General features: G+C 67.6%; 56 protein-coding genes (2 of these 56 only partly in view). 28 read left to right on the forward strand and 28 right to left on the reverse strand.

The genetic code is table 11. The features are described 5' to 3' along the window. From IBJ82_RS07755 to IBJ82_RS07770, 4 genes are all read left to right on the forward strand, one after another. Positions 1-910, forward strand: the 3' portion of a protein-coding gene (locus tag IBJ82_RS07755; RefSeq protein ID WP_194825315.1) for a hypothetical protein. Its footprint begins 23 nt before the window's first position; only the last 910 of its 933 coding nucleotides appear in the window; its start codon lies beyond the left edge, outside the window; its stop codon occupies positions 908-910. Further along, complete coding sequence (locus IBJ82_RS07760) at positions 907-1,410, forward strand: roadblock/LC7 domain-containing protein (RefSeq protein ID WP_370585215.1); 504 nt, start codon at positions 907-909, stop codon at positions 1,408-1,410. Before IBJ82_RS07755 ends, IBJ82_RS07760 begins: the two co-directional genes overlap by 4 nt. Before the next feature lie 10 nt (positions 1,411-1,420). After that, positions 1,421-1,792, forward strand: a complete 372-nt coding sequence (locus IBJ82_RS07765) for a hypothetical protein (RefSeq protein ID WP_194825316.1) — start codon at positions 1,421-1,423, stop codon at positions 1,790-1,792. A 221-nt stretch (positions 1,793-2,013) separates the two neighbouring features. Continuing rightward, positions 2,014-2,913 carry a cutinase family protein gene (locus IBJ82_RS07770; RefSeq protein ID WP_194826150.1) on the forward strand — a complete coding sequence of 300 codons (900 nt, stop codon included), beginning with the start codon at positions 2,014-2,016 and terminating at the stop codon, positions 2,911-2,913. Positions 2,914-3,278: 365 nt separating this feature from the next. Here the strand turns inward: IBJ82_RS07770 and IBJ82_RS07775 are convergent, their stop codons facing one another. The 3 genes from IBJ82_RS07775 to lysX form a co-directional block, all read right to left on the reverse strand. After that, entirely contained in the window at positions 3,279-3,899 is a 621-nt protein-coding gene (locus IBJ82_RS07775) for a histidine phosphatase family protein (protein ID WP_194826151.1), read from the reverse strand. A 128-nt stretch (positions 3,900-4,027) separates the two neighbouring features. After that, the gene (locus tag IBJ82_RS07780) at positions 4,028-4,345 is read right to left on the reverse strand and encodes a hypothetical protein (RefSeq protein ID WP_194825317.1); all 318 of its coding nucleotides are present in this window, start codon (positions 4,343-4,345) and stop codon (positions 4,028-4,030) included. A gap of 162 nt (positions 4,346-4,507) precedes the next feature. Continuing rightward, on the reverse strand, positions 4,508-7,816 hold the full coding sequence (gene lysX / locus IBJ82_RS07785) for a bifunctional lysylphosphatidylglycerol synthetase/lysine--tRNA ligase LysX (protein WP_194825318.1): 3,309 nt from the start codon (positions 7,814-7,816) through the stop codon (positions 4,508-4,510). 121 nt (positions 7,817-7,937) lie between these two features. Here lysX and IBJ82_RS07790 point away from each other — a divergent pair, with 121 nt between their 5' ends. After that, positions 7,938-8,159 (forward strand): RNA-binding S4 domain-containing protein, encoded by a 222-nt coding sequence (locus IBJ82_RS07790; protein ID WP_194825319.1) that lies wholly within the window; start codon positions 7,938-7,940, stop codon positions 8,157-8,159. 22 nt (positions 8,160-8,181) lie between these two features. On the opposite strand, the gene rraA is transcribed toward IBJ82_RS07790, so the two are convergent. The 7 genes from rraA to IBJ82_RS07825 form a co-directional block, all read right to left on the reverse strand. Beyond that, a complete protein-coding gene (rraA, locus tag IBJ82_RS07795; protein ID WP_194825320.1) occupies positions 8,182-8,670 on the reverse strand; it encodes a ribonuclease E activity regulator RraA in 489 nt (162 codons plus the stop codon). A 46-nt stretch (positions 8,671-8,716) separates the two neighbouring features. Further along, entirely contained in the window at positions 8,717-9,172 is a 456-nt protein-coding gene (locus IBJ82_RS07800; RefSeq protein ID WP_194825321.1) for an SRPBCC family protein, read from the reverse strand. Between the two features lie 173 nt (positions 9,173-9,345). Beyond that, a complete protein-coding gene (locus tag IBJ82_RS07805) occupies positions 9,346-10,290 on the reverse strand; it encodes a copper resistance D family protein (RefSeq protein ID WP_194825322.1) in 945 nt (314 codons plus the stop codon). 6 nt (positions 10,291-10,296) lie between these two features. Continuing rightward, positions 10,297-10,821 (reverse strand): copper resistance CopC family protein, encoded by a 525-nt coding sequence (locus tag IBJ82_RS07810; RefSeq protein ID WP_194826152.1) that lies wholly within the window; start codon positions 10,819-10,821, stop codon positions 10,297-10,299. After that, positions 10,821-11,474 carry a YcnI family protein gene (locus IBJ82_RS07815; protein WP_194825323.1) on the reverse strand — a complete coding sequence of 218 codons (654 nt, stop codon included), beginning with the start codon at positions 11,472-11,474 and terminating at the stop codon, positions 10,821-10,823. Before IBJ82_RS07815 ends, IBJ82_RS07810 begins: the two co-directional genes overlap by 1 nt. Positions 11,475-11,514: 40 nt before the next feature. Beyond that, the gene (locus tag IBJ82_RS07820) at positions 11,515-12,057 is read right to left on the reverse strand and encodes a hypothetical protein (RefSeq protein ID WP_194825324.1); all 543 of its coding nucleotides are present in this window, start codon (positions 12,055-12,057) and stop codon (positions 11,515-11,517) included. A 7-nt stretch (positions 12,058-12,064) separates the two neighbouring features. After that, positions 12,065-12,739, reverse strand: a complete 675-nt coding sequence (locus IBJ82_RS07825; RefSeq protein ID WP_194825325.1) for a DUF6474 family protein — start codon at positions 12,737-12,739, stop codon at positions 12,065-12,067. A 170-nt stretch (positions 12,740-12,909) separates the two neighbouring features. Here IBJ82_RS07825 and IBJ82_RS07830 point away from each other — a divergent pair, with 170 nt between their 5' ends. From IBJ82_RS07830 to IBJ82_RS07845, 4 genes are all read left to right on the forward strand, one after another. Beyond that, complete coding sequence (locus IBJ82_RS07830; protein WP_370585289.1) at positions 12,910-14,688, forward strand: TM0106 family RecB-like putative nuclease; 1,779 nt, start codon at positions 12,910-12,912, stop codon at positions 14,686-14,688. Between the two features lie 13 nt (positions 14,689-14,701). Next, positions 14,702-16,663, forward strand: a complete 1,962-nt coding sequence (htpG, locus tag IBJ82_RS07835) for a molecular chaperone HtpG (RefSeq protein ID WP_370585216.1) — start codon at positions 14,702-14,704, stop codon at positions 16,661-16,663. Positions 16,664-16,765: 102 nt separating this feature from the next. Beyond that, positions 16,766-17,215: a GNAT family N-acetyltransferase gene (locus tag IBJ82_RS07840; protein ID WP_056822489.1), complete on the forward strand. Its 450-nt coding sequence runs from the start codon at positions 16,766-16,768 to the stop codon at positions 17,213-17,215. Between the two features lie 521 nt (positions 17,216-17,736). Then, complete coding sequence (locus IBJ82_RS07845; RefSeq protein ID WP_194826154.1) at positions 17,737-18,009, forward strand: MerR family transcriptional regulator; 273 nt, start codon at positions 17,737-17,739, stop codon at positions 18,007-18,009. Between the two features lie 73 nt (positions 18,010-18,082). On the opposite strand, the gene IBJ82_RS07850 is transcribed toward IBJ82_RS07845, so the two are convergent. Then, on the reverse strand, positions 18,083-18,850 hold the full coding sequence (locus IBJ82_RS07850; protein WP_194825327.1) for an SDR family NAD(P)-dependent oxidoreductase: 768 nt from the start codon (positions 18,848-18,850) through the stop codon (positions 18,083-18,085). A 313-nt stretch (positions 18,851-19,163) separates the two neighbouring features. On the opposite strand from IBJ82_RS07850, the gene IBJ82_RS07855 reads away from it, so the two are divergent. Together IBJ82_RS07855 and IBJ82_RS07860 are read left to right on the forward strand one after the other, a co-directional pair. After that, positions 19,164-20,042 carry an SDR family NAD(P)-dependent oxidoreductase gene (locus IBJ82_RS07855; protein WP_194825328.1) on the forward strand — a complete coding sequence of 293 codons (879 nt, stop codon included), beginning with the start codon at positions 19,164-19,166 and terminating at the stop codon, positions 20,040-20,042. Next, positions 20,039-20,680 carry a TetR/AcrR family transcriptional regulator gene (locus IBJ82_RS07860; protein WP_194825329.1) on the forward strand — a complete coding sequence of 214 codons (642 nt, stop codon included), beginning with the start codon at positions 20,039-20,041 and terminating at the stop codon, positions 20,678-20,680. Before IBJ82_RS07855 ends, IBJ82_RS07860 begins: the two co-directional genes overlap by 4 nt. A gap of 1 nt (position 20,681) precedes the next feature. Here IBJ82_RS07860 and IBJ82_RS07865 read toward each other — a convergent pair whose 3' ends face one another. From IBJ82_RS07865 to IBJ82_RS07880, 4 genes are all read right to left on the reverse strand, one after another. Then, on the reverse strand, positions 20,682-21,383 hold the full coding sequence (locus IBJ82_RS07865) for a TMEM165/GDT1 family protein (protein ID WP_194825330.1): 702 nt from the start codon (positions 21,381-21,383) through the stop codon (positions 20,682-20,684). 360 nt (positions 21,384-21,743) lie between these two features. Continuing rightward, a complete protein-coding gene (locus IBJ82_RS07870; RefSeq protein WP_194825331.1) occupies positions 21,744-22,271 on the reverse strand; it encodes a peptidase in 528 nt (175 codons plus the stop codon). 156 nt (positions 22,272-22,427) lie between these two features. Further along, positions 22,428-23,051 (reverse strand): superoxide dismutase, encoded by a 624-nt coding sequence (locus tag IBJ82_RS07875; protein WP_194825332.1) that lies wholly within the window; start codon positions 23,049-23,051, stop codon positions 22,428-22,430. Between the two features lie 164 nt (positions 23,052-23,215). Then, entirely contained in the window at positions 23,216-23,827 is a 612-nt protein-coding gene (locus IBJ82_RS07880) for a hypothetical protein (RefSeq protein WP_194825333.1), read from the reverse strand. Between the two features lie 336 nt (positions 23,828-24,163). Between IBJ82_RS07880 and IBJ82_RS07885 the strand changes: the two genes are divergently transcribed. From IBJ82_RS07885 to IBJ82_RS07900, 4 genes are all read left to right on the forward strand, one after another. Then, positions 24,164-24,523, forward strand: coding sequence for a rhodanese-like domain-containing protein (locus IBJ82_RS07885; protein WP_194825334.1), 360 nt, complete (start codon positions 24,164-24,166; stop codon positions 24,521-24,523). A gap of 83 nt (positions 24,524-24,606) precedes the next feature. Then, positions 24,607-25,608, forward strand: a complete 1,002-nt coding sequence (locus IBJ82_RS07890) for a DUF4328 domain-containing protein (protein ID WP_194825335.1) — start codon at positions 24,607-24,609, stop codon at positions 25,606-25,608. Beyond that, positions 25,605-26,372, forward strand: a complete 768-nt coding sequence (locus IBJ82_RS07895) for a glycerophosphodiester phosphodiesterase (protein ID WP_194825336.1) — start codon at positions 25,605-25,607, stop codon at positions 26,370-26,372. The genes IBJ82_RS07890 and IBJ82_RS07895 overlap by 4 nt, the downstream gene beginning before the upstream one ends. Before the next feature lie 76 nt (positions 26,373-26,448). Further along, positions 26,449-27,369, forward strand: a complete 921-nt coding sequence (locus IBJ82_RS07900) for a DUF5926 family protein (RefSeq protein WP_194825337.1) — start codon at positions 26,449-26,451, stop codon at positions 27,367-27,369. Positions 27,370-27,610: 241 nt separating this feature from the next. Here the strand turns inward: IBJ82_RS07900 and IBJ82_RS07905 are convergent, their stop codons facing one another. From IBJ82_RS07905 to IBJ82_RS07925, 5 genes are all read right to left on the reverse strand, one after another. After that, positions 27,611-28,159, reverse strand: coding sequence for a ferritin (locus tag IBJ82_RS07905; RefSeq protein WP_056822460.1), 549 nt, complete (start codon positions 28,157-28,159; stop codon positions 27,611-27,613). A gap of 82 nt (positions 28,160-28,241) precedes the next feature. Continuing rightward, positions 28,242-28,772, reverse strand: coding sequence for a ferritin (locus IBJ82_RS07910; protein ID WP_194825338.1), 531 nt, complete (start codon positions 28,770-28,772; stop codon positions 28,242-28,244). Positions 28,773-28,781: 9 nt separating this feature from the next. Further along, positions 28,782-30,194 (reverse strand): LCP family protein, encoded by a 1,413-nt coding sequence (locus IBJ82_RS07915; RefSeq protein WP_194825339.1) that lies wholly within the window; start codon positions 30,192-30,194, stop codon positions 28,782-28,784. A 206-nt stretch (positions 30,195-30,400) separates the two neighbouring features. Next, positions 30,401-31,177, reverse strand: coding sequence for a CPBP family intramembrane glutamic endopeptidase (locus IBJ82_RS07920; RefSeq protein ID WP_194825340.1), 777 nt, complete (start codon positions 31,175-31,177; stop codon positions 30,401-30,403). A gap of 154 nt (positions 31,178-31,331) precedes the next feature. Then, positions 31,332-32,093, reverse strand: a complete 762-nt coding sequence (locus IBJ82_RS07925) for a DUF2470 domain-containing protein (protein ID WP_062991016.1) — start codon at positions 32,091-32,093, stop codon at positions 31,332-31,334. Positions 32,094-32,194: 101 nt separating this feature from the next. Between IBJ82_RS07925 and IBJ82_RS07930 the strand changes: the two genes are divergently transcribed. From IBJ82_RS07930 to IBJ82_RS07940, 3 genes are all read left to right on the forward strand, one after another. Then, a complete protein-coding gene (locus tag IBJ82_RS07930) occupies positions 32,195-32,617 on the forward strand; it encodes a hypothetical protein (RefSeq protein ID WP_194825341.1) in 423 nt (140 codons plus the stop codon). Between the two features lie 172 nt (positions 32,618-32,789). Further along, the gene (pheA, locus tag IBJ82_RS07935) at positions 32,790-33,704 is read left to right on the forward strand and encodes a prephenate dehydratase (protein ID WP_194825342.1); all 915 of its coding nucleotides are present in this window, start codon (positions 32,790-32,792) and stop codon (positions 33,702-33,704) included. Continuing rightward, the gene (locus IBJ82_RS07940; protein WP_194825343.1) at positions 33,701-34,369 is read left to right on the forward strand and encodes a histidine phosphatase family protein; all 669 of its coding nucleotides are present in this window, start codon (positions 33,701-33,703) and stop codon (positions 34,367-34,369) included. Before pheA ends, IBJ82_RS07940 begins: the two co-directional genes overlap by 4 nt. A gap of 73 nt (positions 34,370-34,442) precedes the next feature. On the opposite strand, the gene IBJ82_RS07945 is transcribed toward IBJ82_RS07940, so the two are convergent. The 6 genes from IBJ82_RS07945 to IBJ82_RS07970 all read right to left on the reverse strand — a co-directional run bounded on the left by IBJ82_RS07945 (position 34,443) and on the right by IBJ82_RS07970 (position 40,004). Then, on the reverse strand, positions 34,443-35,279 hold the full coding sequence (locus IBJ82_RS07945; protein WP_194825344.1) for an ESX secretion-associated protein EspG: 837 nt from the start codon (positions 35,277-35,279) through the stop codon (positions 34,443-34,445). Further along, a complete protein-coding gene (locus tag IBJ82_RS07950) occupies positions 35,276-36,397 on the reverse strand; it encodes a PPE domain-containing protein (RefSeq protein WP_194825345.1) in 1,122 nt (373 codons plus the stop codon). Before IBJ82_RS07950 ends, IBJ82_RS07945 begins: the two co-directional genes overlap by 4 nt. 46 nt (positions 36,398-36,443) lie before the next feature. Continuing rightward, positions 36,444-36,755 (reverse strand): PE family protein, encoded by a 312-nt coding sequence (locus tag IBJ82_RS07955; RefSeq protein WP_194825346.1) that lies wholly within the window; start codon positions 36,753-36,755, stop codon positions 36,444-36,446. 109 nt (positions 36,756-36,864) lie between these two features. Beyond that, positions 36,865-37,203: a metallopeptidase family protein gene (locus IBJ82_RS07960; protein ID WP_194826155.1), complete on the reverse strand. Its 339-nt coding sequence runs from the start codon at positions 37,201-37,203 to the stop codon at positions 36,865-36,867. Positions 37,204-37,217: 14 nt separating this feature from the next. Further along, positions 37,218-38,285 (reverse strand): septum formation family protein, encoded by a 1,068-nt coding sequence (locus tag IBJ82_RS07965; RefSeq protein WP_194825347.1) that lies wholly within the window; start codon positions 38,283-38,285, stop codon positions 37,218-37,220. Positions 38,286-38,321: 36 nt separating this feature from the next. After that, entirely contained in the window at positions 38,322-40,004 is a 1,683-nt protein-coding gene (locus IBJ82_RS07970) for an aldehyde dehydrogenase family protein (RefSeq protein ID WP_194825348.1), read from the reverse strand. A gap of 55 nt (positions 40,005-40,059) precedes the next feature. On the opposite strand from IBJ82_RS07970, the gene serS reads away from it, so the two are divergent. The 9 genes from serS (at position 40,060) to IBJ82_RS08015 (ending at position 53,842) form a co-directional block, all read left to right on the forward strand. Continuing rightward, complete coding sequence (gene serS / locus IBJ82_RS07975) at positions 40,060-41,316, forward strand: serine--tRNA ligase (RefSeq protein WP_194825349.1); 1,257 nt, start codon at positions 40,060-40,062, stop codon at positions 41,314-41,316. A 76-nt stretch (positions 41,317-41,392) separates the two neighbouring features. Continuing rightward, positions 41,393-43,228, forward strand: a complete 1,836-nt coding sequence (locus tag IBJ82_RS07980) for a putative bifunctional diguanylate cyclase/phosphodiesterase (protein WP_370585217.1) — start codon at positions 41,393-41,395, stop codon at positions 43,226-43,228. Positions 43,229-43,316: 88 nt separating this feature from the next. Next, complete coding sequence (locus tag IBJ82_RS07985; RefSeq protein WP_194825350.1) at positions 43,317-44,687, forward strand: MFS transporter; 1,371 nt, start codon at positions 43,317-43,319, stop codon at positions 44,685-44,687. A gap of 95 nt (positions 44,688-44,782) precedes the next feature. Beyond that, complete coding sequence (locus tag IBJ82_RS07990) at positions 44,783-45,703, forward strand: DMT family transporter (RefSeq protein ID WP_194825351.1); 921 nt, start codon at positions 44,783-44,785, stop codon at positions 45,701-45,703. Between the two features lie 32 nt (positions 45,704-45,735). Further along, on the forward strand, positions 45,736-47,694 hold the full coding sequence (locus IBJ82_RS07995; RefSeq protein ID WP_194825352.1) for a serine/threonine-protein kinase: 1,959 nt from the start codon (positions 45,736-45,738) through the stop codon (positions 47,692-47,694). A 79-nt stretch (positions 47,695-47,773) separates the two neighbouring features. Continuing rightward, entirely contained in the window at positions 47,774-48,940 is a 1,167-nt protein-coding gene (locus IBJ82_RS08000; protein ID WP_194825353.1) for a hypothetical protein, read from the forward strand. A 17-nt stretch (positions 48,941-48,957) separates the two neighbouring features. Beyond that, positions 48,958-50,823: a serine/threonine-protein kinase gene (locus tag IBJ82_RS08005; RefSeq protein WP_194825354.1), complete on the forward strand. Its 1,866-nt coding sequence runs from the start codon at positions 48,958-48,960 to the stop codon at positions 50,821-50,823. Continuing rightward, positions 50,820-52,736, forward strand: a complete 1,917-nt coding sequence (locus tag IBJ82_RS08010) for a protein kinase (protein ID WP_194825355.1) — start codon at positions 50,820-50,822, stop codon at positions 52,734-52,736. The genes IBJ82_RS08005 and IBJ82_RS08010 overlap by 4 nt, the downstream gene beginning before the upstream one ends. A 56-nt stretch (positions 52,737-52,792) precedes the next feature. Next, positions 52,793-53,842, forward strand: a complete 1,050-nt coding sequence (locus tag IBJ82_RS08015; RefSeq protein WP_194825356.1) for a Gfo/Idh/MocA family oxidoreductase — start codon at positions 52,793-52,795, stop codon at positions 53,840-53,842. 41 nt (positions 53,843-53,883) lie between these two features. Here the strand turns inward: IBJ82_RS08015 and IBJ82_RS08020 are convergent, their stop codons facing one another. Further along, a complete protein-coding gene (locus IBJ82_RS08020) occupies positions 53,884-55,260 on the reverse strand; it encodes an FAD-binding oxidoreductase (RefSeq protein ID WP_194825357.1) in 1,377 nt (458 codons plus the stop codon). Positions 55,261-55,287: 27 nt separating this feature from the next. After that, positions 55,288-55,650 carry a hypothetical protein gene (locus IBJ82_RS08025; RefSeq protein ID WP_194825358.1) on the reverse strand — a complete coding sequence of 121 codons (363 nt, stop codon included), beginning with the start codon at positions 55,648-55,650 and terminating at the stop codon, positions 55,288-55,290. A gap of 150 nt (positions 55,651-55,800) precedes the next feature. Here IBJ82_RS08025 and IBJ82_RS35190 point away from each other — a divergent pair, with 150 nt between their 5' ends. Continuing rightward, positions 55,801-56,311, forward strand: partial view of a helix-turn-helix transcriptional regulator gene (locus tag IBJ82_RS35190; protein ID WP_194825359.1) — the 5' end (the start) only. It continues 2,369 nt past the right edge of the window; the window shows 511 of its 2,880 coding nt (coding positions 1-511); it begins with the start codon at positions 55,801-55,803; its stop codon lies off the right edge, out of view.

The following is a 56,311-nucleotide window of genomic DNA, read 5'->3' on the forward strand; positions in this document are numbered from 1 at the left end:
ATTGCATCGGCTCGGCGAAGAAGGCTCTACCGGAGTATTGCGGGCCGGAGACGGCGAATTCCACTTGGTCCGTGGCGCTATCGCCTCGGTGGGCTGCGGGCGCACCATCGGACTCGACCGATTGGTGGTCGAAGCCGGGGTGGCAACGGCGGAGGATTGGCGCCGTGCGGGCGCGGGCGATCCCGGTCCGCTGCTGGAACAACCGCAACTGGAAACCCTTGCACTGCTTTCGGTCTTCGACGCTGCTTACTTTTTGCTGGCCTCGGCGGGCGAGCCGGAATTCCGCCCGACGCCCGAACACTGGCTGGCCCCGGTCTGCCACATCGAACCGCGCGCGCTTGTGCACGAATGCGAACGCCGCAACGACAACGACACCGGTCCGTGGTCGCCCGATCTGGTCACCACGGTCCCGGTGGTCCCGGCCCGCCGCGTCAAGCGAAACCAGGTGGTGATCACCGGAAGTCAGGCCGAAGTCCTCGCCGCCGCCGACACCCGCCGCAGCATCGCCGACATCGCGCGCGAACTGGGCCGCACCACCTACGGCTGCCTCGTCGCAGTCCGCGACCTCACCACAGCGGGTCTGATCGAAACACCGGAGCCCGTCCGGACCGAACAACCGCAGCGCGGACGGCATCTCGCCCTCGCCCCGGAACCGGCCGACCACCGAAGCTCGACACTGTCGACAACATCCGTGCCCGCGCTGCCGAGACGCGTTCCCGGCAGCGCGGGACCGACCCGTTCCCAGCAGGAGACGGGTGCACGAGCGGGCAGGCACGCGATCGACGAGGAAGCGACCGCGACCGCCCGACACCGCGGAGACCAGGACGGCCGAGCGGAACCCGAACGCTGGCGACAGGTCGACCGCGAAACACTCATCCGGCTCAGGGCGGCGTTGGAGGAGCTTGCGTGACCGTGCGGAAGAAGCTGCTCGGTGAATGGAGGGGAAGGTTGACCAAACCGGCGATGACCGCGCCCGAACCCAGGGCGCCCGAACACACAGCGCCCGAACACTATCCGGCCGTGCTGGCCGAATTGAAGGCGCTGCGCGAGCGGCTACCTCAGCTCACCGGGTCGCTGGTGGCCTCCAGCGACGGACTGCTCATCGAACACGACCTGCCCGTCCATCTGGAACCCGCGGGCATGGCCGCGTTGTCGGCCGCGCAGTTGTCGCTGTCGTATCGGCTGGCGAACGTCGCGCACGGCGGCGGGTTCAGCGAAGTCGTCGTGCACGGCACCGAGGGGCAGGTAGTGATCTACGCCGCCGGCTACACCTCGTTGACCGTGCTCGCCGGACCAGAAGTGAATGTCGGTCGGCTCCACCTGGAGTCGCGACCAGTAGCTCGCGCCATCGCCGACCATCTGGCGGCGGCGCACTCGCCCGGGAACGACCTGGCGAAGATCGACGAATGAAAGGCACGACATGTCGAACATGGATCTGGCTCTGAAGGACATGATGGTGATCGAAGGCGCGATCGGCGCCGCGATCGTCGACTACAGCAGCGGGATGGCGCTCGGAATGCTCAGCAGCACCAAGTCGCTCGACCTACAGGTCGCCGCGGCGGGCAATACCGAGGTGGTGCGGGCGAAGATGCGCACCATCGAGCAGCTCGGTCTCAACGAGGACATCGAGGACATCCTGATCACCCTCGGCACGCAGTACCACCTGATCCGCCCGATGACAGGGCGCAAGTCCAAAGGGCTTTTTCTCTACCTCGCCCTCGATCGTGGCCGGGCCAATCTGGCGCTGGCGCGGCACAAGCTCAAGGGCATCGAAGAAGACCTGGAGGTGTGAGTTCCGCGAACGGGGGGTGAGTCGGCGGTGACGTGCCGCCGACATCCCGTCACTCCGGTGGCGTAGCCGGGGGTCCGTCGGTGCAAACTGTCATAAGATCGAGAGGTCGTGTGGCACGGGATGGCTCGTACGCCTATTCTGATGCCCGGCGAGATCTGGGGCCAAACGTCCTTAGTCGGGGTTGCTCTCACATCGATGGAGCAAGGGTGAACTGGAGCGGTATGCAGGTGAAGAAGGTTGTCGCGGCTCTGGGAGCATCCGCGGCGATGATGTCCGGAATTGTTGTCGGCAGCACGAGCGCGAGCGCGGCGCCCGCCTGCCCGAGTCTGTATGTGGTCGCCATTCCCGGTACCTGGGAAACCGGCCACGAGAAGGAGCCCGGCCCCGGCATGCTCGCCGGCGTCACCAACGGCCTACCGAGAAACACCGACGTCGACTACGTCACCTATGCCGCCACCGCTTTCCCTTGGGAGGGCGATGTCTACGGCAACTCCAAGAAGCAGGCGGTCGACGCCGCCCGCGGGCTGATCAGCGAGAAGCTGGCCGCCTGCGGCAACACCAAGGCCGCGATCGTCGGCTACAGCCAGGGTGCCGACGCCGCAGGCGATCTGGCCGCCGAGATCGGCACGGGTATCAGCCCGATCCCTCAGGACCGGGTCGCCGCTGTCGGCCTCATCTCCGATCCGCGCCGTTCGCCGACCGATGTGCAGGTCGGCCCGTTCGCCGCGGGTGCCGGTGCCGGTGGCGCCCGGCCGGGTGGGTTCGGTTGGCTGAGCGATCGCACGCGCACGATCTGCGCGGTCGATGACCTGTACTGCGCGACCGCCAGCGACGACTTCGTGACGCGGTTCGCCGGGTTCCTCGCGCAGAGTTCGGATGCGAATCCGGCCAACCTGTGGCGCTACCAGCTCGAGGCCGGGGCGATCGTGACCGACCTGATGTCGCTCGGTGGCATCCCGACGCTGGGGGCGCAGCTGACGGACGCGGCGAACCAGAAGCGGGCCAAGGATCTCGAGCAGTTCTATCGCTCGCAGGCTCATACTCTGTACGGCAGTTACTCGGTGGGTGGTGGGCAGACCGCTATCACGTGGATGCACAACTGGATCGCTCAGGCTGCCTGAGTGTTTCGTGAGGGGCCCGGTATCGCTTCGGCGGTACCGGGCTCTTTTGTGTGTTGGGGCTACGGGGGTTCGGTAGTCCCGGACGGTTTGACGCTGTGTTTGTTGGCGCGCTGGCGCGCGCGTGTCCGCGGCCCTGAGGGGCCGCCGGTCAGGCGCCGTTGCTTGCTCCTTCGTCGCCTACGCACCGGCGCCTGACCGGCGACCCGGCCGCGGACCGGCCACTTCGTGGCCGCCGCTCCCTAGGGGTCGCAGGTGCGGGGCTAGGAGTGCGGTCATGGCGGACCGGGGGTGGACGATGTGGCTAGGCAAGGTGGCAAGGTGGCGGTTTGGGGTGCGCGGTGGGTCGGGAGGGCGGTTTCGGGGAACTAGGGGGTGGTTCGGGACAGGGCTCTTGGGAGTAGGTTCCAGACGTGGCCGTTTTCGTTGATTGTGGCGGCTGTGCGGGTGCCGGTGCGGGAGTAGAGGATTCGGGTGATCGAGCAGTAGTCGATCGGGAAGGTCAGGGGGCGGGGGAGGGCCAGGATGTCGGACAGGAGGGCGTTGATCACGCCGCCGTGGGCGAAGGCCACGACGGTGTCCTCGGGTGCTGTTGTGGAGACGAGGTTTTCGACGGCGGCCAGTACTCGCGTGGTGAAGGCGGGGCCGTCGATCTGGTCGGGGAGGTGGCCGGCTTTGATGCGGGCGTAGGCCTCGGCGAATTCGGTTTTCGCGTCTTCGATGGGGATGTAGGCGGGCAGGTCGCGGTCGTACTCGGCCAGGTCGTCGATGACCTCGACGGGCAGGTCGCGGGCGGTCGCGGTGGGGAGTGCGGTGTCGCGGGCGCGGCGCTGGGGGCTGCTGACTATGCGAACGATGTCGTGGGGGGCGAGCGCGGCGGGGACACGGTCGGCTTGGAGTTTGCCGATGTCGGTGAGGCCGGGGTCGGCGGCGGCGGTGTCGCCGATCACGCGTTCGGGTTGGGCATGACGCACGAGTATCAGCTGCACGCTCACACACTTTGCCGTATCGAGGTAATCCGGGGGGACTACGGCTCATGGTCTCGGCGAACGGATGCTCGTTCGAGGACTCGCGGGGTCGCCTCGTCGACCGAGGGTATCGCCGCGAGTCCTCCGGGTCAGGACTGGCCGTAGGGCGGCTGGCCGTACGGCGGCTGACCACCCTGCGGGCCGTTGAACGGCGGCTGACCACCGTTGTGCGGCGGCTGGTCGTTCTTCTTCTTGTTCTTGAGCAGGTAGATGCCACCGACGATGAGCACCACGATCACCAAGCAGCAGATGCCGCCGATGATCAGGAAACTGCTGTTCTTCTTTTTCTTCTTCGCCGCGAGTTCCATCGCGGTATTGATAGCGTCCGAACTGGCCAAGGTGTCGAAACTGCTGGTGAGCATGTGCGGATCGACGAGTGCGGCCGTGGTCAGCAAGTCCAGATACATGTGATCCCATCCCGATGTGTTGGTGGTCCGACATCCTCCCGGTGCCGGAACTCCGAGACTAGCCGTCTCGCTGCGACTTTCACTGCGAAAGTCGCACGCGGGCCGGTCGGAGCAGTTGTTGATCGCGAACGCGTCGCGATCCGTATACACCTGTACCCGATGTCACCGCGGTTTCACCAGGGGGAACGGCAGCGTCTCGCGGATGCTGCGTCCGGTGATCAACATGACCACCCGGTCCACCCCCATTCCGAGCCCGCCGGTGGGTGGCATCGCGTGTTCGAGTGCGGCCAGGAAGTCCTCGTCGAGTTCCATCGCCTCCGGGTCGCCGCCCGCGGCCAGCATCGACTGCTCGGTGAGTCGGCGCCGCTGCTCCACGGGATCGGTGAGTTCGCTGTAGGCGGTACCCAATTCGACGCCCCAGGCCACCAGGTCCCAGCGCTCGGCCACGCCGTCGATGCTGCGGTGCGAGCGGGTGAGCGGGGAGACCGAGGTGGGGAAGTCCAGGTAGAAGGTGGGGTCGGTGGTCTGCGATTCCACCAGGTGCTCATACATTTCCAGCACCACCTGGCCCGCGTCCCAGCCGTGTTGGTAGGCCACGCCCGCCTCGTCGCACAGTTCGCGCAGCCGGGCCAGCTCGGTGCGCGCGGTCACCTCGGTGCCGATCGCCTCGGAGACCGCGCCGTGCACGGTCTTGACCCGCCACTCGCCGGAGATATCGACAGTGTCGAATCCGCCGTCGTCGTTCGGACGCAACGCCACCTCGGCCCCGTTGGCGGCCATCGCCGCATGCTGGATCAGCCGACGGCACAGGTGCATCATCTGCTGGTAATCGCTGTGCGCCTCATAGGCTTCCAGGATCGTGAACTCGGGGTTGTGGCTGAAGTCCACGCCTTCGTTGCGGAAGGTCCGGCCGATCTCGAACACCTTCTCCATGCCGCCGACGCACAGCCGTTTGAGGTACAGCTCGGGGGCGATGCGCAGGTAGAGATCGAGGTCGTAGGCGTTGATATGGGTGCGGAACGGGGTCGCGTTGGCGCCGCCGTGCACCTGTTGCAGGATCGGCGTCTCCACCTCGAGAAAGCCCCACACAAAGAGGGAATCGCGCAGTGAGTGCAGCACCGCGCTGCGCTTGGCCATCACCTCGCGGGCCGCGGGGTCGATTGCCATGTCCACATACCGCTGCCGGACCTTGGCCTCCTGATCCGCCAGCCCACGCCACTTGTCGGGCAGCGGATGCAGGCATTTACCGTTCATCCGCCAGTCCTGCGCGAGCAGCGAGAGCTCACCGTTGCGGCTGGCGCCGATCTGCCCGCTCACCTCGATGAGATCGCCCAGGTCGAAGAACTCGGTGAACTCGTTGCTGCGATCGGCGCCGACCCGCTCGCGGTCGATCACCAGTTGGATCTCGCCGGTCCAATCCCGCACCAACGCGAAGATCACGCCGCCGTAGTCGCGAATCCGCAAGAGCCTGCCCGCGATGCGCACCGTGGTGCCCTTGGGGCAGCGCCTCGCCGCGGCGATGTCGTGGGTCGGCGGGTAGGCGGGCGGGTAGGCGTCAACGCCGGACGCGGTGAGCCGGTCGAGTTTGTCCAGGCGCACCCGTACCTGCTCCGGCCTGCGCGGACCCTGCTCGTCGTCGGCGCTGTCCGGTGTCTCCGGCGCGCTGCCGTCGGGGTGCAGGCCGGTGACGGTCGCGGGGACCGCCGCCTTCGTGCCGGTGCGCACGCCCGCGTCGGGCGCCTTGCCGATGCGCGGCAGGAAACCTTCGGCCAGCCCGCTCGCCGTGGCCACTCGTGGCAGCTGCCTGCGTTCCTCGAACAGGAAGAACCGCGGCACCCAGCGCGGGTGGTACTTCACATTCGACCGGTACAGCGCCTCGAGCTGCCACCAGCGCGAGAAGAACAGCAGCACACCGCGCCAGGCCCGCAGGATCGGACCGGCGCCGATCCGGCCGCCCTCCTCGAACACCGAACGGAACACCGCGAAGTTCAGCGACACCTTGGTGATGCCGTACTGATCGGAGTTCAGGGCGAGCTGGGAGATCATCAGCTCCATCACGCCGTTGGGGCTCTGCGGGTCGCGGCGCATCAGTTCCAGCGAGACGCCGGTGCGGCCCCAAGGAACGAGTGAAAGCATGCCGTGCACGCGGTCGTCGTGGTCGAAGGCCTCGACCAGCAGGCAGTCACCGTCGAGTGGGTCACCGAGGCGACCCAGTGCCATCGAGAAGCCGCGCTCGGTCTCGGTGTCGCGCCAGGCGTCCGCGCGGGCGACGATCTCGGCGAACTCCTCGGCCGGGATGTCGCGGTGCCTGCGCACCCGCACTTCGAGGCCGTTCTTGCGCAACCGGTTCGCGGCCTGCCTGACCTGTTTCATCTCCGGGCCCGCGAGCGAGAACGTGCGGGTATCGAGGATCGCCTCGTCGCCCAGACGCAGCGCCGACAGTCCGGCCTTGCGGTACGCGGTGGCGCCTAGTTCGCTCGCGCCCATCACCGCGGGTTGCCAGCCGAACCGGTCGGCCTGCTCCAACCAAGCCTGGATTGCCTGCGGCCAGCCCTGTTTCGGGCCGATCGGATCGCCACTGGCCAGGCACACACCCAGCTCGACGCGATAGGTGATCGCCGCCTTGCCGTTCGGCGCGAACACCACGGCCTTGTCGCGGCGGGTCGCGAAATAGCCGAGCGAGTCCTCCACATCGCTGGTGGCCAGCAGTCCGCGGATGGCCGACTCGTCCAGGCCGGTCATCGCGTTGTCGGCGCGTTGCGAGCGCAACAGCACGATCACCGCGGCCAGCAGCGCGATCGCGCCGAACAGGCCGAGCAGGAAGTTCACCCAGGCGCGCGGATGCCCGTCGAAGTGCTCGTTGTTCACCAGCACGGCGGCGGTGACTCGATACACCGCCCACAGCGGACGCTGCACGCCCGCGGGCAGCGAACCGGGGAACAGCTCCACCAGCCCCCAGCCGAGCAGGCAGCCCAGCGCCAACCCGGCCACCAGCACGCCGAGCGCTTTCCACAGCGCGCCGGGCCGAACCCGGGTGTAGAACTCCTTTCGCGCGGCCAGCAGGATCGCGATCACCACCGCGTGCACGATGAAGGCGACCAGCGCGTCCACATCGTCGTCGGCGAAGAAGTCCAGGATGTTCGCCACCGCGTACAGCAGCAGATACACCACCAGTAGCCACCAGGCGATCCGCTTGCGGGCCGCGGTCGCCCCGGCGAGCAAGCCGACCACCAACGCCCACACCAGGCTGGTGTCGGGGGCGTCGAAGTAATAGGTGTCCACGTAGTGGCGTGGCACCTGCGTGAGGATCCGGAGGCTGGGCGAGAGGCTCCACAGGGTCAGCAGCACCGCGAACACGCCGAGGGTCAATCCGGCGATGTGCGGTACCTCGGAAAGGCGGCCGTGCGCGCGATGTGGCACCGGCGTGCGGTCCTCGACGGTGGGGTGTTGCTCGGCCTGCGTGGGAGTCACCGATCCAGTGTGCGTCCATTCGGGCCGGATCGGTGCGGCGGTGGCTGCGGCGTGTTCCGCACCGCGGGCAAGCGCGGGGCCGGTGGCGACCGGTTTCGCGTGACCGGGTAAGTATTAGCGCATGTCGGAACCAGTTGATGTGCCGATCGATGACGTCGTCATCCGGCTCGGGCAATTCCTGAAACTGGCCAACCTGATCGATTCGGGTTCCGAGGCCAAGACGGTGATCGCGCAGGGCTTGGTGCGCGTCAACGACGAAGTGGAGCTACGTCGCGGCAGGCAACTGCAGATCGGCGATGTCGTCATCCTCGCGGGCAACAAGGTACGGGTGTCCGAGGGATAACCCTCGAACACCCGCGTCGCCCTCAGTCTTCGGCGCGAACCACGACGCCGTCGGAGTCGCTGTAGAGCATCTCGCCGGGCACGAAGGTGATGCCGCCGAATTCGACGGGCACGTCCTGCTCGCCGCTGCCGGTCTGGGTGCTCTTGCGCGGGTTGGTGCCCAGCGCCTTCACCCCGATCTCGAGGGTGCGCAGGATCGCGGAGTCGCGCACGGCGCCGTTGACGATCACGCCGGCCCAGCCGTTGTCCACGCCACGCCCGGCGATGATGTCGCCCACCAGCGCGGTGTGCACGCTCGCGCCGCCGTCGACGACGAGCACCTTGCCCTCGCCCGGCTCGCTCAGTGTCTGCTTGACCAGCAGGTTGTCCTGGAAGCAGCGGATCGTGGTGATCCGGCCCGCGAATTCGGCGCGGCCGCCGAACTGGATGAACTGCGTATCGCAGCTCCGGATCTCGGGGCCGATCTCATCGGCCAGATCGGCGGTGGCCACAACATTCGCTGATTCGGTCATGGGTCAGATTGTGTCAGGCCCGCCCGGCTGCGCCATTCATAGGCTCTCAGACCTGCTCGCTGTGTGATTTCTCGATCTCGCGGATGAGAGCGTCGGTGGTGTGCTGAACCGCGATCTTCACGAACGGCTCGATCGTCTTGCCGAGCATCTTGCCCGTGATACCGCCGCCGACGGAGAAATCGATGTCCGCGTCCACTGTGCACGCGATATCACCCTTGGGGATGAACCTGAAGGTCGCAACGATCTCGATGCCCTTGATCGACTTGGTGGCGATCAACCGGCCCTCTTCCCAGCCGACGACCTCGACGCGCGAGGTCAGCGACGCGGGGCCGAGCTTCATCTTCCCGTCGAACGTCGCGCCGAGGCCGTCGGTCTGCGCGGTGAGGGGTGTGAAGGATTCGATGCCGTACCAGAACTTCGGCAGATTGCGGTAGTCGTTCATGAACGCGAACGCTGCTTCGGCGGGCGCGGCGCAATCTTCGGCAATCCTCACTTCGGTCATACGGGTCACTCTAACGGTGTTTTTGGAGCGCTGGCGCGCTCGAGGCGGGGCCCTTCGGGCCCCTGATCTTCCCTCCCTCCGGGTACTCCTTCGTCGCACCCTCCACTCAGTCCAGATCAGGGCGGGCCCCGCCCTTTGGTAGGGACACATCAGGGCTACTGAGCGACGACGGACTACGCGGTGACCGCCAGCGTCGCTGCGAGGCCGAACGCGACTGCCATCATCAGTACCTCGGCGGCCGCGTTGCGTAGAGAGGTCTCGGCGGTGACGCGGTGGTCGGCGGCCTTGCGGACCCAGGTTCGCCGCCACCACCAGCCCACCGCGACCAGGGCGCACAGGATGGCGAGCTTCGCCAGCAGGATTCGTCCGTAGCCGGTTGTCCACAGGGGGGTGATGCCGCCGAGTCGCACCACGCCGTTGACCAGGCCGGTGAGCGCGACGACGCCGACAAGGGGCCCGGCGATCGCGGAGTAGCGAGGCAGGGTCGCGGCCCACTCGCCGCGCGTGCGCAGGACCAGGACCATGGCCAGCAGCAGGCCGAGCCAACAGGCGGCGGCCAGCGCGTGGATCGCGGCGAGTACCGAACCGAACATCTGCTGGGACATGTGCCCGGTGATGGGACGCAGCGACAGCGCGACCGCCGCGAACACGAGCACCAGGTCGGCCGACGCGGTGTCGGGCCGACGGAAGGCCACTGCCGCGTAGCAGGCGATCGCGCCGGTGCAGAACAGGATCGCGATGCCGATCTGGCCGCCGCTGAGCCTGCCGAGGAAGGTGATGAAATCGCTCGCGTCGAGCTGGGTCACCGCGACGCCGACGATCTCGGCGGCCTCGCACACCAGCACGGTGAACTCGGCGGCGAACCAGACGCCGGCGAGGACGGCCAGCGGTCGCCACGCAACCGTCAGCCGGTCGTTGAGCCGGGGCAGCGCGGCGAGGCCGAGCACGACCGCGCCCGCGCAGTCGGCGAGCACGCGCGCGAACGCCACCCACGCGAACCCGCCGGACCGGCGCAGTATCCAGGCCAGCACCACCCCGGCCAGCGCGGCGACAACGACCGGCACCAGGACCCGCCACTGCCGCAGCGCGGCACCGGATCCCCGGCGACCGGTCGTCATCGTCGACTACTTCTTGCGACCGGACCGGCCGCCGAGCAACGCCACCGCGAGGCCGGCGCCGAACAGCACCACCCCGCCGACGATGAACACCCACACGGGCACACCGCCGTCGCCGCCGTCGTCGGCCTTGTCCTCACCAGGGCGGGCGCCCGGCGTGCCGGTGCCCGCCTTACTCAGCGTGAAAGTCCTTGTCCCGCTCACGGGATGACCGTCGGCCGAGGTGACCCGGAACGCGATCGTGTACTCACCGACCGGCCCCAGCTCACCCAGTTCCACGCTGACGCTGCGTCCTTCGACCAGCGCCTTGCCCTTCGACCACAGCCTGCCATCCGGGCCGACCACCGTCAGCGACGGAAAGTTCTGCTGCAGTTCCTCATTGAAGGTGACGCCGGCCCGCGCCGGTCCCACCTCCACGGTCGAACCGTTCTCGGGAACGCTGCTCACCGCGCCGGAATGCGCACTCGCCGTGCCCGCCGCCGCGAAGGCGCAGGCGAACAGGACGGCGAGTAAGCCGACGAGCATCTTGCGCATCACGACGACCGCCGCGAGCGGAAGACGAGACCGAGGCCGAGAGCCGCGGCGAACAGGCCGAGGGCGAGACCGATTCCGCCCATCCAGCGGGCGACCGAATCGGTCTGCGCCTCGGTGGATTCGCCCGAGGCGACCTGGTGATCGCCGCCCTCGGCACCGCCGTTCGCGGACAGGGTGAGCGCGGGTGCGGGGTGTTCCGGCTCGGCGCCACCGGCGCTCGGCTGGTCCCAGGCCACGACCTTGCCGTCGCTGTAGGTCTGCTGGGCGGGGAAGTTCACGGTGTCCTGGGTGGGCAGAGGGCCGAGCGAGAGCACGAACCGCTGGAACTGGCCGGGCCCGACGCCGGGGTTACCCGGATCAGCCGACCACACCACGGCGACGCTCTCGCCCTTGTCGTTGCGCTCGACCTTCGATGTCCAGCCCGGGATCGGCTCGGTGCGAACACTCTTCAGGTTCGGCACGGTGACGCGCAGTGCGGTGGTGGACGCGGTCTCGGATTCGGTCGGCACCTTGAAGGTGGCGACGGTGTACTTGCCCTGGGCGGCGCCCGGCGCGTCGACTGTCACGTGAGCGGCCGCCGAACCGCAGGCGGCGAGCACCAAACCCGCCGCGAGGGCGGCGGTACCGGTGCTACGGGTGATGAAGTTGTGCATGAGATGCCTTGTCGTCCGAAGAATTCTGATGTCGTGTGAATCAGGCGAACAACGGCGGTGCGCGCGGACATCGCGCACCCTTCGGACGAGCTCCGCGCGCGACGGCGACAGCGGCGAACCAGCGGACAGTGCGGTGCGCGAGCGCGGCGGGACTGGTGAGTACGGCTCGAATCACGCTCGACGCAACGAGATACAGCCGCTCGGCAACGAGTATCAGTGCGGCACAGGCACCCGCCGCGACGAGGTGCGCGGCGATCATCGGCAAACTCGGCAGGTGGAGCAGCCCGTGATGGTCGAGCGTCGCCGACAGTGCGAAGTGCCCGGCCCACTGACCACCGATCAACGCGGTGGCCGTGCGCAGCGTCGCGGGCCGGCGGTACGAATCCGTCCGCAGCCCAGCGTGTTCGGCGGTGACACCTGCGGCGAACATCCCGGCCGTCAGGGAAACCAGCAGCAGCAGTGCGATTTCCGCCGACTTCGGCACCCCGCCGCCGCCGATCCCGTGCGCGGCGACAGCCAGCCCACCCACGAGGACGCCGCAGCCACCACCGCGCAAGCGGGAGGTGAGCTGCGGCGTGGTCACGGCAGGCTCAGCGAACGCCGAGGCGGGCGAGCACGTCGGTCTCCAGCACGTCCAGCTCGGCCGAGATGGACGCGTGGACGGCCTTGCGGCGCGCGGCGGGCATCTGCTCGGCCGTGCGCACCGCCACGTTCAGGTCGGCCAGGCGCGAGCGCGCCGCTTCGACGAACTTCTCGGTGTCGGCATCGCCCGCCTTGTCGGCGGCGATCTTGTCGAGTGCTTCCTCGGTATTGGTGATGCGGGCCTGCAGCCGCGCGCCGTGCCCGCTGAACTCGCTGAGCTGGTCCATGCCGATACCGAGCTGCTGTGCCTTACGGGCGTCGAGCTGACCGCGCACCATCGTGGCGCCGCGATAAGCCAGCGGGGCGAGCACAGGGATAAGGACTCGGGCCACCCCGATGTACTTGCGGACCTGACTCGCGCTGAACAGCTCACGATCGGCCTTCGCGGCGGCCTTCTGAGCGGCCTTTTCCTCGGCCTGCAGGGTCGCGATCTGCGCCTTGGCCACCTTGTCGGCCGTGCGTGCCTGTGCCTTGGCCGCGCGCCGGTTCACGCGCTCGCCCGCCTTGGCCGCCTTGCGCTCGTTCTTGGCGCCCAGCTTCGCCTCGACCGCGGCTTTGTGCTTGAGTGCTTTCGCCTCAGCGCGTCGGCTCGGCCGCCGCTTCCGCTTGCTGAACAACCCCATGGGATCAGGCCCTCCGTCATGCTCGCCAAGTCATGAGGCAGCACCGCCTCCAAGCGGCCTGCCGTTCTCCGTAGCGTAGTGGGATCAGGGTAGCGATTGGGCATTGTGTCGGGGGTAAGGCCCATACTGCTTGCGTGCGTGCAGCCGAGGACGACTTCGACGGCGGGCCGGTGCGTAGCCCGGTCCCCGCTTCCGCTGCGGATTTCCGCATCGCCTTCCTGGACGCGCGCTCACTGATCGGATGCAGGCACCGCCTGCGCCTCGATGCCGAGAATCCGGGCGTGCTCGCCGAGGTCCGCGAGGATCCGGGCGTGCAGCAGCGTCGCGACGCCGCGACCGCTCATCGCACCAAGATCCGCGACGAACTGGTCGCGGCCGCCCCCGCCGACTGGGTGGTGATCGACCCGCAATTGCGTGGTGGCGCCAAAGCCGCCGCGACGATGGCCGCCATCGAGGCGGGCGCCCCGCGCATCTGGGGCGGACTGCTTCCACAGGAAGCCGATACCGGTCGACGTGGCGGTGTCGAGATCCTGCTGCGCGACGACGATCGCGGCGGCTATATCCCGATCATCGTGGTCAACCACAAGGTCACCGACCCGCGCAGGCCCGACCCGGCCGATTTCCACCCGCTGACCTCGGATCTGTTCCAGTGGCAGCCCCGCCGCGACAAACACGTGAAACTGCGCCCGCAGCCGCGCGACCAGCAGCGCCTTGCCCACCTGTACCGGATGTTGCAGCGCTACGGCATGGCAAGCCCCGCCCTGATCGGCGGTGCGATCGGCCTGGTCGCCGACCGGATCCTGGTGCACGACCTGACGAGCGTGCTGGCCGATTACGACCAACGCTACGCCGACCGCATCGCCGTGGTGCGCGGAGAACTGCCGACCCAACCGTCGAAAGTGCCCGAGTGCAGGCAGTGCCCCTGGTGGGTGCGCGGTCCTGCCGCGCAGCGACCGGCGGGCCCGGAGGCGGCAGCGGAGCGTGACCACGCAGGGCCCTCGGGAGCGCAGCCATCAGACACAGCCGAACCCAGCTGTGAGGCGACGCTGGCGCAGATGCGGGATGTGAGCCTGGTCGCACCGGGGTCGCGCGCGGATGTCTTGCGCCTGCACGGGATCGAGACGGTCGACGAACTCGCCGCTTGGGAGGGCGCGGAACCCGACGACTGGCAGCACGGGCCGTTCGCCGAAACCGTCGTCACCGCCCGCGCCTGGATCGACGGCGCCCCGCTGGTGCGCCGGTTCGAGCAGGTGAGCGTGCGTCGCGCCGATGTGGAGATCGACGTCGACCTGGAGAGCTACCAGGAAGACGGCGCCTACCTGTGGGGCACCCTGCTCGACGATGTCTACCGCCCGTTCTTCACCTGGGATCCGCTGCCCACCGAGGACGAGGGCCGCTCGTTCGGCGAATTCTGGACCTGGTTGATGGAGCGGCGCGCCGAAGCCCATGCCGCGGGCAAAACCTTTGCCGCCTATTGCTATTCGCGCACCGCGGAGGACAAGTGGCTCTACGAATCGGCCCGCCGATTCGCCGGGCGCCCCGGCATCCCGACCCACGAGGAAGTGCGCGCGTTCGTCGACTCGAAGGAATGGGTCGATATGTTCCAGGCCGTCACCGAGCAGTTCATCTGCCCGAACGGTAAGGGGCTCAAGAAGATCGCGCCCGTCGCCGGATTCGGATGGCGTGATCCGGAGGCCGGCGGGGAGGCCTCGATGGGCTGGTACCGCCGCGCCGTCGGGTACGACGACGTCATCGACATGTCGCAGCGCACCCGCCTGTTCGTCTACAACGAAGACGATGTGCGCGCCACCCAGGTACTGCGTGATTGGATGTCGAATCGGGCGGTTGCCGAGGTTCCCTCACTGGCCGATTTCGGCGCGGGTGCGACCGGTGGGCTAGCGCAGCGTCACCACACAGGGTCCTCGGAAGCACCGCAACAGGTGCCGTAATACCATCGGGGGCGTGACTGAGCAGCACGTCGAAACCCTCGAGTTCCAGGCCGAAACCCACCAGCTCCTCGAGCTGATGATCCACTCGGTCTACTCCAACAAAGACACCTTCCTGCGGGAGCTGATCTCGAACGCTTCCGACGCACTGGACAAGCTCAAACTTGCCGCCTACCAGGACAAAGACCTGGGCGCCGACACCTCCGACCTGCACGTCGAGCTGGAGGTCGACCAGGACAAGCGTGTCCTGACGGTGCGCGACAACGGCATCGGCATGTCCCGCGCCGAAGTGATCGACCTGATCGGCACCCTCGCCAAATCCGGCACCGCCGACCTGCGCCGCAAGCTGACCGAGGCCAAGTCCGACGCCGCCGCCGAGGAGCTGATCGGCCAGTTCGGCATCGGCTTCTATTCCACCTTCATGGTCGCCGACAAGGTCGTGCTCACCACCCGCAAGGCGGGCGAGACCGAAGGCACCCGCTGGGAAGCCGCCGCGGGCAGCTCCACCTACTCCATCGACACCGTCGCCGACGTACCGCAGGGCACCTCGGTGACCCTCGAGCTCAAGCCCGCCGACGAAGACGATCACCTCTTCGATTACACGCAGGAATGGAAGCTGCGCGAGATCGTCCGCAAGTACTCCGACTTCATCGCCTGGCCGATCCGCATGCAGGTCGAGCGCACGGTGACCGAGGGGGAGGGCGAGGACAAGGTCGACAAGACCATCGTCGAGGACCAGATCCTCAACTCGCAGAAGGCTTTGTGGACGCGCCCGCGCAGCGAGGTGAGCGAGGAGGAATACAAGGAGTTCTACCACCACGTCTCGCACGCCTGGGACGATCCGCTCGAGATCATCCCGATGAAGGCCGAGGGCACCTTCGAATACCAAGCGCTGCTGTTCATTCCCTCGATCGCGCCGTTCGACCTGTTCACCCGTGAGCACAAGCGCGGTGTGCAGCTCTACGTGCGTCGCGTGTTCATCATGGACAATTGCGAAGAACTGATGCCGGAGTACTTGCGCTTCGTCAAGGGAGTGGTTGACGCGCAGGACCTTTCGCTCAACGTCTCGCGTGAGATCCTGCAGCAGGACCGCCAGATCCAGATGATCCGCAAGCGCCTGGTGAAGAAGGTGCTGTCCACGGTCAAGGACATGCAGGGCGCCGAGGATCAGACCAGGTACCAGACGTTCTGGTCGCAGTTCGGCCGCGTCATCAAGGAGGGCTTGCTCTCCGATACCGACAACCGCGAAACCTTGCTCACTATCTCCTCTTTCGCCTCCACCGCCTCGGAGTCCGAGCTCACCACGCTCGCGCAGTACGTGGAGCGGATGAAGGACGGCCAGGACTCGATCTACTACATGACCGGCGAAAGCCGTGCGCAGGTGGAGAATTCGCCGCACTTGGAAGCCTTCACGGCCAAGGGGCGCGAGGTGCTGATCCTCACAGATCCCGTCGACGAGATGTGGGTCGGCTCGGTGCCCGAATTCCAGGGCAAGAGTTTCCAGTCCATCGCCAAGGGCGAGGTAGACCTGGAAACCGAGGACGAGAAGAAGGAAACCGAAGCCCTGCGCGAACAGCAGGACAAGGACTTCGGCGACCTACTCGGTTGGCTCGGTGGCACTTTGACCGATGTCGCCAAGGAGGTCCGCCTCACCAACCGCCTCACCACCTCGCCCGCCTGCCTGGTCGGTGACGTCTACGACTTCACCCCCATGCTCGAGCGCATGTACCGCGCGTCGGGTCAGGCGCTGCCGGAGTCCAAGCGGATTCTCGAGCTCAACCCCACCCACCCGCTGGTCACCGGCCTGCGCGACGCCTACGACGCGCGCAAGTCCGACGCCGACGAAGGCAAGGTTCCCGAGCTCGCCGAGACCGCCGAACTCCTCTACGGCACAGCGGTTCTCGCCGAGGGCGGCGAACTCAAGGACCCCGCCCGCTTCGCCCAGTTGCTCACCGAACGGCTCACCCGCACGGTCTGAGATCACCTGCTCTGTGGACTGCCCGCTACCGGTTTCGGTGGCGGGCAGTTTTGTTCACCGCAATTCTGGTGCTGACAAGCCACGTCGGGGCACCATGGAGTCATGGTGGGGCACGAAATTCGTCGAGCGAGGCCCGACGACTACGACACCGTCATCGGTGTAGTCGACAACTGGTGGGGCCGGGCAGCCGTGCACAACCTTCCGCGCATGTTCCTCGACCACTTCCACCGCACCAGTCTCATCGCCTCCGACGACAACGGAATCTCCGGCTTCCTGGTGGGTTTCGGCTCACCCTCTGACCCGTACACGGCCTACATCCACTTCGTCGCGGTCCGTCCCGACGCCCGCAAAGCAGGACTGGGCAGAACCCTCTACGAAGCCTTCTTCACCATCGCCCGCTCCGACAATCGCACCATCGTCACCGCGATAACGTCCCCCGCCAACTACACCAGCATCGACTTCCACCGCAGCCTCGGCTTCACCGTCGCCGGCCCCGTCCCCGACTACAACGGCCCTGGCCGCGCCCTGGTCACCTTCACCCGCCCCGTGTAACCGCAGGTCATCCTGCCATCACCGCGGGTGGAGCAAATCTGTCGTGTCGGGTGTAGACATTCTCGGGTTCGGGGGTATATAGTCGCTCTCGTTCCTGTTAAGAAATCAGATGGCCGGGCAGGTGAACTGCCCGGAACGGCAAGTTCGACCGTCCCTTCCGGCGGAGAAGAGAATCCGGTGCAGCAGGCCGGACCGCCGGAGTGGGCGAAGAAGCAAGGCAAGTGAAGTAGCAAGTGAAAACCGCAGGTATAACCGACGATCCAGGAGGTGGTGGCCACTGATAAGCCATTTACATGTCCCGCATCCCGGGAGTTGTCGGATGCGGTGTCTCAGATCGGCCCCCGCGGCCGGTGAAGGCAAGTGAATCCATTCCCTCAGTCGAATTACGGCCCCGGCGCCCAGTGCGCCGGGGCCTTCCGGCGTTGAATCCGAGAGGCCTCGTGCAGCACCCGAACATCAATCCCGCCGACGGTCCCAGCGCGGCGGACAAGCTCGATGACGACACCTACCCCGCCTACAGCATGGGACGCGCCGCGGAGATACTCGGCGTCACCCAGGCGTTCCTGCGCGGCCTCGACGCCGCGCGGCTACTGACCCCACAGCGCTCGGCGGGCGGGCACCGCCGCTACTCGCGCTACCAATTGCGCATCGCCGCGCGCGTGCGTGAACTCGTCGATGCGGGCAACGCACTCGAGTCATCGTGCCGGATCGTGATCCTCGAGGATCAGCTCGCCGAGGCGCAGCGCATCAACACCGACCTTCAGCGCGAACTCGACGACCACGCCGACGACTGACCGGGGCACCCTCACCCGGAAAAACGAACGGCGCCTGGCCGGTACAGGCCAGGCGCCGATGATCAGCAGATTTCTAGCGCGGTGCCATGCGCAGCGCGCCATCCATGCGGATGGTCTCGCCGTTGAGGTAGTCGTGGCTCGCGATGTACTCGACGAGCTGGGCGTACTCGTCCGGGCGGCCGAGGCGGGAGGGGAACGGGACGCCGGCTTCGAGGCCCGCGCGGTACTCGGGGGTGACGCCGGCGAGCATCGGGGTGTCGATGATGCCGGGGGCGATGGTGTTGACGCGGATGCCGAACTGGGCGAGGTCGCGGGCGGCGGGGACGGTCATGCCGTGGACGCCGCCCTTGGACGCGGAGTACGCGATCTGGCCGACCTGGCCTTCGAAGGCCGCGACCGAGGCGGTGTTGATGACCACGCCGCGCTGGCCGTACTCGTCGACCGGTTCGGTCTTGGCGATGACGTCGGCGGCCAGACGCATCACATTGAACGTGCCGAGCAGGTTCACGGTGATGACGGTGCGGAACAGCTCCAGGTCGTGCGGGCCGTTCTTGGACAGGATGCGACCCGCCCAGCCGACGCCGGCACAGTTGACCACGATGCGCAGCGGCGCCGGGCCCTCTGCGATCTGAGCGATCGCGGCGGCGACCTCGTCACCGCTGGTCACGTCGGCCGCGATCAGGGTGACGCCTGCGGGGACGTTGTCGCCCGCGCGCTCGATGGACTGGGGGACATCCAGGCCGAAGACGGTGGCGCCCGCGTCGGCGAGACGCTTGGCGGTGGCGGCACCGAGGCCGGACGCGCCTCCGGTGACAATGGCGGCGGAACCCGAAATCTCCACTGATGGTCCTCTCTGTGTTTATTTTGCGGCTGGTGCCGCTGTTCTCGGCGCTTGACTCCGCCTCTTCCCTCCCTACGGGTACTCCTTCGTCGCACCCTTCGGTCAGTCCAGAGGCGGAGGCGCGCCGAGAACGTGCTCCTTCGTCGCACCCCCTACGAGGCGGGGTACGCCTAGAACTCTATGGGTCGCGGCTTATTGTGCCGGTTGCCAATAAGGGCACCTTAGCGTGTGACGGGTGTGGTCTGGAACACCCATATCGGGCGGTGTGGAAATCGTCGTGAACACCGGTGTTTACCAGTGGTAGCGTGCCGTCATGAGATCGTTCGCCGGTCCTTCCGTGGCCGGACGCAAGGTCCTGATCACCGGGGCCGCACGCGGGATCGGTGCCGCGCTGGCTCGGAGATTGGCCGCTCACGGGGCCCATGTGGCTCTGCTCGGGCTCGAACCGGAACTGCTGGCCGAAGTGGCCGCCGAATGCGGTGGTGTGCCGTGGCGGTATTGCGATGTGGCCGATCGGGGGCAGGTCGAGCGGGTGGTCGAGGCGTTGGTCGCCGAACTCGGCGGGCTCGATGTGCTGGTGGCCAACGCGGGGGTCGCCAAGCAGATGGCGATGATCGGCGGGGATCCGTCGGTGCTCGAGGAGACCCTCGCGGTGAACGTGCTCGGGGTCGCCTACACGGTGTCGGCGGCGGGTGCGCATCTTTCGCATCCGGGCGGGTATGTGCTGATGATGTCGTCGATCTCCACCGCCGTGCAGTTGCCGCTCGGCGGGGCCTACAGCGCCTCGGCAGCGGCGGTGGCCTCGCTCGGCGCCACGCTGCGCGCGGAACTGCGGTCCACCGGGGCGAAGGTGGGGGTGAGCTATTTCGCCGGGATCGACACCGACATGACGGTGCGCGGATTCGGGACAGTCGCCGCGCGCACCGTGCTGAGGGAGACCAGCCTGACCGGCAGCTCGCCGGTCGGCCCCGCGGTCGAAGCGATGGAACGAGCCATCGCGCGACGACGGAAGACCGTTGTCTCACCCTGGTGGGTAGCGTTGGTCCGGCCGTTTCGGCTGCTGGCCCAACTGGTCGTGCAGCGGGTGCAAGGCGACCGCCTGGCCCGCGCCATCGACATCGCCCGCACCGAAGAGGTCCCCTTCACCACCGAACAGCCCGCCCGACCCCGCAGAATGGAACGGCAATCATGAACGATTCGACACTGCGGCAACAACTTCCGCGTGGACGCCACCACCTCTCGCGCGAAGAAGTCGTCGCCTCTCAGCGTGAGCGCATTCTCGTGGCGATGGGCGAGGCGATGACCGTGGGCGGCTACGTCGGCACGCCGGTCGCGGCGGTGCTCAAGCGGGCGGGGGTTTCACGGGAAACGTTCTACGAGCTGTTCCGCTCGAAAGAGGACTGCTTCAACGCGGCCTTCGATCGGGTGTCGAACTCCCTGGCCGAGAAGCTCCAGGCGGTGATCGCCGACTGTGTCGACACCGACGCGCTCACCAGGATGGACCGCATCCTCACCACCTACTTCGACCACATGATCGACGACCCCGCCTCGGCCCGTCTGTTCCTGGTGGAGGTCTACGCGGTCGGCCCGTCGGCCATCGAGGCGCGCATGGACTTGCAGCATCGTTTCGTCGAGGTGGTGGCCACCATGCTCGGCGCCGAATCCGAAGATCAGCAGTTCGCCTGCGCGACCCTGGCCGCCGCCATCGGCGCGATGGTCACCGGCCGAATCGCCGCCGACGACCCGGAAAGTCTGCGCGGCATCAAAGACCAGCTGATCGCCTTGGCCGAACGCTCCGGCACGCTCTACGGCAACGCCTTCGCCCACTGAGTCAGCGCGCCACCATCTGCGTCGGGTCGGGCGTCGTCCGCCGCGAGGCGCGCCACACCCCGACGCCGAGACCGGTCAGTGCGGGGGCGAGCAGCGCCAGCCCGGCCGACGCCCAACCGCCGAGGCCGGGCACGAACGCGTCGAGCACGGTCTTCGCGGCGAAGAACAGGAACAGCAGGCCCGATGCGATGGCGATGCCGCGCTCGGGCAGGTGCTTGCCCGCGATCTTGCCGACCAGGATCGCCAGCGCGCCCGCGGCGACCATGCCGGCGACCGACCCGATCCAAACGGCCAGCCAGTTGTTGTTGGAGGCGAGGGCGGCGGCGGCGAACATGGTGCGGTCGCCGAGTTCGGCGAGGGTGAAGGCGGAGATCACCACGAGAAAGGCATTGCGGGCGCTCGACGGCGCGGGAGCTTCTTCGGAGTCGTCGTCGCTGGTGAGCGCGTCGCGCAGCGTCCAGAGGCCGACCACGAGCAGGGTGAGCGCGGTGATGACGGCGATGGCGTCCGCGGGGAGCGCGGTGCCGAGGAAATGGCCGACGCCGGCGGCGATGAGGTTCACGGCCACGCTGGCGACGCTGATGCCTGCCAGTACCACCCACCAGCGGTAGCGCAGCGAGAAGGTGAGCGCCATGAGTTGCGATTTGTCGCCGAGTTCGGCGAGGAACAGCACGCCGAAGCTCAGCAGGATCGTGGCGATCATGAGGTCAGCTCCCAGGAAAATACTCCGGCCTGTGGCTGAAAGACGGGTGCGCCTTCAGCCGCACCGGTCGACGGATCGGTTCGTGGCCGAAGGTCTCGCCCACCGGTGGTCACCGGTTCGCGCAGCCGGACCGCGCCGAATTCGGCGGGCGATCAGTATGTCGACTGGGCGATTGCGGGCTACTCCCCTTCGCTGTCCACCACTCTAGCCCGATTGCTCCCGGTATGCCAAGCGCTGGTAATCCAAATCTCAATGGGCACAATAAGTTTGGGTGTGCGGCAGCGATAGTTCGGTTTCCCTGATTTCAGCACCACGCAGACCCGTTGCCAGGCGTTCGCCCGACCGTCACGGTCGAAAGCCTCAGGACGCCAGCAGCATTGCGAGCACGGCGGTGTCGGGATCGCTGATCAGATCCATTCCGACCCGGCTCACCAGTGAGGTGATCGTGCCGTCGAGTTCGGCCTCTGCCCACGCCGCGCGATGCTCCAAACCGAGGTGCGGCACGCCGGGCAGCAGTACGCAGCCCGAGGCCGCGCCCGCGCATTCGGGCAGCGACGGACGGGTCTCCGAGGGCGGATGCAACATCAGCAGCGCGGGCGGCACGTGTGTGGCGAACCGGCCGGGTTCGATCGCCTCGTCGCCGAGCACCGGGCCCTCCGCCATCACCAGCCCCACTGTGCCGGGTTCCGGATCGTCGGGCAGCTCTTCGCGCACCCCGAACACCGTGGTGGTCACCAGCAGCCCTGGCATCGACGCGACCCGCACGGCCAGCACCAGTACCTGCGCCCATTCCTTGGTGGTATCCGGCCACCGCCCCGAAACCACGAAGCCCCGTAGTCGACCGCGCGCCTGAAACGGCGTGATCCCGATCGGACCCTGTGTGTTCATGATGGCCTCCCGACTAACGGGGGCGACTGTGCCCGTATATGACAGGAATAGCCCCTAACCCATCTGGCACACAAGTACCAGTGAGTGCCAGAACGGGCAATCTACGCAAAAGACCCCCCAGTGAATGACTGGGAGGTCTTTCGCGCGTGAAGTTACCTACCCGAAGATCAGGCCCTTGCCCTGGCCGACGGCCCGAGCGAAGCGGTCCTGCACGTCGGCCCAGTTGACGACGTTCCAGAACGCAGTCACGTAGTCGGCCTTGACGTTCTTGTACTGCAGGTAGAAGGCGTGCTCCCACATGTCGACCTGCAGCAGCGGGATGATGCCGGTGGGCACGTTGGCCTGCTGGTCGTACAGCTGGAAGGTCAGCAGCTTCTGGCCGAGGGTGTCGTAACCCAGGACGGCCCAGCCGGAGCCCTGCAGGCCGTTGGCGGCAGCGGTGAACTGCGCGCGGAACTTGTCGAACGAACCGAACTGGTCGGCGATGGCCGCGGCCAGGTCGCCATCCGGCTGGTCGCCGCCGTTGGGGGAAAGGTTCTTCCACCAAACGGAGTGGTTGTAGTGGCCACCCAGGTGGAAGGCCAGGTTCTTCTCCAGCAGCAGGATGGCAGCCAGGTCGCCGGATTCGCGAGCTTCCTCGAGCTGCTCGAGCGCCTTGTTGGCGCCTGCGACGTAGGCAGCGTGGTGCTTGGTGTAGTGGATCTCGTTGATCTCACCGGAGATGTGAGGCTCCAGTGCGCCGAAGTCGTAATCCAGTTCCGGCAGCGTGTAGACGGCCACGATGTCCCTTTCCGTGTGTCGGGCTGTGTGCGCCCAGTTCGGACGACAACACCAACCATCATTCGTACACCCGCCCCGTGCAACCCGCGAACCGTGCCCCCGATTCCCCGTATGTCTCTACCGGCGGGGCTCGAAGCCCGCTCGAGCGCGTCAGCGCTCCAAAACTACAGCGGCGGTGCGATGTCGGCCTTGGTGGTCCTGGCATCGCCGGTGGCATGCGCGTCCCACCAGCGCTGCCCACCGTCGATGAATTCGTTCATCGGAATCTCGCGGCCCGTGGTGTCGGTGACCGAGATCTTGTCGAACCACACGCGGACGTCGAGTTCGCGCGGGTCGATGCCCTCCTCCTGGGAGAACTCGATGACATGCGCGGCGATGCGCTGATCGAGCACGGTGTCGAAGCTGAGCAACTCACTCCACAGCGTCCACCCGCTGTCGTCGAGGTCGATGAACTCCCACCCGTGCAGCCCGCCGCCGCCGAAGCTCTCGATGGCCTCGTCGAGCTGGTCGAGGGTCAGGGGAAGCACGCGGGCATCGACATCGTCCCAGCGCTGGATGCGCAGGGAGGCCGCGACGCGGGTGACTCCGGTGAAGGTGAGCAGGACTTTCGTGTCGATCGGCGCGGGTCCATCCGTGGGTAGCGTCAGCACCTCCAGAGCGAGTTGCAGCCTGCCTGCCGCGGCATCCACTTCTACCCCTAGACACGTGGATTCGGACAAAGCGGTATTCAAGCCGTTGATGTCGAAACTGTCGAGTAGCCCCCTGCTCACGTTCATGCGCCCAGGTTACCGATCTGGCCGCCCAGATCCCAGGATTTAAGATTTTCTCTAGTGTTCTCGTTTTTATGGAACCGAATCGGTCCCGCTTGCGTCCAAGTAGATGTCGGGACAGAACACACTCCATGAATCCCGACGTCAGCGGCGAACGACCGCTCCGGGATGACATGGAGGGGAGTCCCGGATCGGTTGTTCCCGGCTGGTTTCACCCGGCTGTCGGCGTCGTCGGCAGCCGGTTCCCGTTGGATGTGTGCTGACCGATAGCTGGGGCTCGCGGATCGCGCCGTCCTCGCACAGCCTCGCCCGGCGATCCGTGCGGCATGGCAGGATCGAGGCGTGACGAGCTCCGATGTCCCCACGGTGCCGGTGGGTGCGGTACCCGCCGCGTTCGATGACGCGGACCCGGCGCCGGGCGCGCAGCTGCTCGACGTGCGCGAACCCGACGAATGGAACCTCGGCCACGCGCCGGGCGCGGTCCACATCCCGATGGCCGACGTGCCTGCCCGCCTCGAGGAGCTCGATATCGATGCCGAGCTCTACGTCGTGTGCAGACAGGGCGGCAGGTCCATCGAGGTCGTCAAGTATCTCGCCCACATCGGGTACGAAGCGGTCAATGTCGCGGGGGGCATGGTGGCCTGGCAGCAGACCGGCCGCCCGGTGGTCGCCGACGGCGACCACGAAGCCAAGATCTACTAGTCCGGAAGCGGGGTGCGCGGGTGAGTTCGGTGGTGCAACCATGTGCACGCTGTGGTGCGCGGTGGGCTGTGCAGGGCGCGCCGATGCACTGGTGCCCGCGCTGCCGAGGGGTGCTGCTCTCGCCCGGCAGCGTCGACGCACCGGCCACCCAGCGCAACTATCGCTGGGTCGCGCGTCGACCCGACCATCGCACCCGTAAGGCGAGCGCGACCACCGCTGCCCCGCTCGGGCCGACCCCGCACTACACCGAGACCCCGCGCTGGGGCCTACTCGATCCGCCGCCGTCCGCGGCCCGCCCGCCCGAGCGCCCCCTGCGCGGCCTCGCCGTCCATCGCGATCGGCTGCTGGTCGCGACCGCGATCGCGTTCCTGCTGGCCGGCCTCGCCGAATACGGCCGCTACCTGATCCTGTTGCAGAATCGCGCCCGGCTCATCCCCGGCTGGCTGCTGTCGATCTCCGACGCGACGGTGCTGGTGTTCGGCGTCATCGCGCCCCTCTGTGCGCTGGTGACGGCCGTGTCGCTGGTCGCCTGGCTGATCGAAGCGCGCACGATCGTGTTCACCGCCTACGGCAGGCGTGACCCGCGCAAACGGTGGACGCTGACCGCGGGATGCCTTGTGCCGGGAGTCAATCTGATCTGGCCCGGCGTGTTCCTCACCGAACTGCTCGGAGCCGACTCCGATCCGCGTTCGCGGCGGGCGGTGCGGATCTGGTGGGCCGCTTGGGCATTCAGCGGGCTGCTGCTGATCGCGGCGACGCTGTGGCGCGACGCGTCGACCCTGCAGGCCGAGGCCGACGGTGTCTCCTTCACCGGTTTCACCAACCTGTGCGCGGCCGGGTTCGCGGTCCTGACGTTGTGGATGGTGCGCACGCTGGAGGGCCGTGATCTGCGCGGGGAAGTCAGGTCGGCGCACCGTTGGGTGATGGCGGCCGATCCCGCCGAGGTCGTCATCGCGCCGGTCGAGCCGGGCGCTGTCGCGGCGCGCGATGTCGCGGCCCGCGATGACGTCGGGCACGATGAGGCCGAACGCGCGGATTCTGTCCGGACAGGCGAGAATACGCAGGAGGAGGTCGTGGCCAAGTGAGCCAGAGCAATCGCCCACCCTTCGTGGTGGCGCATCGTGGTGCGTCGGCGGCACGACCCGAGCACACCCTCGCCGCGTACGAACTAGCGCTGCAGGAGGGCGCCGACGGTGTCGAATGCGACGTCCGGCTCACCCGTGACGGCCACCTGGTCTGCGTACACGACCGCACCGTCGACCGCACCGCCGATGCCATCGGCCTGGTCAGTGAACTGACGCTGGACGAGTTGCGCGACATGAACTTCGGCACCGACGACGAGCCGCAGGGTGTGCTCGCGCTGAGCGATCTGATCGGCCTCGTCCTCGACTGGCGCACCCGTCCGACGAAACTGTTCATCGAGACCAAGCACCCGGTGCGCTACGGCGCCCTGGTGGAGAACAAGGTGCTCGCCGAACTACAGCGTTTCGGCATCGCCACGCCCGCTTCGGCCGATCATTCCCGCGCGGTGGTGATGTCGTTCGCGGCGACCGCGGTCTGGCGGATCCGCCGTGCCGCACCACTGTTGCCGACGGTGCTGCTCGGCGAATCGTCGCGGTTTCTCGGCGGAGGCGCGGCCACCACGGTCGGCGCGACCGCGGTCGGCCCTTCGGTGAAGACGCTGCGCGAGCATCCCGAACTCGTCGACAAGGCCGCCGCGGCGGGCCGGGCCACCTACTGCTGGACCGTGGACGAGCCCGAAGACGTGACGTTGTGCGCCGACCTCGGCGTCAGCTGGGTCGCGACCAACCACCCGGGCCGCACGAAGGCGCTACTGGCCGGAGTCTGATCGCCCGCACCGGACACGGCGGGCGTGGGCAGGGGGCGCGGTAAGCGAACTTGCCGCTCGGCCATAAACTCCACGCGTGGGTAAAAGCAAGCGGAACAGTCCGAAGCCCGACAGTAATCGGGCTCAGCGTCTCGCGCAGCGGCGTGCGGCGCAGGAGCAGGCATCCGCGGCCGTGACACGGCCGTTCGAGGGTCTTGCCGCCGAATGTGATCTGGTGGCGCTGCGGGAGTTCGTGCCGTCGGCGACCGCGACCTTGAAGCTCGCGCCCGGTGTGGCCGCGCAGCGTGAGGTCACCCTGGCGACGGTGCTGCCCGGCGCGGTGGCCGCGCTGGTTCGCGCAGGCGACGAGCCGGTCGGCTTCGTCGGCACGCAGATGCAGTTCCGCGGCGACGACCCGTCGGCCGATATCGCGGCGGCGATCCTGTGGACCCAGTCGGCCGAGCCCGGCGAGTCGATGAACTCCGCCGACGCCGTCGACGGTGGTCCGCGCCTTGCCGATGTCATCGATCCCGGCGCCGACCTCGAGCTCACCGTGCACCAGGACTTCGACTGGTGGGTGCCCGAGGGCGTCACCCCGGATCCGCAGGTGGCGGCGACGATCGAGCAGGCCAAGCAGGCCATCATGCCGTCGGCGCGCCTCGACCTCGGCCCGGATTCCGTCGGCGCGGCCTGGTGGGTCGACGCGGGCGACAAGGCGCATGTGCGCTGGGTGCGTCCCGAGGACGAAGACGCGCTGATGCTGGCCCTGGCTCGCGTGCACGCCACCGGTGGCCTGCACCTCGGTGAGGGTTCGCGCTTCGCCGGTTCGTTCCGCACGCACGGCCTGCTGGTGCCGGTATTCGACCTCGATCCCGAGCGGCACCCGGCCGAATGGGAAGCTCCGGCGCGTGAATTCGGTGCTCGTCTGGCCGAAGCGCTGGCGTCCGACGCGCCCATGACCAGCGAAGAACGTCGTTCGCGCGATGGTCTGCGTTCGCGTCAGGTCACCCTGCGCTGAACTTAATGAAACATGTCTCTTTCACAGATTCGGTCCGCTAGGTTCACGACTGAACCGGACAATCGGTGATGAGGAAAGTAAGAGGCATCGTGGAATTTCTCGGATCTATCGCCGGTCTCGCGCAGATCTTGATCGGTACCGTGCTGGCCAACACCGGCTCGGGTGGCTCCGGCTCCGGCTGGTAAACGCGCACAAAGGATTCGGCTCGCTGCCCGCGAGCCGAATCCTTATTGCGTTCGAGCTAGACGCTGCCGCCCGCGACCGACGGTGCCCCAGCGGCATCCTTCGGGGTGCTCAGCTCACGCCACATGAACTCCTCCAGGTCGAACAGGTTCGACCCGGCGCGATCGGCGATATTGAGCAGCGTCGTCATGTGCGCCACTTCTTCGACCTGTTCCTTCAGGAACCACTGCATGAACTGCTCGCCGAGGTAATCGCCCTCTTCACGGGCGGTGCTCGCCAGCTGCACGATCTGATCGGTGACCGTCTTCTCCTGGGTCAACGCCAGTTCGATCGGCTCGCGGGCGGACTCGAACTTCGACTTCGCCGCGTCGATGCCCGAGATCTCAACGGAGATGTCGCGGTCGACGAAGTACTGCACGATCATCATCGCGTGATTTCGCTCTTCCACCGACTGGGCGTAGAAACGCTTGGCCAGCTGCGGCAGGTCATGGTTGTCGAACCACACAGCGATCGCGATGTACTGGTGCTCGGCATTGAACTCATGCCGGATTTGATCTTGGAGCAGAGTGTGGAACTTGCTTCGCGGGGCTTCCGGATGAATCGACATGGCCGCCACATTAATGCTGGTCATAGGGGTTGTCATCCAAGTGCAGCCTTATTGAGGACAGTGTTCCCTAACCAAGTATTTCCTAAGTCGCGCCTGCCATTCGGGGTGCGGTGGTATCGATTCGCACCGTCCCGCGCAGTTCACGGCGGATGAATTCCTCGACGTCGAACAGGTTGTCCTGCCGGTCGAGCACGGTCAGCAGCGTGGTCATCGCGGCGACATCGTCGACCTGCTCGCCGAGGAACCACTGCATGAACTGTTCGCCGAGGAAATCATTGCTTTCGCGCGCGGCCGCGGCGAGAGCGCTGACCTGCGCGGTGGTGGCCCGTTCGCGGTCGAGCAGAAAGGCGATCGCGGCGCGCGGGGAGTCGAATTCCGAGCGAACCTCGTCGAGCCCGCCGATCGCGACCGGCACATCGCGGTCGAGCAGGTACTGCACCATGCGCATCGCGTGCCCGTGATTCGACGTCGAACGCGCGTAGGTTTGCGCGGCCAGTTCGGGTAAATCCAGCGCGTCGAAATAGACGGCGGCGGCCAGATATTGATGCGCCGCGGTCAGACCGGCTCTGACCTGGTCACGGAGGAGTTCGGTGAACGACAGGTTCTCGGGCATACCTCGACGTTACCGCGTGAGCAGCTCCTCCGGGATCTGCTGATCGGTGGCGAGCGCCTCGAAGAAACCAGAGGCCTTCGACTTGTCCCAGAGCAACACGTTGCCCACGTCGGTGTCGTCGAACCCGCCGATCGGAACGCTGGTGGTCACGGTGTCGCCGCGCATCGCCCAGCCGAGTGCCGCCAGGTTCCAGATGTGGTCTCCGTCGTCGACCTTCAGCGACCCGGCGACCCCGGTTGCCATGGGCCACAACGAGAACGGATTCGTGAGGGTGCCCATGCTCGTGGCCTTCTTCAACAGCGCCGCCATGAACATCCGCTGATGGTTCATCCGGTCGACATCGGCGTTCGGGGTGGCCCTGGTGCGCACGAAACCGAGTGCTTGCGGGCCGGACAGTTCCTGGCAGCCCGCGGGCAGGTCGAGCCCGGCCAGCGGGTCGACGATCGGTTCGTCCAGGCACATCTCGAGCCCACCCAACGCGTCGACGACGCTGGCGAAACCACCGAAGCCGATCTGCGCGTAGTGGTCGATCCGTACGCCCGTCGCTTCCTCCACCGTTTGGACCAGCAGCGACGCGCCACCGATCGCGAACGACGCGTTCAGCTTGTCCTTGCCGTGGCCGGGGATGTTCACGTAGGAGTCGCGCGGGAGGCTGACCATGGTGGTCGCGCCGGAGGACGGAATGTGCACCATCATGATCGTGTCGGTGCGTTCGGGTCCGGTGTCGCCGCCGGTCGCGAGTTCCTGTTCCTGCTCGGTGGAGAGGTCACCGCGGCCGTCGGAGCCGACCAGCAGCCAGTTGGTGCCGGGGGTATTTTTCACCCGGTCGCTGTAGGAGGGCAGCGCGGTGATGCGGGTGAGTGAGTTGTCCAGGTGCACGACCGCGGCGATCAGGCCGGCGATCAACAGCACGATGATCACCATCAGCCACCGGAACGGATGACGTTTGCGCCTGCGCCGGGGCGGCTGCGGTTGCCTGCCCCCGATGACCGGCGGGGGAGTGCGCCGGGGCGGGAGGGCGTCGTGATGGGGCACCGGCCGCTGGGTCGGCGCGTGTGTGACCTGCTCACGACGTGGTCGCGGCGGCGGCGGTGGTGGCTGACGTGGCTTCTCGCGCTCGTAAGGCAGCTGCGAATAGGCCAGCGGCTGGTCACCGGAGTTGCCGCGGTGCATCACCTGGGTGGGTTCGATGTGTGACGCGCCGCGCCGAGGCGCCGGGTTGTAGCGAACCGTCGGCCCGTCCTCGGGCTGCGGGCGCCGGTCGTTGCCGGGCGGGCGGCCGTGGCGCGGATCCGGGGGCATCGCGCGACCCTGCGGGGGCAGGGAACGACCTTGTGGGGGCACCGAGGGACCGCCGGGGCGGCCGGACGTCGGCGGCACCCGGCGTCTACGGGGGTCCTCGCGGGGGTCGTCGCCGTTCATCACCGTCAAACTCTACTGATCGTGGGGAGCGCGAGTCGGTTTCCGCGCGCTCGGTTACTACTGGGATATACCGCGCGAGGGCCACTGTTAGCGCGAAACGCGGTGATGTGGTGAAACTCGCCGCGACACGCCGTTCGCATCAGTGAGCGGGCACGCCGGCGCCACCTCACGAAAGGCATAGACGCGTTGCTGGTGTGAACGGGTGATCATGGCAGCCAGCCGACGCGCCCGCGCAGGACGTTGTAGCCCAGGTAGGCGACAGCGTCGATCGTCGCGTGGGCCAGGATCAGCGGCCACAGGCGGTTGGTTCGCTGCCAGTATCGGCCGAAGATCAGGCCCATCACGATATTGCCCAGCCCGCCGCCGATCCCCTGGTACAGGTGATAGCTGCCGCGCAGCAGCGCCGACGCGGCCAGCGACGAGTTCTCCGACCAGCCGAGCCTGCGCAGCCGGGTGATCAGATAGCCCACCACCACCACTTCCTCGGCGACGGAATTCGCACAGGCCGACAAGATCAGGACCGGCAGCCGCCACCAGTGTTCCGACAGCGAACTCGGCACGATGGTGACGCTCACCCCCATCGCGTGCGCGACCAGATACAGCGCGAGCCCCGGCAGCCCGATCACCGCGGCGAGCGCGAGACCTGCCACGATGTCGCGACGCCGAATCCGGGCCAACCCGATCATCCGTGGCCCGATCCCGCTGCGCCACAACAGGTACAGCGCCAACGCCGCCCACGCCATCAGCCGGGTTATCCCGACGAGCTGGAACAGCAGATCGAGGAATGAATTGTTCGACCGCGACGCGTTCAACGCCACGGTCCGCCCACCGACCCCACCCGGCGACAGCGCCGAATCCAGCAGGGAAAGTGCGGCACTGATCCCACTCAACCCGAAGGTCACGAGCAGAACGATCGTGATCTCGACTCGCAGCCCGAACCTGTCCCGCTCGCTCAGCTGGGTATCCGGAGGATCGACGCGCATGCCGCGCAGTGTAAGCAGCGAACACGGCGGAATCGGCTCGCGGCGGGCGCCGCGGCACGAAGTGAGACGCAGCTCGCGAGTGCGGAACTGTCTACCCGTCACAGCCCAGCTGGACATTCACCAGTCTGCGCGCGACAGCTCTTCGCGGGTGAGTTCAGATGCGGCGCAGGCCGTTCAGGAACGGGCAGCCCGCCAGGACTCGGACCGCACGGCTCAGCGATTCGATGTCGTCGGCGGGGGTGGGGAAGGGCAAACGGACGTCGTGGTCGCCGTCGTTGCTCTCGACTCGCAGGGTCAGGCCGTAGCGGTCGATGGCGAGGGGGTGCACGAGGCCGCCCCGCAGCCGGGTCGGCAGGTGGCGGGCCAGCTGGGCCACCACGTCGGCGTGATCCTCGGACATGTGTTGCAGCCAGGCGCTTTCCAGCTCGCAGAACGGGTCGGCAGTGGCGGCGCGCAGGTCGGCGTGGTCGACGGATTCAGCGCCCGCGGTGTCGGCCAGTACCGCCGAGTTCACCACGATCCGCAGCAGCGTGACGCCGTGGCCGACATCGAGCAGGCCCGGATGCGGGAAGTCCTTGGCGATTTCGACGGCGAGCGCGCGCTGTGCCTGCTCGGGCACCTGTCGCACCCAGCCGCGCAACCACACCAGCGCCCTGACCGGCTCACGCAGCGGCAGCGGCGCGTGATCGGTGAGTTCGAGGACCGCGGAGGTCTCGTTGGCCGTGGCGGCCAGCGCGGCCGCGAGTGAGGACCCTGGCACCGCGATCACCGCGTCGCCGCAACGGCGCAGGTGGTGCAGCGTGGTGGGAACCGGGTCGATCCCGGGGAGCGCGAGCACCGCTGTCTCGGCGTGAGCGCACGCACTTCGCACCCGCTCGGCGGTGGTCGGCGCGAGGATCGTGGTGGGGCTCGACATGACAACCTCCGCGAACGTTTGATTAGGTAAACCTAAGCTAAGTTACAAACGCCCGCCGCGCAAGAGGACACCCCGATGAATCGAGCCGATACGGTGGACGGATGACGCACGACGACCACGGCGACGACCATTCCGCCCCCGCCGCCCCCGTCCTGCTGAACCTGTCGGCCCCCGCCCGCCGCAGCCTCGTGGCCGACCTGGTCCGCCCCGACGGCAGTTCCCCCGCCCCCGTCGACGTCGACATCCCCGACTACGACCTCACCGCCTTCCTGGCCGGCATCGCCCACGCCGACCACGGCTTCACCGCCCGCACCGCCAGCGGCCCCCGGGCCCTCGCCGTGGTCGCAGGCACCGTCGCGGCCCTCTGCGGCGAAGACATCCCCACCGCCCTCACCACCCCCGACCTCGCCTTCCTGAAGTCACTGAAGCCCGCCGCGATCGAGGCCACCCGCACCGTCCTCCTCGCCATCGAAACCCCCAACGAACAGGCAATCACCGAAGCGCTGCGCGTACTAGGCCACTAACCCCGCTGGGTCGGGTAATCCTGATATGTCCCTTCCAAGGGCGGGGCCCGCCCTGATCTGGACTGAGTGGAGGGTGCGACGAAGGAGTACCCGGAGGGAGGGAAGATCAGGGGCCCGAAGGGCCCCGCCTCGAGCGCGCCAGCGCTCTAACAAACACCGCTAAAGTTGCAGTGTGCCGCGTATTGCGTATTTCGGACCGTCCGGGACCTTCACCGAGATGGCTCTGGCGAAGTTCGAGAACTCGGGGTCCTTCGACGGGCCGGTCGAGCGGGTCGCCGCGCCGAGCCAAGGGGCAGCGCTCGACCTGATCCGGACCGGACAGGTCGACGGCGCGGTGGTGCCGATCGAGAGTTCGGTGGAGGGCTCGATCCCGGCGACCCTGGATTCCCTCGCCATCGGACCGCGTTTGCAGATCATGGCCGAGACCGAGCTCGAGGTGACCTTCACGATCCTGGCGCGTGCCGGAACCGCGCTGGCCGACGTGCGCACCCTGGCCGCCTACCCGGTGGCGGCGGCGCAGGTCAGGGAATGGGTGGCGCGCACTATGCCCGATGCGCGACCGTTCACCTCGGCATCCAACGCGGCCGCCGCCGAAGACGTGGCAGCCGGAACCGCCGACGCCGCGATCTCTACCGCGCTGGCGGGTGAACGACTCGGCCTGGTGACGCTGGCGAGCGGCGTGGCCGATCACGACCAGGCCATCACCCGCTTCGTCCTGGTCACCCACCCGGGCGTCGCACCGGGCGCCACCGGCGCCGACCGGACCTCCGTGGTGCTCGAACTGCCCAACGAGCCCGGTTCGCTGATGCGCGCGTTCGCCGAATTCGCTACGCGTGGAGTCGATCTCACCCGCATCGAATCGCGCCCGACCCGCACCGGCATGGGCACCTACCGGTTCTATCTCGACTGTGTCGGACACATCGACGACCCGGCGGTGGCGGAAACACTGAAAGCCCTGCACCGCACCACCCAGGTCCGCTTCCTCGGATCTTGGCCCGCGACAGCGGCAGTCGGCACACCGCCGCCGTCGGACGAACCGGCCGCAGAATGGTTGACGCAATTGCGAAAGGGGGTCGCGGACCTATGACTACCCGCGCGAAACTGATTCTGGTGCGCCACGGCGAGACCGAGGGCAATGTCGCGAAGATCCTCGACACCGCGGTGCCTGGGCTGCCGTTGACCGAACGTGGTGTGGCGCAAGCGAAAGCGTTCGGCGCCGGGCTCGAGCGAGCGCCCCAGGTGCTGGTGTCGTCGGATGCGCTCCGTGCCCGTCAGACCGCAAGCCACATCGAAGAGGCCACCGGCACACCGGCATACGTCCTCGACGGCCTCTACGAGGTGCAGGTGGGCGAGCTGCACGGCCGCTCCGACCGGGAAGCGCACGAACTCTTCCAGCAGATCTATCGCGGCTGGCACCTCGGCGAACTCGATGCCAGAGCCCCCGGCGGCGAATCCGGCCACGAAGTGCTGGCCCGCATGCTGCCTGTCCTCGACGGTCTGCGCGAGGAGTTCCTGACCGACGACGCCGACGGTGACGTGGTGGTGGTGAACCACGGTGCCGCCATGCGCCTGATCGGTAAGGCGCTGGCCGGGGTGGCGCCGCCGTTCACGACGAACAACCACCTCGACAACACCGAGACCATCGAACTGCTCCCCACCGAAGACGGCGGCTGGGAATGCCTACGGTGGGGCAAGTTCACCCCACCGTTCACCATTCAGGCCGACCCGTCAGCCGACGACCCCATGGGTTAAACGCTCCGGCTGCGCCTCCGGTTTGCGGTTGAGTTGTGGGGGCGTTGGTGGGGCCGGTTGCGGTGGGGTGGGCTTACGCCGGGTTACTGGCTGCCGCGGTAGGGAATTCGGTGCGGACCGGGAGGGACTCGATGAGGTCGGCTACCGCGGTGCGTAGGCGGGCGTTCGTGCCGCTGGCGATGGACGACCATTTCACGCCGTCGTCGGCGACGCTGGCGGTGATGATGAATCTGCCTGCGCGCGTGTTGAAGACGGCGATGTGGTTGTCCTGGATCTCGCGGGTGCCGTCACCGTAGGCCACGCCGACGATCTCGGCGTAGGAGTGGATCTCCACCAGCGCCGAAGCCAGTACCTGGGCATCGGTGGTCGGATTGCCCACCTTGATCAGGCGCTGCGTGGTGGCGGCCGCGTCACCGGTGTCGCCGAAGATCGGCGCCAATTGTTCGGTGGGAGCGTTCATCCCGTACAGCTCGAGCGCTTCGACCGGCCCGAGCGCCTGCAGCACCGCGCCGGGCAGATCGAGACCGGCGTCGTCGATGACGTAGGACTCCGGCCCGCGCAGGGCGACGACCGCACGGTCGTCGCCCTGCGCCAGGCAGAATCGGTTGACCTGGCCTGCCACCACCCACCGCAGCGCGATGATCCACTGCGGCCGGTAGAGCACCCGCAGCCGTTCGGCGAGCTCGGGTGCCACCACCTGGCCGAACAGCAGCTCGCGTTCGGCCAGGGCGGACTGTGCCACGTTCATGGCGGCGTCGTGCGCGGTGACGTTGTCATAGCGGCCCATGGCGTCGAGCACCACGGGCATCTCGTCGAACTCCAGTTTCTCCAGGAGGAACTGCATGTCGTCGAGCGAGAGCACGACGGCGCCGAGCAGCGAACCTCCGCTGCCCGTGCCGAGAACCGTCACTTGGCCGATCCGGTGAGGTCGGCGCCGATCACACCTTCGGCCGCGTAGCGACCATCGGTGAACTCGTCGGAGCGCACGTAGTCGACGCCATCGTGCTCGTCGTCTTCCTCGCCCTTCTGCCGGTTGCCCATCAGCGGGTTGCCGCCGCTGCCGGTATTGCGCACGGGTGCGCTCTCGACCCGGTTGACGATCGATTCCGAGACCGGCGCACTCGCGGACGCGCTCGCCGCGGGCGCACCCCAGCCCTCGGGCAGTTTCAGCGAGCCCGCGCTGATGCCACCGAGGCCGGCCGACGTAGTGGCCATGCCACCGACCGCGGCACCGGCGGCACCGACACTCGCCATGGCAGGAGCGACGGCGGCACTCGCGGGCGCGGTGGCCGTAGCCGCCGAGATCGCGGAAGCGCCGATATTGCCGACCGTGCTGACACCGCTGGTGAGCACGCCGCCCGCGGTGTTGGCCGCCTGGGTGGCCGCGCTGACCACACCGGGGTTGGAAACGAAGGCCTGCGCAGCGGCGACTGCGGTTTGCAGCGGATCGCCACCACCGAAGTCGCCCTCACCGGCGGAGCCCGCACCGCTGGCGATGGCGGGCGGCATGGTGAACTCGCTGGGGACGGCGACGGTGGCCGACGTCGCGGCCTCGTAGGTCTCCATCACCAACGCGGCGCGGATGTCCATGGCGTGGCGCGCGACCTCGGCGACCTCGAAGGCGCCGGAGACGACACCGGGCGGGTTGGCCGAGGCGGCCACCGCGCCGTTGGTGGCGATGATCTCGGGCAGGCTCGGCATCGCGATCGAGGCGACGGTGTAGGCGGTGGCGTTGGCCGCGCACTTGGCACTGATCGCCGCCGCCGCGATGCCTTGCTGGCTGGCCCAGCCCGCGAACGGGGCCAAACGGGCGAGCACGGCGATACCGTTGACGCCCTGGAGGCCGACACCGACCTCCGCGATGACGCGCGTGATCGTGAAGGCGGCGTCGCCCCACGCGGCGGCCAGCCCGCCCCACGAGGTGGCTGCGGCGCTGATCGGGATCGCGTGTGCGCCCGAATTGAGGGTGGTCGAGTTCACTTCGGCCATACGAGGCAGCCAGAACACCCCGGTGATCCCTGCGGTCATGCTTGTTTCTCCCCTGAGTAAATGATCGTCGACAGGATCGGTGCGACTACACCTGGATGGCGTTGATCGTCGCCCCGCGGACCACGTCTTCCCCGATATGAGTGGTCAGCTGCGAGCGCAAGGTCGCGGCCGCGTGATGCAGCTCGAGGATCGCCTGGGCGACCGAACCGTCGTGCTTGCCCGCTGCGGTGTTGAAGTGGCCCGCCGCGAGCAGCGACACCTCTTCGGCGCCGGAGGGCAGCACATGCGTGGTCGGGCCGGCGAGCCCGGCCGCGATGGCGAGGCGCTCGGCGAGCAGATCCAACTCCGCGGACGCGGCGAGGACGATTTCAGGTGCAACGAGAACGTGTCCAACCATGACCCGACTCCTTCTGGTGGCGGCTATCGGGAACCACGAGAATTCCCCCTACGAGTACTAGGACGCGAGAGCGGGTCATTCGGTTCCATCGATTCCCCACCCAGTTTCGCTAACCCCATCCCAGCTCATGCAACCGGTCGTCGTCAATCCCGAAATGGTGTGCTATTTCATGGATCACGGTGATCGCGACTTCTTCGACCACCTCGTCGTCGGTGTTGCAGATGTCGAGAATAGCTTCTCGATAGATCGTGATGGTATCCGGCAACGATCCGGCGTAATAGCTGTCGCGCTCGGTGAGGGCGATCCCGTGGTACAGCCCCAGCAGCGACGGTTCCTCGTCGTTTCGGGGCTCCACCAGCACCACAACATTGTCTATGGCACTGGACAGCTCCGTCGGGATCTGGTCGAGGGCATCGCTCACCAACTCCTCGAAACGCCACTCCGGCATCCGCTCGGACAACGTCACCTCGGCTGGGGCTGCGGTGGCAGTGGCGCGGCGCCCGGCAGCGGGGCCGGAGTGGAGCGTCCGCTGTTCGGCGGGGGCACCGGGGCCTGGCCGTCGATCAGGATCTCGCCGCGAGCCGAGCCGACGATGGGCGCGAAACCCTCACGGTCGGCACCTTTTCCGAGCCAGCAGTCCAGTTTGTGGCTGCCCGCGAGCCAACTGGCGGGCTCCAGATAGTCGAAGAACAGGGTCAGCGTCTTGTTGCGGATCGCGTCGGGGCTGCCGAGGTAGTCGCCGGAGAGCCGATTGCATTCGGCCTCCACGAACTTGTCCTGATCGGCTTCCGACGGCGGCCCGCCGGTGAAGGCGGTGGACAGGTCGACGGTGCCGACGATCTCCACCGAGTGCGGCTGGGCGCAATCGATCGGGTCGGTCGGCAGATTCTGATTGATGCCGAGGCAGGTACCGGTGGCATGGATCTTGGACTGATCGCTGTCGGCCAGGCTGCCGGTGGTAGCCGGGCTCGTGGCGGTGGCGGCGACCTGGACACCGCAGCGCAGCGTCCGGTCGCCGTGCTGCCAACCGGCCGGGCTCGGCGACATCACATTCACCATGAACTTGCCGCGCGGATCGAATCGCCCGCCCAGATACTTCTGGACCGCGGTCACGCAGTGTTCGTCCCGCAATTCGGTCATGCGCAGCGAGTCGGGGTGACGGGTGCCGTCGGCGAACTCACGCCCGGGATAGGCGCTGAGATCGATGACGCCCGCCACTTCGAACAAGTGCTTGTCGCCGCAGCCCACCTTCACCAGATCGCTACGGTCGGGTCTCGACCAGGTCAGGCAGTCGCCCTGGGCCGCGCTGCTGAACTCTTTGTCGCGCACCACCGGTTCGGCACCTGGCTGGTGCGCTTCCACCTTGTCGGTGTCGAAGCCTGTCACGGTCATGGTGACCATGGCCGCGATGACCGCCCCGAGGGCGGCTATCAGCAGCCCCCAACGCAGTTTCGTCGCGGACAGGTGCAGGGCGCCGCCGCGACTGGGCGCGGCGGGTCCCTCGGCTGGGTTGCTCTGCTTCTTCGACATCGTCGACGAGTGTATTTGTCCTGGCGGACTACCGGGTCAGCCCCGCAGAGCTGACACGAAGATGCCCGGTATGCGGCGCAATTTGCCGTCGCCGTAGAAATCGGTCAGTTTGCGTCCGGTGGCGGTGCCGGTCTTGTTCGAGACGAACCACGGCGGCTTCGGGGTGAGGGCGAATTCGCCGCGCAGAATCGAGCGCGGAGCGGGGCGGAAGGGGCCGCGGACCACGGTGCGCTCGACGTCGTCGAGGAGGAAGGCGTTGTGTACGACGCCGATGCCGCTCTGGATGTCGTCGAGGGTGTGGCCGGGGTAGGCGCCCCAGCTGGCGCGCGGGGTCAGGAACGCGAGACCGGTCCAGGCGTTGAGGGCGACGGTGCCGTAACGCAGGTTCTCGATCGCGGTGTCGAGTTCCGCGCCGAGCGCGGTGATCGTCGCGGGGTCGGCGATGATGTTGGCGCCCAGGGTGCCCATCAGCTCGTCATTGGCGAAATCGACCGCGTTGCTGAGGAATTCGGCCCCGGCGCCGGGCAGTTCGACCACGCCGAGAACGGGCGAGAAGTACTCGGTGCGCAGCAGGGGAGTGTCGCCGGCGGGCAGGTTCTCGACCAGCAGGCGTCCGTTGGCGCGGGCGGCGTCGGGGTAGGACTCGAGTGCGCCCGCCACGCGGTTGTCGCTGCCCGGGTAGTAGGCGGTGCGCGCGGGAGCGTTGTCGATCGCGGCGCGCAGTTCGGTGAGGAACTGCTCCTTGAGCGGCCAGTCCGCGGCGAGCACCACGGTCTGCGCGGCGACACAGTTGTAGCCGCCGTTGTGCAGGCGCTGGGTGGCCACGTGCTCGGCCTGGAACTTCAGATCGGCGGCGGCCCAGTCGCCGGGAACCACGATGCACGGCGCGACACCGCCGAGTTCGCTGGTGATCGGCTTGTCCAGGATGGGCTCGCCGGTCTTGGCGGCGCCCGGCCCCCACACGATCGCGTCGTGGGTCGGTGCGCCGCCGGTCATGTGCACGTGCGCGACCAGCGGATGGTTCACCAGGTAGCCGCCCTCGGGGGCCCCGCCGGTGAGGATGCGCACCACGCCGAGCTCGATGAACGGCGCGAAGATCGCCTGGAACACCGGCAGCAGCGGATCGGTGATCGGGTTGAGCTTGAGCGCGACGACGCGGTTGTTGGCGTAGAGCTCGTAGAGGGTGTCCAGCGGCGCGATCGACATGATGTTGCCCGCGCCGAGCACCGCGCCGACACCGTTGGTCTTCGCGGGATCGCGCTGGGCGAGGCCCGCCTTGCGACGCGCGGTCGCGGCGTCGACACCGGGCTTGAGCCACACATCGGCGCTGAATCCGCTCAGCAGCAGCTTGTCGTAGATGCCGTGGGGCAGCGCGGGCACCGCTACCCGACCGCCGGGGGCGGTGACGAGTTCGACACCGTCGAGCGGGCTCGTGCCCTTTTCGAGAGCGGCCATCGACTCGCTCAGCGCCTGCGCACCGGCGAGCATCGTCATCGGGCCCGACATCCACTCCTCGCCGAGCAGCGGGCTGTCGGCGTCGAGTTTCTTGATGGTGCGGGCGGCGGCGACCCAGGCCTCGGCGTCGCGGGCGGTGAGCGCGTGCAGTTCGTCGAGCAGTTCGCGGCGGCGACGCAGGTCCGTCGCGGCCCAGGTCTTTTCCCCTTGGGTGAGATCGGCGAGCGCGGTATCGATGACAGCGGTGTCGAAAGAGGTACTCACACCGCAACTATGCCCCTGTGCTGCCCGATTGGCACTTCAACTAGGCTGTTTCCTCATGATCGACCTCCGATTCCTGCGCGAGAACCCGGAAGCCGTCCGTGCCTCGCAGCGGACCCGCGGCGAGGACCCCGCGCTCGTCGACGCCCTGCTCGAAGCCGACGCCGCGCGTCGGGCCGCCGTGGCCACCGCCGACAACCTGCGCGCCGAGCACAAGGCCATGGGCAAGGTGATCGGCAAGGCGAGCAAAGAGGAGCGCCCCGCGCTGCTGGCCGCCGCCACCGACATGTCCGCCAAGGTCAAAGAGGCCGAACTCGCCGAGGGCGCCGCCGACGCCGAACTCGACGCCGCGCAGCGCGCCATCTCCAATATCGTCCAGGACGGTGCGCCCGCGGGCGGCGAGGACGACTATGTCGTACTCGAAACCGTCGGCACCCCACCGGTTTTCGACTTCGAGCCCAAGGATCACCTCGAGCTCGGCGAGTCGCTGCACATCATCGACATGGAGCGCGGCGCGAAGGTGTCGGGCTCGCGGTTCTATTTCCTCACCGGCTACGGCGCCTTGCTGCAGATGGGCCTGTTGCAGCTGGCCGCGCAGAAGGCCGTCGCCAACGGCTTCACCATGATGATCCCGCCGGTGCTCGTGCGCCCGGAGATCATGGCCGGTACCGGATTCCTCGGCCAGCATTCGGCCGAGGTCTACCACCTCGAAGAAGACGACCTCTACCTCGTCGGTACCTCGGAGGTGCCGCTGGCCGGCTACCACTCGGGGGAGATCCTCGACCTCGGCGCGGGCCCGAAACGGTACGCGGGCTGGTCGTCGTGCTTCCGCCGCGAGGCCGGTAGCTACGGCAAGGACACCCGCGGCATCATCCGCGTGCATCAGTTCGACAAGGTCGAGATGTTCGTCTACACCACCCCTGACCAGGCCGATGCCGAGCATCAGCGGCTGCTGGCCTGGGAGCGCGAGATGCTGGCCGCCATCGAGGTGCCCTACCGGGTGATCGACGTGGCGGGTGGCGACCTGGGTAGCTCGGCGGCGCGCAAGTTCGACTGCGAGGCCTGGGTGCCCACTCAGCAGACCTACCGCGAACTCACCTCCACCTCGAACTGCACCACCTTCCAGGCGCGCAGGCTCTCGGTGCGCTACCGCGACGAGAACGGCAAGGCGCAGGTGGCGGCCACGTTGAACGGCACGCTGGCCACCACACGCTGGATCGTGGCGATCCTGGAGAACCACCAGCAGGCCGACGGTTCGGTGCGCGTGCCGGAGGCACTGGTCCCGTTCGTCGGCACCGAGGTACTGAAGCCGTAAGATGCTCATTGTTTGCTGACGTTCATTTGGTAGATGTGGCAAACACCCTGACCCATCAACATCTAGGCTGGTGCTCGTGCGAGGAATCGGGGCGCGCGGCGATACCCGAACCCGGGTGCGGGCGGCATCGGCGTTGGCGACAGCAAAGGTCATGGCCAGGACAACGGGGGCGTTCTACGTTCTCGGTGGTGTCCTCGGCCTGATGATCACTGCCGTCGCACCGGGCGACGACGGTAATCGCGCTGTTGTGGGTACCGCAGCGGCCATCTCGGTCCTGCTCGGGCTCACGATGCTCGCGTGGGGCCCTCGGATGCCACACGGCCTGCATCACGTCTACCTCGCCACCGCGACCGTGCTCGTCGCGATCGCGGTCTACGACTTCCCCAATCTGGTCGGCGCCATCACCCTGGCCTCGTTCTTCGTGTTCGTGGCCTGCGACGCGGCGCTGTTCTTCGCCTGGACCCAGGCCGCCGCGCACATCGGCTTCGCGATGGTGCTGTGCCTGCTGGTGTTGCCCGCGCGCGGGTTGCCGTGGTGGTCCGGGCTGATCCCCGCCGGCGTCACCTTCGGCGCGGGCGTGGTGGTCGGCATCCTCACCAGGATGGCGTCGGAAGCCGATATCGACGTGCTCACCGGTCTGCTCAACCGGCGCGGCTTCGAGAAGCAGCTCAACCCGGCGATCGATGCGGCCAGTCGCGGCGGTCAGGGCATGGCCCTTGTGCTGGTCGACCTCGACCGATTCCAGAAGATCAACGACCATCTCGGCCACCGCGCGGGCGACGCCGTCCTGCAGCGGGTCGCCGATACCTGGCTCGACCTGCTCGCTCCCGGCCAGGTGCTGGCCCGTTTCGGCGGCGACGTGTTCGCGCTGCTGTTGCCGGGGACCACCGAGCAGGCCGCGATCCTGCTCACCGAACAACTGCGTGCCGCGGTCACCATGGGCTGTTCGGCCGGTGTCACCTCCTGGCAGCCGGGCGAGTCCGGTTCGCTGCTGGTCAGCCGCGCCGATGTCGGCCTGTATCGGGCCAAGCAGGCGGGCCGCAACCGCACGGTGCTCGAATCGTCGCGTCAGCTTCCGCTGGCGGTGGAACTGCGCGAGGCCATCGACCGCGGGGCGCTCGACGTGCACTACCAGCCGATCGTCAGCCTGACCGAGGACGGCGGCCAAGCGGTCGGCGTCGAGGCGCTGCTGCGCTGGTCGTCGAGCGCGCAACCCGAGGTCACCACCGAGGGCCTGATCCGTGTCGCCGAGGAATACGACCTCATCTCCGATCTCGACGAGCTGGTCCTTCGCCGCGCCTGCGCCGACGCCGCCCGCCTCCAGGAGAGCTTCGCCTCGCTGAACCTCACCCTCAACGTGAATGTCTCCGGCCTCGAACTGGCCGAGACCGAGTACGCCGAGCGGGTCGCGACCATCCTGTCCGATACCGGCTGGCCCGCCGACCAACTCGTCCTCGAGGTCACCGAGAGCGAACTGGCCGCCGAATCCCAGACCGCGATCACCAACCTGCACACCCTGCGCGACCGTGGCGTCCGCATCGCCATCGACGATTTCGGCACCGGGTACTCCTCGCTGAGCCGACTGGCTACCATCCCCAGCGACATCCTCAAGGTCGACCAGTCCTTCGTCGCCGCCATCCGCTCCGATTCCCCCGCCCCGCCGCTGCTGAGCGTGATCGCCGCCCTCAGCAAATCCCTCGACCTGCAGGTCATCGCCGAGGGCGTGGAAACCGAGTACCAGGCCGCCGTCCTCACCGAACTCGGCTTCGCCCTCGCCCAGGGCTACCACTACAGCGACTCCCATCCGGTCTCCGAACTCATCAACGACCTCAACGACGGTCGCCCCCTGGTGAGCACCACCGACGACGACGACGATTCTCTCGCCGCCAACGGCTGGATCCCGCTCGGATAATCGCTTGACCCGGCCGGTCGTGACGCGAACGATAGACCCCATGCGGATGCTCTTTTACGGCTGTTGACCTTCCCCGCTCCGGCACGCGGTGGCCTGGTTGAGGCGTGATCCGACCGGTGTCCGCGACCTCACGGTGCGCGCGGTCCTGTTCAAGGGCACGCGTGACCTGCTACCGATCTATGCCCTCTACGGCGTTCTCTTCGCCGATCACGGACTGAGTACCGCACAGATCTCGCTGCTGCTGGCGATCTGGTCGGTGACCGCGTTCCTGCTCGAGGTGCCCTCGGGTGCGTGGGCCGATACGGTGTCGCGCCGCCGGCTGCTCGTCCTGAGCTGTGTGTTGCAGGCCGCGTGTTTCGCCCTCTGGATGCTGGCACCGTCGTTCGTCGGCTTCGCGCTCGGCTTCCTCGTCTGGGGTATCTCGGGCGCGTTGGAATCGGGGACCTTCGAGGCGTTGATCTACGACGATCTGGTCGCGCGTGGCGAACCGTCCGCCTACGCGCGAATCATGGGCTGGGCGCGCGGTGCGCAGGAGAGCACCGTGCTCGTGGCGATCCTCGCCGCCGCACCGCTGTTCGCTTTCGGCGGCTATGAACTGGTCGGCTGGGTCAGCGTCGCCATCGGTCTGTTGCACACGCTGACCGCGCTGGCGCTGCCCAGCGCGCCGGTAGCCATCTCCGCGACCGCCGTCGATGATCTCGACGACGAGCCCGCCCCAGGACCGGTCGGCCCGCACGTCAAACCGGGAGCGGCCTCGGCGGGTGCACCACCGTCGAATTCGCACGGATCCACCTCGTCGCGCTATCTCGCCATGCTCGAAACCGGCCTCTCCGAAGCACTTCACGTCCGCAGGGTCCGTCGAGGTGTGCTGCTCGGCGCACTCCTGTACGGCGTCACCGCCTTCGACGAATACTTCGGCCTACTCGCGGTCTCCGGCGGCGCTTCGACCAGCACCTCGGCACTGCTGGTCGGCGTCACCGTCGCGGGTTCGTTGATAGGTGCGTTGTTGGCGGGCCGCACCGAGGTCGTGTCGAATCGAACGTTGGCCATCGCGCTGTTCGTCGCCGGAATCCTGTTCATCGCGGGCGCGTCGGCAGTCGGAGTGGCGCAGGGCCCCGCGCTGGTCTGGGTGGGATTCGTCGGTATCGGCATCGCCTACGGCATCGACTTCAATGCCGAGGTCATCGCGGGTGCTCGGCTCCAGGATGCGATCGAAGGCCCAGCCAGGGCTACCGTCACCTCGGTCTCCGGGCTGCTGTCGGAGATCGTCGCGCTCGGTGTGTTCGCGTTCGTCGCGGTCGCGACCCAGTGGCTCGCGATGTCGACAACTATCGCGTTGCTCGGGTTGGTCATCTTGGTCGCCGCCGCGTTGACGCCTACCTGGCTGCCGCCGCGTCACGTCGCTGCGCGTGATAGGACTGAGAACGCAACCCCGGATCAAGAGGGAGAACATGGGTAACTCCCCAACTACCTCCCACCGACGAGGCGCATAACGTGAGGCCGACCGCTAGCCGTCAGGGCCCCGGACGACCCGTAGGAGTCGCGGGCAGGCGGATGAGCCTCGGGCTGATCTTCGGGTTCGCTATCGGGGCGGGTGTCGCGGTGCAGGGGCGGATCAATGGGGCGCTGGGCGCGCGGCTGGCCGATGGGATCGCGGCGGCCACCATCAGCTTCGGCACCGGCCTCATCGCTCTGCTGATCGCTTTCGCATTCAGCCCGGCGTTGCGGGCGGGTGTCACCAAGGTGCGTACTGCGGTGTCGGAGGGCGGATTTCCGCTGTGGCAGTTGCTCGGCGGATTGTGTGGCGCGTTCTTCGTGGCCGCGCAGGGGCTCACGATCGCCGCGATCGGTGTCACCGCCTTCACCGTCGCGGTGGTCGCGGGTCAACTCCTGAGCAGCCTCGTTGTCGACCGACTCGGCCTGGCCCCGAACGGCCGGACCCCGATCACCCCGTGGCGAATCTTCGCGGCGGCCTTGGGCATCACGGGTGTCGTCCTCTCGGCCGGCGGCGGTTCCGCCCCGACCACCGCCGTCACCGGTGTCCCCGACATCCCCGCCCTGCTCATCGTCCTTCCCGCCCTCGCGGGTATCGGCCTAGCTTGGCAACAGGCGGTCAACGGCCGAGTAGGCGCCACCGGCGGCCCCTTCACCGCCACCCTGATCAACTTCGCAGTCGGCCTGACCGCCCTACTCCTGCTCGACCTCTACATCCTGTCCACCACCGGCCTGCCCACCGAATTCCCCACCGACCTGTGGCTCTACACCGGCGGCCTGATCGGCGTCGCGTTCATCGCTCTGGCTGCCGTCACGGTGGGCATGATCGGTGTCCTCCTGCTCGGTCTCACCTCGGTGGCAGGCCAACTCGTCGCCGCGATGGTTCTCGACGCGGCTGACGGAAGACTGTCGCCAATCACCGTCGTGAGCTGTGTGATCGTGCTGGGTGCGGTGGTAGTGGCGAGCCGCACCAGTCGCTGACCCAGACGCCGAAATGCTAGGTTTCAGGCGAAATGCGGCCGGGTGATTCGGCCGGTCTGCCGGTGTGGCGGACAGGGAGTTGGGGGAGTACCGAATTGATCGATCCGCTGTCGACGAGTGAATCGCCGATGATCGGGCGCTACCGGGTGCACGGTGTGCTCGGTGCCGGCGGGATGGGTCGGGTAGTGCTGGCGACGGGGCCCGACGGCCGATTCGTCGCCATCAAACAGATTCATTCGCATCTGCTCGACGATCGTGAATTCCGGGCCAGGTTCGAGCGTGAGGTCGCCATCTCCGCCCGGGTGTCGGGAGCGTTCACCGCCGCGGTGGTCGACTTCGACACGGCAAGCGAAACGCCTTGGCTCGCTTCAGTGTTCATCGCGGGTGTGCCTCTGGACAAAGCGGTACGAGAGCTCGGCCCCCTGCCGGTCCCGGCGCTGCGGACGCTGGCCTCCGGAATGGCCTCCGCACTCCACTCGATCCACAGCACGGGCCTTGTGCATCGAGATCTCAAGCCCGCCAACGTGATTCTGGCCGCCGACGGACCGCGCGTGATCGACTTCGGCATCGCGCAGGCGGTCGGTACCGGTGCGCAGCTCACCGAAGTGGGTGCCGTGGTCGGCTCGCCCGCGTACATGTCACCGGAACAGGCGAACAGCGAACCGATCACCTCCGCGAGCGATGTCTTCTCGCTCGGCTCACTGCTGTGCATGGCTGCGACCGGAACGGCACCGTTCGCCGCGTCCTCCGCTCCCTACACCTTGTTCAACATCGTCCACAGCGAGCCGCAACTCGACCAGGTCCCCGCGCCGCTGCGCGACCTGATCGCGGGCTGTCTGGGCAAAGACCATAGGGCCAGACCGACACCCGCTCAGATCCTGGACTACCTGGGGGTCCTGCCCGTTCAATCGCAGCCGTGGCCCGCGCCTGTCCATGCCGAAATCGCAGCCCAGACACAGAAACTGGTCGCGCTGACCTCGGATCCCGAGGCGACGCAGATCATTCCGGTGCACACGCCGATCGCACCGCAGCCCGTCGAGGTTCCTGCCGAGAAGCGCCGGACCGCACTCCGGCTGGGAATCGTCGCGGCCACCGCGGTGGTGATCGCTGGAGCGATCACCACGGTTGTCCTGCGCGGCGGCGGGTCCGAGGCAACACCTCAGGACACGCCACAGGCGATACCGACCGCGACTCTCCCCGGCTTGGACCAGCTGCGTGGCACCGATGCGTGCACCTGGGTACCGCAGGCTCTCGGAGAGAGACTGCCCACCGAGGCCGCCGAGAAGGCATCGCCGGATGTCTCGGCTTGGCGCTGGCAGGCGACGTCGAGTTGGGGATGTGACGGCAACTCGGGTGGCGCGCGCATGGCCGTCGAGATCGGTGCCGCGCTGAACGGATTCGAATCCGGCAAGCAGGTGGTCAACGGCTACTCGATTGCCCGCCGCGGCGACGACTGCGTGTTCGCTGTCGAGGGCGGCGAGCAGGCCGCGCGCTGGGGAATCATCGTCGACACCTTCTCGCGCGGCGAATGCCGCCTTGCCGACCACGTCCTCGAGCGGCTCACCGCCTCGCTCGGCGAACTGCGTCCCGACACCGCCGCACAGAAATCGCTGTCATCGGTGGACCCCTGTGCCCTGGTAGACAATTCGGCCTTCGCTGCCCTCGGCCCCATCGTCGCGAAATCCGCGCACTCCTGCGAGTGGTCGGGTGACTCCACCGTGCGGATCACGTTGTCGCAGCCACGGCGACGAGCGACCTCCATGGGGGAGAAGGTGATCGATATCGGCGACGGTGTGCTGGTCGAGGATCTCGGCAGCGTGATGCTGGGGTTGAACGAATGCCGCCGGGTGTATCAGTTCCGCAAGGTCGGCGAGACCTTTCGCGAGGATGTCGAAGTGTCTGTCAGCAATGCGAACCTGCGCGAAGGGCAACTCTGCGCGATCGCCGATCCGCTCGTGAAGCAGGCGGTCGGCCGGTTGCCCGCGCGGTAGCGGCGCCGAACTTGCGGGTGATAGTTTCACGACAGAGTTCGGGAGGGGCCTGGCGTTCGACGCTGCGGTCGGAGGGGAAATGTACGTGCGTAATCGGTTGCGTTGGCTGGCGCCGTTGTTGTCGCTCACCCTGCTCACTGCGGCATGCGGTGACAACGCCGCACCCGATCATGGTGACTATGCCCTCGAACCGGTGGCGGGCGACTACGACGACACGCCGAACACGGTGCGCGGAACGCTGGTGGAATCCGTGCGCATCGGAGAGCGGTTGCTGCTCGCCGATCGCGTCGACCCGGAATTGACCAACGGCGACGGCGGCGGGCTGATCGTCGGCGTACACGGCGTCGACGATCTGCTCTCGGGCGTACAGCGGACCGCGCTCGAGCCGTTCGAGGTGCTGGCCGGCTACGGCGCGATCGCGAGCAACGGCCAGTCGGACAACGAATCGAAGCACAAGCTGCTGTCGATCGCGATCATGTCCTTGCCCGACGAGGCACAGGCGACGGCGGCCGCACAGGCGATGGCTGCCGCGGATTTCACCGCGAACACTGAGAACGCTCCACTAGCTCTCCCGGAATATCCTGCCGCACTGTCACATTGGCGACCCGGAGTGCCCACGGTCGGGAGCTGGCTGGTGTGGAAGAACCTGGTGATCAGGTTCTACGCCAAGATCATCGAGCCGAGCCCCGACCTGCTGACCGATCTGCTCACTCGGACTTACCGCGCACAGCTGGCCGAGCTCGGCACCTTCGTGCCGACGCCCGCCGCCGACGTGCCGAGGCTGAAACTCGACAGCGACAAGTTGCTCACCCATCTGGTGAAGACCGGCGACTACTGGCCCGACAAGTGGGATTTCATGGTCTACGGACCTCGGTCGTACGCCCTGCTGCGCGACGATCCGTCGGTCGTCCTGGGTGAGTTCGAACAGAGCTCGATCGACGCAATCGCGGTGTCGTACAACAAGTTCCTGTATCGCGCGCGTGACAGCGAAGCCGCGAAGACCTACGCCGACCTCGAGGAAAAGCGTTCGCTGGCTGCCGATTACACCCAGATGACAGGTCCGCCGGGACTCTCGGGTGCTTCCTGCTACCGCGCGGCGAGGGCGGACAACAGGTCGGTTGCCGCCCGGCGGTTCTCCTGCCTGGTGCGCCACAACGAGTTCGTGGTCCGCCTCTACAGCAACCAGGAAACCGATATTCGACAGCAGGCGGTCGCGCAGCACGCGCTTCTGAGCGGGTCGTGGTGAACACAGGAGGCGCGGCGATGAAACCGCTGGGTTCGCAGGATCCCGAACAGCTGGGCCGCTATCGCCTGCTTGCCGTGATCGGCCGGGGTGGCATGGGCCAGGTGCTGCTCGGCCAGGGCCAGGACGGCCGGTTGGTCGCGGTGAAGCAGATCCACCGCCAGTTCACCGGCAATCCGGAGTTCCGCGCCAGGTTCCGGCGGGAGGTGCTGGCGTCACAGCAGGTCACCGGCGCCTATACCGCCGGCGTGGTCGACCACGACGCCGACTCCGAAACGCCATGGCTGGCCTCGGAATACATCGCGGGTCCCGGCTTGCAGGACATGATCGGCGAGTTCGGCCGCCTCAACCTGAACGGGCTGAAACTCCTGGCCACCGGCTTGGCGATGGCGCTGCTCGAGATCCACCGCACCGGCCTGGTGCACCGCGACCTCAAGCCGAGCAACATCCTGCTCACCAACGACGGTCCACGCGTGATCGACTTCGGCATCGCCAGGGCACTCGAGGACGACATCAACCTCACCGCCACCGGCGCGGTGATCGGCTCGCCCGCGTATATGTCACCCGAGCAGGCCGAGTGTCGGTCGCTCACATCGGCTTCCGATGTCTTCGCAGTCGGTGCGGTCCTCGCGATGGCGGCCACCGGTGCGAGCCCGTTCGACGCGGCATCCACCCCGCAGGTCCTCTACAACGTGCTCTACAGCTCCCCGGACACCACCGGGATTCCGGAGCCGATCCGCGCGCTGGTCGATGCCTGCCTCGCCAAGGACCCATCGGCGCGACCGACCCCCGACCAGTTGCTCGACGCGGCGAGCCGGATCGACGCCGAACCCGTCTGGCCGGTCCGGATCCGCAGACGCATCGCCGACTGCCAGGCCGAGGCGGGTCGCTGGGCTGACGGAACCGCTTCTGCCGCAGCGTCGATCGCGCCCGAACAGCCGAAGCCGAAGTGGTCGCGACTGGTTCCCGTCGCCGCGGCGGTGTCGGCACTGGTGTTGTCCGCTATCGCGTTCTGGGGCGTCGGCGTCGAGGGCAACGCGGTGGCGATGGACGATCCGCCCCTGGCACTGACCCACGACGAATCCCGCCGTCTCGACATCTGCGCGCTGCTCGATCCGTCGGTGCTCGGTGAACTCGGTAGGGCGACAAGTGAAGTCGTCTCGGACAGCGTCGGTGGTTGCATGGTCGGATATAGCGATCAGGCCGGCCGCAAGATGTCTTTCAGCCTGAGTACCGGCGAGAGTGTCGCCGACGTGCGTGACGACAAACAGCCGATGGGTAGCACCATCAATTGGATGCCGGTGTTCGGACGATACAAGGAGTCCGCCTCCTGTGACCGGATGGTGGTGACGCAGAGCGGTTTGCCGATGGTGCTGAAGATGAGTGCGAGCACCTTTCCGCCCGCAGGGGACCTCTGCCCGGAGTCCGAACGCGCACTCGCGGCGGTGGTCCGGCGGCTGTCGGTCAATCCGCCGCTGCGGACCTACCCGCAGGGCTCGCTGCTGTCGCTCGACCCGTGCTCGCTGATCGACCTCGCGGCAACTCGTTCGTCGCTCGGTGACCTCGTGCGCTCATCGACTCCCCACGGCTGCACGATGACCGGTGCCAACGGCCTTTTCACAGTCGACGTCGCCGAGACCATCCGGCCGGACAATGTCACGAGCCGAAAGGCCCGTCCGACACGCACGATCGGGGAGCACACGGTCTATCTCGACGGCAGCGGTCCCACTTACTGCACTTTTATCCTCATGGTGATGCCGACCAAGGACGATCAGGCCGAGCAACTGCGGGCCTCGTACTACCCGAACACCCCGCAGGCCGACGGTAACTGCGAGACCGTCGCCGATTTGTTCGAACCCGTACTCGAGAAGTTGCCCCCATCATGACGATCCATCCGCCCGGTCCCAGCGATCCACCCACCATCGGCCGCTACCGAGTGCTCGGCACACTCGAGTCCGCAGCCGGATTCCGGTCCGTACTCGCCACCGGCCCCGACGACTCGTTGGTCGTCGTGCGACAGGCGCTACCCGAACTCCTCGACGAGCCCGAGTTCCGGATCAGGATGCGGCACAGCGCGATTGCCGCGATGCGTGTCACCGGATCCGCCAACACCACGGTGATCGACGTCGACGCCGATGCTGAGAAGCCATGGTTGGCATCGGCATTCGTTCCAGGTGTCGGCCTCGACACCGCTGTAGCCGAACACGGGCCACTGCCTGTGCCTGCCGTTCGCGCCCTGGCCGCCGCCTTGGCCTCGGCGCTGCGGACCGTGCATGCCGCAGGCCTCGTGCATCAGCGGATCCGTGCCGACACGGTGCTGCTGGCTCGGGACAGTGGCCGTCTCGGTGAAGTCGGTATCACCCCGGCCGCCGGAACCGCCACCGCGACGGCCATGGGCACGCCGGACTTCCTGTCACCGGAACAGTCGCTCGGGTATGAGCTGACGCCGGCTTCGGACGTGTTCTCCCTCGGTTCTGTCCTCGCTTTCGCCGCCTCCGGCGTCGCACCGTTCGCGGCACCATCGGTGCCGTACACGCTGTTCAACATCGCCCAGCGCGAACCCGATCTGAGCCGGGTGCCAGAGCCGCTGTTCGAGATGCTTGCCGCGTGCCTGCGCAAGGATCCGGCGGCCCGCCCCACTCCGGGGCAGATCCTGGACTATCTCGGTGCCCAGCCGAGCGGCCCGCCACCGTGGCCCGCCCCCGTAATCGATGACATCGGGCGCCAGCAGCACGAGATCTCGGCGCTGCTCGCCGCTTTGCCCGCGATCTCCGCACCGGAACCCGCACCTGGACGGCCCTTTTCGGTGGTCATGGCCGAGTCGGGTCGTGCAAGCGTCGAATACGGCAGGCGGGCACTGGAATCCGGGCGTCTTCGTTGGAGTACGGCGAACCCGAGGGCCCGGAGCGGCCTGGCAGGTGGACTGGCAGCACTGCTGGTAGCGCTCGTCGGGATCACGTACCTCGCGACACGCGAAGAAAGCGAGCCGGGACCGGTGACCGGGCTGACCTCGGCGCAGTTGCGACAGATCGATGCCTGCCCCTGGCTGGCCTCGGCCCTCGGCCACTCGGTGCCGGTCGCGCCGACACCACTGCCCGCGGATACCTGGGAGCTGAGTCTGTCCCCGAGCTGGGGGTGTACCGCCAGTTCCAACCGCTACGCCTTCTACCTGCATCTGGGGAAGGAGGACCAATACCTGACACCCAATAAGACAGTGGTAGAAGGGGTTCCGATTATCGACGGCAGCTCGGCGGGCTGTACGCGGGCCATCGCGAGCCCAGGCGCCGAGCGCGAATCCGGCATCGTCATCGTCCTCAGCAATCCGTCCGGGGTGAAGGAATGCGCGGGTATCGACTACATCGCGGCCAACCTCGCCCGTTCCCTGACGACCGCGCCGCGCGCCGAGGGCAGGGAGTCCTCGCTGGCCCTGCTGGAACCGTGCGTCCTACTCGACCGCGACGCCGTCGCCGAGAAGATCGGCGTCCTGCCACCCGAGCCCACGATCGCCGACGCGCACACCTGCCAGTGGGACGCGCGCGTGCGAGTCACCCTGGAGCTTGTCGGCACCAGTACGAGCACTACGGGCAAGGACCTGGAGATCGTCACGGTCGACGGGGTCCAGATGCATCTCGGCAAGGGCGGTTCGAAGGCCATCTGCTCCCGCGCGTTCCTGATGCCGGATGCCGGCAAGGAGACCATCGAGGTCTCGGTACACGGAAACGAGGAAATCCGCGACGAGATGTGCGCGATCGCCTCGTCCCTCCTACGACAGGCGGTCGGGAAACTGCCCGAGCGCTGAGTCGGGCCCGGCTACGGTGAGTACGCGATTCCGCAGACCACCACGAAAGGGCAGCCATGGACCAGCTCGGAGTAGCGGTAGTCGGATACGGCCTGGCCGGGTCGGTGTTCCACGCGCCGCTCATCGCCGCCGATCCGCGGATGCGAGTGGCCGCGGTGGTGACCTCATCGGAGGAACGGGCCGCACAGGCGCGGGCCGAGCATCCGGGAGTGCGGGTGTGGAAGTCGGCGCAGGAGATGTTCGTCGAGGACGAGGATGTCGATCTCGCGGTGATCGCCACGCCGAATCGCTCGCACGCGCCGCTGGCGTTGCAGGCGCTGGCCGCCGGGTTGCCGGTGGTGGTGGACAAGCCGTTCGCGGTGACGGCGGCCGATGCCGAGGAAGTGGTCGAGGCTGCGGCGCGGGCCGACCTGCCGTTGAGTGTTTTTCAGAATCGTCGCTGGGACAACGATTTTCTGACTGTGCGTGCGCTGATGGATGCCGGTGAGCTGGGTGAGGTCCGCCGGTTCGAGTCCAGGTTCGAACGGTGGCGGCCGGTTCCCAAGGGGGGTTGGCGCGAAGTCGGCGATGCCGAGGACGGCGCGGGCATCCTGTTCGATCTCGGCAGTCACCTGGTCGACCAAGCTCTGACGCTGTTCGGCCCGGTCACCGAGGTCTACGCCGAACTCGATCGCCGCCGCCCTGATGTCAAAGCCGACGACGACGCCTTCATCGCTCTCACCCACGCCAACGGCACCCGGTCGCAATTGTGGATGAGTGCCGTTGCGCCGCAACTGGGTCCGCGTCTGCGCGTGCTCGGATCCGCCAACGGCTACACCGTGTCCGGCCTCGACCCCCAGGAAGACGAACTACGCGCAGGCCGCCGCCCGGACGACGGAAAACCCTGGGGCACAGTCGCGCCCGAAAAGTGGGGCACCTTCGGCGCGGGCGAGGAGCTGCGCCCGATCCCCACTCTCCCCGGCGACTACCCCGCCTTCTACGCGGGAATGGCCGCCGCCCTGCTCGACGGAGCTCCGGTACCGGTCGACCCCCGCGACGCCGTGGAAACCCTGCGCATCCTCGAATACGCCCGCCACGTAGCGGAACCCGCCGATCTCACTTCTTGATCACCGGCACCGCCCCTTGATGTTTCGCAGGCATCCGGCGGCTACTGCGCCGGTGCGATGTTCTGGTTCAGGTGGAACAGGTTGGTCGGGTCGTAGGTCTTCTTGATGGTGGCCAGACGGTCGAAGTTGGGGCCGTAGTTGGCGCGGATGCGGCCCTGGTCGTCGGAGGCCATGAAGTTGATGTAGCCGCCGTCGGCGGTGTGCGGCTCGAGCGCGGAGTGGTAGTCGCGCACCCACTTGATGTTGGCTTCGTTGTCGACCGGATCCGGCCACATACCGGCGATCACGGGGGCGAAATTCGCGGTGCGGTACGCGAACGCGGTGTCGTCCACCGCGACATCCTGCACGGCGCCGTCGATCGGGTAGAGGTGCATGGTGGACTGCACCGCGGGCACGCGCGGGCCGAACTCGAGGTGGGCGGCGAGGGCGCCGTCGGTGAGTTCGGGTTGGAACGCCGCTTTCCAGTAGTGCTGGAGGCCCGGGGGCAACAGCCCGTCGAAGGCGCTGTTGAGGGCCGGGTAGGGCATTCTGCCGACGTGCTCGGCCACCGGTGTCGCGACCGCCCGCAAGTCCGCGAGCAGCGCTTCGGCGTCTTGGTCGGTGCCGTTGAAGCAGGACACCAGGAGTATGAACGGCTCGCCGACGCGTTCCGGGGGGATGAACGGCAGCGGCGGCGCGATCTGGAAGCCGGGAAAGGCGCCCATCGCGCGTGGTGCCGCGGCGATCCAGTCGCGGTAGGTCCGCAACAGTTCTTCGGCGACGTCGAGCTCGAAGAACATGGGCCCGCCGTAGATCGTGTCCACCGGGTGCAGGGCGAACTCCATTTCGGTGACCACACCGAAGTTGCCGCCGCCGCCGCGCAGCGCCCAGTACAGATCGGGGTGTTCGGTCGCGTTCGCGGTCACGAAGGATCCGTCGGCCAGCACCACATCGGCGGACCGGAGGTTGTCGATGGACAACCCGTAGGCGCGGGCGAGGTAGCCGATGCCGCCGCCGAGGGTCAGGCCGGTGACTCCGGTGGTCGAGATGATGCCGCCGGTGGTGGCGAGCCCGAAGGAGTGCGCGGCATGGTCGAAGTCACCCCAGTCGCAGCCGCCCTGTACGCGGGCCGTCCGCTGCTCCGGGTCGATGCGGATGCCCTTCATCGCGCTGAGGTCCAAGACGATGCCGTCATCGACGGTGCCGAACCCCGGCACGCTGTGGGCGCCCGCACGGATGGCGAGGTCGAGTCCGCCCTCGCGGGCGGCATCGACGGTGACGCGCACGTCGGTGACGTCGACCGCGCGGACGATCGCGAGGGGTCGGCGGTCGATCATCGCGTTGTACACCGAGCGAGCCTCGTCGTAGACGGGCGACTGTGCGGTGATCACCTCGCCGCGGACCGCTTCGAGCATGGTCAGTACTGGTGTGCCGTTCATTGTCGCTCCCTGGACGGGTCGGATCGGTCAGCTGAACAAGCGCAGTGCGTGATCGTGGAACTGGCGCATCGGCGCCACGGGGCCGACCTCGAGGAAAACGGCTCCGTCGGCCGAGGTCGCGGTGTGCCCGGCAGGCCAGTAGTAGACCTCGCCCGCGCTCGCGGTCTCCACCGTGCCGTCGGCGTGCTCCAGCCGCAGCGACCCCTCGAGCACGATTCCCCAGTGCGGTGAGGGACAACGGTCATCGGGCAGGCCCTGCAGCACAGGACCGAAGTCGGTCCCGGCAGGCACCCGGGCGTGCCGGACAGCCATGTCACCCAACTCGATATACCGGGTTTCCATCTCGCCCTGGGCGACTTCGATGGGCAGATCCTCGATCGGCGTTGCCATGGTGTGCTCCTTCGCGGCGGGCGCTGTGGTTCTTCTGACGGTACGAAGAACCGGGTGCGTGCACCTGACCTGATCTGACCGAATCGGCACGATGGTGAGGGGGTCAGATCGGACTATTCGCTGGTCATAGAATCCGGCTATGGTCGACAAGTGACGGAATCGGCTTCGCCGAGCAGCGGCACCGACTTCGTCGGTCGGCGTGCCGAAGTCGAGCGGCTCGAAGCCGTCTGGGCGGCCGTCGAGAGCGACCGGCGCCAGGTCGTCTTCGTGGGTGGGGAGCCCGGCGTCGGCAAGACCAGATTGGTCGCCGAGGCCGCCGCCGCGCTGCGTCCCCACGCCACGGTGCTGTGGGGCGCGTGCCGCGAAGATCTCGACATCGCCTACCGGCCCTTCGTTGGGATCCTCGAACAAGCACTCGAGCAGTTGCCGCCGGAGGTGTTGACCGACATCGCGCCCACGGCGGCGGCCCCGCTGCGACGCCTCACCGCGAGCGTGTCGCGGTACTGGCCGACCGCGGAACCGATTCCCGGCGGGCCGGACTCGCGGCCCGCCCTGTTCGACGCCGTGTTGCGGGTATTGCTGGCGACCGTCGAGCGACGCCCGCTGGTGCTGGTCCTCGAGGATCTGCACTGGGCCCAGGAACCGACCCTGGCGATGCTCA

Origin of the sequence: Nocardia sp. XZ_19_231 (genome assembly GCF_015355705.1) — a bacterium.
Classification (GTDB): Bacteria; Actinomycetota; Actinomycetes; order Mycobacteriales; family Mycobacteriaceae; genus Nocardia; species Nocardia salmonicida.

Bases quoted from the DNA above. Each gene is read 5' to 3' on its own strand.
- IBJ82_RS07805 (WP_194825322.1), bottom strand. From the start codon at position 10,290: ATGACGACCGGTCGCCGGGGATCCGGTGCCGCGCTGCGGCAGTGGCGG.
- IBJ82_RS07860 (WP_194825329.1), top strand. From the start codon at position 20,039: ATGAACGATTCGACACTGCGGCAACAACTTCCGCGTGGACGCCACCAC.
- IBJ82_RS08015 (WP_194825356.1), top strand. From the start codon at position 52,793: ATGGACCAGCTCGGAGTAGCGGTAGTCGGATACGGCCTGGCCGGGTCG.
- IBJ82_RS07870 (WP_194825331.1), bottom strand. From the start codon at position 22,271: ATGAACACACAGGGTCCGATCGGGATCACGCCGTTTCAGGCGCGCGGT.
- IBJ82_RS07940 (WP_194825343.1), top strand. From the start codon at position 33,701: ATGACTACCCGCGCGAAACTGATTCTGGTGCGCCACGGCGAGACCGAG.
- IBJ82_RS07765 (WP_194825316.1), top strand. From the start codon at position 1,421: ATGTCGAACATGGATCTGGCTCTGAAGGACATGATGGTGATCGAAGGC.
- IBJ82_RS07815 (WP_194825323.1), bottom strand. From the start codon at position 11,474: ATGCACAACTTCATCACCCGTAGCACCGGTACCGCCGCCCTCGCGGCG.
- IBJ82_RS07995 (WP_194825352.1), top strand. From the start codon at position 45,736: ATGCGGCCGGGTGATTCGGCCGGTCTGCCGGTGTGGCGGACAGGGAGT.
- serS (WP_194825349.1), top strand. From the start codon at position 40,060: ATGATCGACCTCCGATTCCTGCGCGAGAACCCGGAAGCCGTCCGTGCC.
- IBJ82_RS07920 (WP_194825340.1), bottom strand. From the start codon at position 31,177: ATGCGCGTCGATCCTCCGGATACCCAGCTGAGCGAGCGGGACAGGTTC.
- IBJ82_RS08000 (WP_194825353.1), top strand. From the start codon at position 47,774: ATGTACGTGCGTAATCGGTTGCGTTGGCTGGCGCCGTTGTTGTCGCTC.
- IBJ82_RS07825 (WP_194825325.1), bottom strand. From the start codon at position 12,739: ATGGGGTTGTTCAGCAAGCGGAAGCGGCGGCCGAGCCGACGCGCTGAG.
- IBJ82_RS07780 (WP_194825317.1), bottom strand. From the start codon at position 4,345: ATGTATCTGGACTTGCTGACCACGGCCGCACTCGTCGATCCGCACATG.
- IBJ82_RS08025 (WP_194825358.1), bottom strand. From the start codon at position 55,650: ATGGCAACGCCGATCGAGGATCTGCCCATCGAAGTCGCCCAGGGCGAG.
- IBJ82_RS08010 (WP_194825355.1), top strand. From the start codon at position 50,820: ATGACGATCCATCCGCCCGGTCCCAGCGATCCACCCACCATCGGCCGC.
- rraA (WP_194825320.1), bottom strand. From the start codon at position 8,670: ATGACCGAATCAGCGAATGTTGTGGCCACCGCCGATCTGGCCGATGAG.
- IBJ82_RS07800 (WP_194825321.1), bottom strand. From the start codon at position 9,172: ATGACCGAAGTGAGGATTGCCGAAGATTGCGCCGCGCCCGCCGAAGCA.
- IBJ82_RS07930 (WP_194825341.1), top strand. From the start codon at position 32,195: ATGACGCACGACGACCACGGCGACGACCATTCCGCCCCCGCCGCCCCC.
- IBJ82_RS07855 (WP_194825328.1), top strand. From the start codon at position 19,164: ATGAGATCGTTCGCCGGTCCTTCCGTGGCCGGACGCAAGGTCCTGATC.
- IBJ82_RS07990 (WP_194825351.1), top strand. From the start codon at position 44,783: ATGAGCCTCGGGCTGATCTTCGGGTTCGCTATCGGGGCGGGTGTCGCG.
- IBJ82_RS07955 (WP_194825346.1), bottom strand. From the start codon at position 36,755: ATGGTTGGACACGTTCTCGTTGCACCTGAAATCGTCCTCGCCGCGTCC.
- IBJ82_RS07845 (WP_194826154.1), top strand. From the start codon at position 17,737: ATGGGACGCGCCGCGGAGATACTCGGCGTCACCCAGGCGTTCCTGCGC.
- IBJ82_RS07770 (WP_194826150.1), top strand. From the start codon at position 2,014: ATGCAGGTGAAGAAGGTTGTCGCGGCTCTGGGAGCATCCGCGGCGATG.
- IBJ82_RS07950 (WP_194825345.1), bottom strand. From the start codon at position 36,397: ATGACCGCAGGGATCACCGGGGTGTTCTGGCTGCCTCGTATGGCCGAA.
- IBJ82_RS07960 (WP_194826155.1), bottom strand. From the start codon at position 37,203: ATGCCGGAGTGGCGTTTCGAGGAGTTGGTGAGCGATGCCCTCGACCAG.
- IBJ82_RS07880 (WP_194825333.1), bottom strand. From the start codon at position 23,827: ATGAACGTGAGCAGGGGGCTACTCGACAGTTTCGACATCAACGGCTTG.
- IBJ82_RS07865 (WP_194825330.1), bottom strand. From the start codon at position 21,383: ATGATCGCCACGATCCTGCTGAGCTTCGGCGTGCTGTTCCTCGCCGAA.
- IBJ82_RS07790 (WP_194825319.1), top strand. From the start codon at position 7,938: ATGTCGGAACCAGTTGATGTGCCGATCGATGACGTCGTCATCCGGCTC.
- IBJ82_RS07890 (WP_194825335.1), top strand. From the start codon at position 24,607: ATGCACTGGTGCCCGCGCTGCCGAGGGGTGCTGCTCTCGCCCGGCAGC.
- IBJ82_RS07965 (WP_194825347.1), bottom strand. From the start codon at position 38,285: ATGTCGAAGAAGCAGAGCAACCCAGCCGAGGGACCCGCCGCGCCCAGT.
- IBJ82_RS07905 (WP_056822460.1), bottom strand. From the start codon at position 28,159: ATGTCGATTCATCCGGAAGCCCCGCGAAGCAAGTTCCACACTCTGCTC.
- IBJ82_RS07910 (WP_194825338.1), bottom strand. From the start codon at position 28,772: ATGCCCGAGAACCTGTCGTTCACCGAACTCCTCCGTGACCAGGTCAGA.
- IBJ82_RS08020 (WP_194825357.1), bottom strand. From the start codon at position 55,260: ATGAACGGCACACCAGTACTGACCATGCTCGAAGCGGTCCGCGGCGAG.
- IBJ82_RS07915 (WP_194825339.1), bottom strand. From the start codon at position 30,194: ATGAACGGCGACGACCCCCGCGAGGACCCCCGTAGACGCCGGGTGCCG.
- IBJ82_RS07840 (WP_056822489.1), top strand. From the start codon at position 16,766: ATGGTGGGGCACGAAATTCGTCGAGCGAGGCCCGACGACTACGACACC.
- IBJ82_RS07810 (WP_194826152.1), bottom strand. From the start codon at position 10,821: ATGCGCAAGATGCTCGTCGGCTTACTCGCCGTCCTGTTCGCCTGCGCC.
- IBJ82_RS07925 (WP_062991016.1), bottom strand. From the start codon at position 32,093: ATGTCGAGCCCCACCACGATCCTCGCGCCGACCACCGCCGAGCGGGTG.
- IBJ82_RS08005 (WP_194825354.1), top strand. From the start codon at position 48,958: ATGAAACCGCTGGGTTCGCAGGATCCCGAACAGCTGGGCCGCTATCGC.